The following is a 57,671-nucleotide window of genomic DNA, read 5'->3' on the forward strand; positions in this document are numbered from 1 at the left end:
TCGCCGCGCTGCGAGAGGGCCATCCGCTGGCGCCGGTGCTGCCCGTGCTGCGGCAGATGCTGGTGAGCATCGCCGACGACGCCGAGCACGTGATGATCGTGACCGACGCGGACGGCCTGATCCTGTGGCGCGAGGGCGCGACGGGCCAGCTGCTGCGCGGCGACCAGGTGGGTCTGGTCGAGGGCACCCGCTGGAGCGAGGCGGCGATCGGCACCAACGCCATGGGCACGGCGCTGGCGACCGGCGAGCCGGTGCAGATCTACTCGGCCGAGCACCTGGTCCGCCGCTACCACACGTGGACCTGCGCGGCGGCGCCCGTGCGTGACCCCGAGACGGGTGTGCTGCTCGGCTCGATCGACGTCAGCGGGCCGCTGCGCACGGTCCACCCGGCCATGATTTCCCTGGTCACGGCCACCGCCCAGCTGGCGGAGGGGCAGCTGCGCGCGCAGCTGGCGGTCCGCGACGAACAGCTCCGGCGGGTCAACATGCCGCATCTGGAAGCCCTGCGCGGCCGCCCCGGCGCGCTGCTCTCGGCGGGCGGCCGGGTGCTGGCGGCCCAGGCGTGCCTGCTTCCGTCCACAGTGGACGTCCGCCGCGGTGGCGGCACGGTCGCCCTGCCCGACGGCCGCCTCGCCACGGTGGAGCCGCTCGAGGAGGGCTATCTCCTCCGTCTTTCGTCGTCGGGAGCCGCCGGCCGGCGCTCCCGCCTCCGCCTCGAGTACCTGTCCGACGGCGCCCACTCGACCACTGTGGACGGTCGCGAGGTGCCGTTGACGTTGCGGCACGCGGAGATCCTGACCCTGCTGGCGCTGCACCCGAACGGCCTCTCCGCGGAACGGCTGGCGCTGCAGCTCTACGGCGAGACGGGCAACCCGGTGACGGTCCGCGCGGAGATCCACCGGCTGCGCTCCCAGCTGGGCGCGTCGGTGGTGCAGACGCGCCCGTACCGCCTGGCCGCGGACGTCGACGCGGACTTCACCCGGGCTCGGACGTCACTGCGGTCGGGCTCCGCGGCCGACGTCGTGCGCGTCTTCCGCGGGCCGCTGCTGCCGGAGTCGGAGGCCCCGGCGGTCCGCGAGGAGCGGGAGACGCTCACCGCGCAGGTCCGCCAGGTGGCCCTGAACAGCGACGACCCGGCCGTGCTGTGGTCGTTCTGGGAGACCGCCTGCGGCGTCGACGACTTCGCGGTGCTGGACGCGCTGCTGCGCACGCTCCCGGCGACCGACCCGCGGCGGGCCGCGGTGTCGGCCCACCGCGCCCGGCTCGCCTGAGCCCCGTCACGGCTCGAGGTCGGCCACGCCCTTGCCGGTGGCCATGTCGAACGGCACCGACGCCTGGTCGTGGACGATCACCCAGCCGTCGTCCCGCCGCCGCAGGGCGAAGGTGGCGCGGACCCACATGCCGTTCGTCGCGGTCCCGTCGCGGAGGGTGCCGCTGATCCGGCCGAACCCGTGTCCGACGGCCAAGTCGCCGCTCGTGGTGACGGTCAGGTCGCGCAGCTCGTAGTCGACGGTCTCGAAGAAGGTGAAGACCTTGGCCCAGTTCTTCAGCTTCGCGTCGACGCCGACGTGCTGCAGCGGCGGCTCGACGTCGAAGGAGACGACGTCCGCGGCGTAGACCCGCCGGAGGGCGTCGAGGTCCTTGGCGCGGAGGGCGTCGATGATCCGGTGGAGGTGCTGCTCGACTTCGTTCGCTTCAAGTGTCATGCCAGTACGACGAAACAGCGGACCCGATTGTGAGGTCCGTTTGCGGGTGCACTGGCCGCGCGGACCGTCACGTGCTCGGCTCCGTCTCCCAGATCGACACGTGCTTGGTGCTTTCAGCGGTGAACTCCGAGCGGTCCCAGTCCGCCCAGCGGTGTTTCAGGCTCATCCCGGCGATGCGCGCCATGAGGTCCAGCTCGGCCGGCCAGGCGTACCGGAAGGGAATTCGGCGGAACCGCCCGGTCCCGTCCGGTGACACGGTGACGTGGTTCGACGTGAACTGTTGCGTGACGACGTCGTACTGGTCGAACCCGACATAGCCGCCTCCGGCGGCGCCGGGCGCCACCGTGAACGGGACGGTGTCCTGCCCGGGTGGCAGGCGGCGCAGATCCGGCAGGCCCACCTCGACGACGAACAACCCGCCCGGCCGCAGGTGCGCGGCCGCATTGCGGAAGACGTCGACCTGCCCGTCCTGCGTGGTCACGTTGCCGATCGTGTTGAACACCAGGTAGACCAGGGAGAACCGACTGGCCAGCCGAGTCGTCGTCATGTCGCCGAGCACGACTTCGACCGCCTCGCCGCCCGGCTTGCCGGCGATCCGCGCCGCCATCGCCCGGCTCAGCTCGATGCCGCTCACCGGCACCCCGCGAGCGGCCAGCGGCGCGGCGATCCGCCCGGTCCCGACGGCGAACTCGAGCACGGGGCCGTCGGCCAGGTCTTCGAGGACGTCCACCGCGGGCGTCACGATCTCGGGCACGTTCGCACCACCCGGGGCGTCGTAGCCCGCGGCAACGCTCTCGGGGAACCAGCCGTCCGCCGGGTCGTCTCCCGCGTTCGCCGAACCGATCATGATCGCCGACACTACGCCCGCGACCATGCGCTCCTCCTCCCCTTTTTCGCCACCGACGCGGCACTTACAGACCCTTGTGAGCACCCCGATGTAGACACCGTCTACAAGAGTTTGATAGACAGTGTCCACAAGGTGAACCACGGGTTACGGAGAGCGGAATGAACCACCACCGTTTCGTCGTCCTCGGCGACAGCTGCGCCGAAGGGCTCGACGATCCGTACCCCGACCAGCGGCACTACCGCGGCTGGGCCGACTTCGTCGCCGCCCGGCTCGCCGAGGGCGACCCCGGGTTCCGGTACGCGAACCTCGCCGTCCGCGGGCGGCGGCTCGACCAGATCGTGCCCGAGCAGGTGCCGGCCGCCACCCGGCTGGCCCCCGACCTCGTCGCGCTCTTCGGCGGCGGCAACGACGTCATGAGCCGGGGCTGGGACGCGCGGACCGTCGCCCGGCGCGTCGACAAAGCGATCCGGGCCTGCACGGAGATCGCCCCGACCGTCGTCACCTTCACCCTCAGCGACATCTCGCACCGGATGCCGATGGGCCAGCGGATGCGACCGCGGATCGTCGCGCTCAACGACGCCATCCGCGAAGCGGCCGTCAGCTACGGCGCGCTGCTCATCGACCTGTGGCCCGACCAGGCCGTCACCGACTCGCGGTACTTCGGCGCCGACCGCCTCCACCTGTCCGCGCACGGCCACCGGCGGCTCGCCGCGTACGTCCTGCACGCGCTCGGCCACGAACCCGACCCCACCTGGCTGGCGCCGCTGCCCGGCGCCGCGGCCGACGGCGGCTGGCGCGCCGACCTGCACTGGCTGCTGCGCGAGGTCCTGCCGGTCGCCGTCACGCGCACGCGCAACCGGCTGATCGGCCGCCAGCCCGGCGACGGCTTCTTCCCGAAGCGCCCGGACCTGCTCCCCATCACCCGGGACGAGGCATGGGCACCCGGCAACGCCTGATCACGACGGCCGCGGAGCTGCTCGCCGAAGAGGGCGTCGGCGCGGTCACGCTGCGCGGGATCGCCAAGGCCGCCGGCGTCTCGCACGGCGCGCCGCTGCGGCACTTCTCCGGCCGCGCCGAGCTGCTGTCCGCCGTCGCGACGCGCGGGTACGCCGACCTGCTGTCCCGCCGGGAGACGCTGCCGGGGAACTCGCCGCGCGAGCGGCTGACCGCCGCCTGCCACAGCTACCTCGACTTCGCGTTGACCAACCCGGCGATGTTCGAGCTGATGTTCCGCCGCGACCTGATCGACCCCGACGACCCGGCGCTCTCGGCGGCGGCGAGCGCGGTGTTCGACACCTTCGCCGTGCTGGTGGCGGCGGTGCCGACCCGGGTCGCGCGCTCGGGCGCCGACCTGCGGCTCGTCGCGGCGTCGCTGTGGGCGGCCTTGCACGGACTCGCGCAGCTGTGGCTGTGGGGCGGGCTGGCCGGGGCGAGCTTCGCGCCGTCACCGGAGTCGGCGCTGGCCGTCACGCTAGACGCCTACCTGGCCTAGGGACCCGGCGAAGAGGGTGCACCGAAGCCCTCCCCCTGCGTCGGGTTGGGTCACCGCTCTCCGCCGGGCGAAGGGGAATGGTTCGACCCATTCGGCGTCAGACGCTAGCGACGGCGGCCACGCGGCGAAACCAACCGACGACGGAAGCGGGGTAAACCTTCGCGGTACCCGGCCCGCGGCACCTACCGCGAAAGGCGGGCCCGGTAGCTTCGCGGACGTGCCGGGACTCCTTCGCGCGCGGCCACTGCTCACTGACGTGCTGCTCACCGTCGTCGTCGCGGTCTACCAGCTCGCCGGCGCGACCGACCTCGGCGGGCGCTTCGGCGAGCACGCGCGGCCACTCGGCCTGGTCCTCGCCGTCGTGAGCGCGTTGCCCCTCGTGCCGCGCCGGCGGTTCCCGATCCCCGCGCTGGTCGCCTGCGTGGTCCTGATGGGCTTGTTCTACGGCCTCGGCTTCCGCTCGCAGCTCGGCCAGCTGAGTGTGGTCGTGGCCGCCTACACCGTGTGGGCGCACTGCCGGTTCCGGGACGCCCTGCTCGTTTCGGTGCTCGGTCTGGCCGCCTACGAAGCGTCGATGCTCTTCGGCAGCCCGGTCTCGCCGGTCGGCGACTCGCTCCTGGCGCTGCTGCTCGCCACCGGGATCGCGGCGATCGGCCGCACCGCCTACGTGCGTGGCCACCGCCTGCGCGACGCCCGGCAGACCCTCGCCGAGGAGCGGATCCGGATCGCGCACGAGCTGCACGACGTCGTCTCGCATCACCTTTCGGTGATCTCGGTGCAGGCGAACCTCGCGCGATACGTCTTCGACTCGTCGCCGGACACCGCGCGGACGGCGTTGGACACGATCACCGGCACGACGACCGAAGCCCTCGACGAGCTGCGGCGCCTGCTCAGCGTCCTCCGTCCGGCGAGCCGGCCGCCCGGGGACTACCGGCCGCAGCCGGGACTCGCCGACCTCGACGCGCTCGCCGCCCGGGTCCGCGAGGCCGGCGTCCCGGTCGACGTGCGCGTGCTCGGCGCACCCCGGATGTTGCCGCCCGGCCAGCAGCTGTGCGCGTTCCGCGTGGCGCAGGAGGCGCTGACGAACGTCCTCAAGCACGCGGGTGGCGCGGCTTCGCTCGTCCTCGACTACCGGGCCAGCGAGCTGGTGCTGAGCGTCGTCGACCAGGGCGGCCGGGTGGCGGCGCCGAACCCGGCCGGGCACGGGCTGGTCGGCATGCGCGAACGCGCCCGGATGTACGGTGGCGTGATCGAAATCGGTCCCCGCGAGCCGGCCGGGTTCGCCGTCGTGCTGACCCTGCCCTACCCGGACCGCCCGTCGCCCGAACCGCAGGAGCCCGAGTGACCAGCGTGCTGGTGGTCGACGACCAGGACCTCGTCCGCGCCGGGTTCGCGGCCCTGCTCGGCGCGGTGCCGGAGATCGACGTCGCCGGCGAAGCGCGTGACGGGCTCGAGGCCGTCGCGAAGGCGGCGGCACTGCGCCCCGACGTCATCCTGATGGACATCCGCCTGCCGGAGCTGGACGGCGTGCGCGCGACCGAGCGGATCCTCGCCGCGCCGGGGCCGCGGCCGAGCGTGGTCATGCTGACGGTGTTCGACCTCGACGAGTACGTCTACGCGGCGTTGCGCGCGGGCGCGTCGGGCTTCCTGCTGAAGGACAGCCCCCCGGCGACGCTGATCGCGGGCATCCAGGCGGCGGCCCGCGGCGACATGCTCTTCGCCCCGACGATCACCCGCCGCCTGGTGGAGGCGTTCACGGCGGCGGCACCCTCGGCCGCACCGGAGCTGCCGAGCCTGACCGACCGCGAGCTGGAGGTGCTGCGGTTCGTGGCCACGGGCGCGACGAACGCCGGCATCGCGGCGGAGCTGCGGGTCAGCGAGGCAACGGTGAAGACGCACCTCAACCGGCTGATGGCGAAGCTCGGCATTTCGAGCCGGGCGCAGGCGGTGGTGGTGGCGTACGAGACCGGGCTCGTGTCGCCGGGCGGCTGACGTTTGCCGAGCGGCGATCACGATCGGCGAGCAGCCACGCAGCACGTGCGCCTCCACGCAGCGGCCCGGTCCCGGCACGGCCCAGCGCGCCGGCCGACGGCTCGCCCGCGGACCCGGCGACGATCTGCCGGCATTCGGCGCTCCGCCGCCCGCGCGCCCGCAGCTCGGACAGCACCGCGCGCAGCAGCGCCGTGCCGGTCCAGGCACGACAGGCGGTCGCCGGGCGACACGCCCACCCGGTGCGCGCGTCCGAACACCTGATCGAATACCCTGCCCTCCATGACCGAGTCAGACCCGCAGCTCGAGCGCATCCGCAAGCTGCTGGCCAAGGCCGAAGACCCGGCGGTCACCGAGGCGGAAGCCGAGGCCTACAACAAGAAGGCCGCCGAGCTGGTCGCGCGGTACGGGATCGACCAGGCCATGCTCGCCGCGGCCGGGGCGAGCGCCGACGAGATCGGCACGCTGAAGATCCCGATGAACGACCCGTACAGCCGCGACAAGGCGAGCCTGCTGACCTCGGTCGCCTACCCGCTGCGCTGCCGGACCCTGCTGCACCGGTTCGGCCAGAAGGTCGACAGCGTCACGGTGTTCGGCTACCGGTCCGACCTCGGGCGGGTGGAGCTGCTGTTCACGAGCTTGCTGCTGCAGGCGAGCACCCAGCTGACCCGCGTCCGCCCGGACGGCTTCTTCCCCGGCGAGTCCCTGGCGGCGTACCGGCGCACGTGGCTGCACGGTTTCGCCCGTGCGGTGCACGAGCGCCTGACGCTGGCCGAGCAGGAAGCGGTCCGCACGGCGCCGCCCGGCGAGCGTTCGGCGGAGCTGGTGGTCCGCGACCGGTCCCAGCTGGTCCAGCACGCGTTCGACGCGGAGTACGGCAGCCTGCGCTCGGCGGCGCCGCGCAGGTTGTCGGGCAGCGGCTACCTCGACGGCCACGACGCGGGCACCCGCGCCAACCTCGACCCGGCCGCCCTCACCCGGCGGCGAAAAGCCCTGCGCTGAGTTTCAGGGATCACCCTGATAGCCCCACACCGGACCACCTGCTAACTTTTGTTGGCATGTGGACGACCGGCGACGACCTGCTGCGGCAGCTGGGCGCCCTCGGCAACCCGCACCGGCTGCGGATCGTCGCCGCCCTGCGGGCCGAGCGCACCTACGTCAGCAAGCTCGCGCGCGAACTGCGGATCAGCCGCGCGCTGCTGCAGGTCCACCTGCGCAAGCTCGAAGCCGCCGGCCTGGTGGCGGCCAGCTTCGAAGTCGGCGACGACGGCAAGACCCTGCGGTTCTACGAGCTCATCCCGTTCTCCGTCGTGCTGACGCCGGAGACGATCGCCGCCGCCGTGCCGACGCTGACCACACCGGAATCCGTCCAGCGGGACGAACAGGAGGGACGGGCATGAACTGGCACCAGTGGCAGGAGATCATCGGCGTGACCGGGGTCTTCGTCCTCATCACCGTCGTGCTGTCGATCGCGATCGTGCAGCTGGCCTCGACCTGGCGGGCCAAGGCCACGCTCGCGCGCGAGCACGAGTACCGCAGCCTGGCCGAGAAAGCCGTGCGGACGCAGGAAGACACCGAACAGCGGCTGCGCGACGTCCAGGATCGCCTGCGGTCCATCGAACACGTGCTCAAGGAGGTCGACTGAGTTGAGGCCCTGGACCGCCGAGCGGCAACTCGGCGGCCCAGGAGGAAGAAGCACCCACTCGCCCGAGGGCGAGCTCTCGTCGGATCACTCCTCCACGGAAGGACTTTAGTTCATGCTGCCCGCGAAACCCCCGGTGGTCGAACGCGTCACGAACTGGTCGCTGCGCCACCGCGCCGCCGCGATCTTCGGCTGGCTGGCGCTGGTCGCGTTCGCTTGGGCCGTCGGCACTTTCCTCCCCGGCACCGACGCGCGGTCGAGCCCGGCCGGCGACGCCGGGGCCGGCCAAGCCGCCCTGGACCGCCAGGCCACCCGCGAACCGTTCTGGGAGAACGTCCTCGTCCCCCGCGACGACACCGCCGCCGTGACCGACCTCGTGACGACGTTGACGACGTCCGGCGGGGTCGCGGAAATCCGCCACGACCAGGTGTCCGCCGACGGCGGATCCGAACTGGTCACTTTCCGGATCACCGGCGCCGGAACGGAAATCCGCGCGAACCTCGCGAAGGCCACCGCCGCCGTCGACGCGGTGGCCGCCCGCCATCCGGACGCCCACCTGGCCCAGGCCGGCGACCTCAGCGTGTCCGGCGCGGTCGACCAGAGCATCAAGGAGGACATCAAGCGGTCGGAGACGCGCTCGCTGCCGATCACCCTGCTGATCCTGGCCGTCGTGTTCGGCTCGCTCGTCGCGGCGGCGGTCCCGGTGCTGCTGGCGGGCACGACCGTGTTCGCCACCTTCGGCTTCCTGTCCCTTGTGGACAACTGGATCCCGGTCAACAGCGCCACTTCCGCGATGACCCTGCTCATCGGCATGGCGGTCGGCGTCGACTACTCGCTGTTCTTCCTGCGCCGGGTCCGCGAAGAACGCGCCCACGGAGTCGACGAGTCGATCCGGATCGCCGCGCGGACGTCCGGGCACGTGATCGTCGTGTCCGGGCTGACCGTGGTGCTGTGCGTGACCGGCCTGCTGCTCACCGGGCTCGACAACCTCCGCGGCCTGACCGTGAGCACGATCCTCGTCGTCGGCCTGGCCGTCCTGGCCGCGGTGACCGTCCTGCCCGCGACGCTGTCCGTGCTCGGCCGCCACGTCGACCGCGGCCGGATCCCGTGGCTCGGCGACCGCGGGACGCGCTCGCGGTTCTGGGCGGCGGTGGCCGGGGTCGTCACCCGGCGGCCCGCGCTGTGGAGCGGGCTCGCCGCCGCCGTCCTGGTCCTGCTCACCGTGCCCGCACTCGGGATCCGGCTGCAGGACCCCGCACCGACCGAAAGCCTGCCGCGCAGCATCCCGGTGATCGACGCCGCCGCGCGCGTCCAGGAAGCGTTTCCCGGCGTGACGATGCCCGCGCACGTCGTCCTCTGGGCCGAAGACGGCGGCCCGGTCGACACCCCCGCGCTCCGGCGGGCGATCGGCGAACTCACCGCGCGGACACCGCAACCGGCGGTGGTGGTCCCGGTGGACCGGGCTCTCGTCGTCCGGATCCCGTTGGGCGGCACCGGGAACGACGAAACGGCGAGCCGCACGCTCACGACGTTGCGGGAAACCCTGCTGCCCCGGACGGTCGGCCGGGTCGACGGCGTCCGGTACGCCGTGGCGGGCCGGACCGCCGAAGCGCACGACTTCACCACGCAGGTGCTCGCGCGGGCGCCGTACGTCTTCGGGTTCATCCTCCTGCTCGCGTTCGCGCTGCTGCTCGTGGTGTTCCGGTCGGTCGCGGTGCCGGTGGTGTCGATCGTGCTCAACCTGCTGTCGGTCGGCGCGGCCTACGGCGTGCTCACGTTCGTGTTCCAGGACGGCTTTCTCGCACCACTACTGGGTTTCACGCCCTACGGCGGGGTGCTCGGCTGGCTACCGATGTTCCTCTTCGTGCTGTTGTTCGGGTTGAGCACCGACTACCTCGTCTTCATCCTCAGCCGGATCCGCGAACGCCGGCGGGCGGGCGCCGACGCGCGGACCGCGATCGTCGAAGGCACGGCACGCAGCTCCGGCGTCGTGACGAGCGCGGCGCTGATCATGACCGGGGTGTTCAGCATCTTCCTGAGCCTGGCCGCGATCGAGTACAAGATGCTCGGCCTCGGCATGGCGTTCGCGATCCTGCTCGACGCGACCCTGGTGCGCGGCGTGCTGCTTCCCGCGGCGCTCGCCCTGTTCGGCGACCGGCTCTGGCGTGGTGAAGCTGTAGCAGACCTTAAAGATCGCTCCAGAACTCTTCACTTGTCCTGACAGGTCTCCTTCGGCACCGTGGACCATGTGACTGGTTGGGTGCGCATCGCGGTACTGGCTCTGCTGTGGGGCTCCGGGTTCCTCTGGATCAAGCTCGCCCTGACCGGGCTGAGCCCGGTCCACCTCACGCTCGTGCGGTGCGCGCTCGGCGCGTCGACGCTGCTGGCGCTGGCCTTCGCGGCCCGCCAGCGGCTTCCGCGCGACCGCGGCACCTGGGGCCGGCTGGTCGTCGCCGCGTTCTTCTGCAACGCGCTGCCGTTCGCACTCTTCGGCATCGGGGAGACCACAGTGGACTCCGGGGTCGCGGGCGTCATGAACGCGACGACACCGTTGTGGTCGCTGCTGATCGGGGTCGTGCTCGGCACCGACCGGCGGCTCACTCCGCCGCGGTTGCTCGGTCTCGTGCTCGGGTTCGGCGGCGTGCTGGTGATCTTCGCGCCGTGGCAGCAATCCGGGTTGTTGAGCGCGGGCGCGCTGGCCCTGCTCGCCGCCGGCCTCAGCTACGCGATCGCGTTCGCTTACATGGCCCGGAAACTGCCGCCCGGCGGCGCGCCGCTCGCGCTGTCGGCCGCGCAGCTGACAACGGCCACCGCGCTCACTGCCGTCGCCCTGCCCGTCGCCACGACGGCGCCGCACCTGAACCTGACGGCCGTCGTCGCCGTCGTGATCCTCGGTGTCTTCGGCACCGGCATCACCTTCTACCTCAACTACCGGGTCCTCACCGACGAAGGCCCGACGGCGGCGGCGACCGTCGGCTACCTGCTGCCGGTGGTGTCGATCGCGCTCGGCGCGCTCTTCCTCGGCGAGCCGCTGACCCCCCGGGTCGTCGGCGGCATGGTGATCGTGCTGGTCGCGGTCGGGCTGACCCGGTGGCGGGCTCAGGCGCCGGCGAGCCGCGCCGTGAACTCCTCCGGCGGGCTCGCCACGCCGAAGTAGTCGCCCGTGGCCAGTTCGGCGCCGGCCGCGCGCCACCAGCCCGCCTGCTCCCCGGTGTGGATTCCGTCGACCACGAGCGTGGCGCCGACCTGCCGCACCAGAGGCACCAGCGCGCCCAGGAACGTCGACGCCGACCACGCCTGCCACTCGGCGAGCCGCCGGTCGACGCGCACGATGTCCACCGGCAGGTCCTCGACCGCCCGCAGGTCGTCCGGGCCGAGCCCGAACTCCTCGAGCATGACCCGGACCCCGAGGTCGGCGAGCGCGGTGATGTTCTCCAGCACCCCGGCCACACCCAGCGCGCCGACCGGGACGCCGAGCACCAGCCGGGCCGGCGGCAGGCCGGTGTCCGCGAGCAGCCGGGTGACGCGGGTGCCCAGCGCGTCGTCGGCCACCTGGTGCCCGGTCAGCGCGACGACGACGGGGTGCCGCCACCAGCCGGCCTGCCGGCTCGCCGCACGCAGCAGCCAGTCGCCGAGCGGCAGCACCAGCCCGGTCGCCTCGGCGAGCTCCGCGCAGTTTTCGTGCGCCAGCGCCAGTTCCGCCGGGCGCGCCCAGTGCAGGCGGGCTTCGATGCCGGCGACCCCGCCGTCGCCGAGCCGCGCCACCGGCCGGTAGCGCACGCTGAGCTCGCCGTTCTCCCACGCCCCCGCCATGCCGACGGCGAGGGCCTGCGTCCGCCGGTCTTCGACGTCGGCGGTGGCGTCGAACATCTTCCATTGGCCACGCCGGCGGACCTTCGCCCGGCGCAACGTCTGGTCGGCCGCACGCAGCAGCTCCGCCGGGTCGATGCCCTTGGCCGGGCGGTGCACGACGCCGGCGCTGGCCGACAGCGCGAGGCCGTGCCCCTCCACGAAGAATGGCTCGGCGAGCTCGTCGTTGATCGCGCGCACGGTGCTGTCGATGTCCGGCGTCGTCGCGGTGTTCTCGACGAGGATGCCGAACTCGTCGGCGTGGAACCGCGCGATCATCGCCCGCTCGCGGGCCATGACGGACTTCAGCCGCTGGGCGAAGTGCACCAGCACCTGCTCGCCGACCCGGCGGCCGAGGCTGTTGCACACCATGCCGAACGCGTCGAGGTCGACGTGGAACAGCGTGACACCGTACGCCGGGTCGGCGCGGCGCAGCGCCGCCTCCAGGTGGGTGCCGAAGTACTGGCGGTTCGGCAGCCCGGTCAGGACGTCGTGCAGCGCCTGCCGGCTCAGCTCGCCCTGCAGCAGCATCAGCTCGGTGCCGTCCTCGACCACCACGACGAAGTGGGCGGGCTTGGCTTCGGCGTCCCGCAGCAGGGACGCGGTGAGCGAGATGCGCGCGACGTCGCCGTCCTTGCGCAGCAGCCGCTGGGACTGCCGGATCCGCTCCCGGCCGTCGTCGACGAGCGACTTCATCGCCTCGCGGAACACCTCGACGGTGTCCGGGTGCACGAGGTCGTCGAGCACCGTCCCGGCGAGCTCGCCGGAGGGATGCCCGAGCATTTCGGCCAGTGCGGCGTTGGCCCGCAGGATCCTGCCGTCGAGGGCGACGAGCGCGATGCCACTCGCCGAGGACGTCACGACCTCGTCGAACCGCGCTTCGCTTTCCTTGAGGTGCCATTGGGCGTCTCGCACCGCTTTGAGCAGCGAGAGGTGCATGATCTCCTGCTGGTCCAGCACGCTGCGCTCGTGCGCGAGCAGGAAGCCGCACGAAAGCGCGCCGAGCGTCACGACGATCCGTTCGGTGAGCCGGTCCGCGGGCCGGAGCTCGGCCAGCGCCGGCAGGCCCTTCCCGAGGACGTCGAGCGTGCACCGCAACCCCGGTTCGCCGACGTAGCCGAGCGCCACCAGCCGCGCGCCGATCCGCTCCGCCGGGAGCGTGTCCGCCGATGTACCGCGCAACGACTCGATCAGCGTGTCGAGCATGTCCCGCAGTTCTTCGTCGAGCAGTTCGCGGCTCAGCGAAACGACGGTCACGCCGCTGAGCAGGTACGACCATTTCCGGGCGAGCACCGTCCGCCCGCGTTCCGGGTCGGCGGTCGCCTGCTGCTTTTCGATCATCGGCATCCGCGGCGTCCGCTCAGCTCTTGCGGCCGATTCCGGCGTAGACGAGCATGTTCATCTCGGCCGCCGCGGCGATGTCCGCCGGTCCGCCCGGTCGCCATTCACCGCAGCCCACCAGCCCCGGTTCGACGATTTCGAAACCGGTGAAAAGCGCGGACACCTGGGCGTGCGTGCGCAGCGTCACTTGATCGGGACTGCGGCTTTCCTTGATCACGTCGGTCGCTTCTCCGAGATTTTCGCCTTGGTGGTCGCCGGTGACGTGGGTGATCGCGAGAAAGCTCCCCGGCGCCAACACCGAACTGTAGCGCGCGACGAGACCGAGCGGATCCGATTCGTCGGAGACCCAGTGCAGCATCAGCAACATCAGCAAGCCGACCGGCTTTTCGAAATCCAGTAAACCGCGCACCGAAGGTGCATCGAATATTTTCTCCGGGTCCCGCATATCGGCCTGCACTATCGCTGCACGATCGTTGCCGGTCAGCATGAGCTCGCTGTGCGCGACCGCCACCGGGTCGCGGTCGACGTACACCACGCGGCACTCCGGGTCCTGCCCCTGGGCGACCTCGTGCACGTTGGCCACGGTGGGAATGCCGGAGCCGATGTCCAGGAACTGCCGGATCCCCTGGCCGGTCAGGTACCGCACCGCGCGTCCCAGGAACGCGCGGTTCACCCGCGCCGCGTCACGCAGCCCGGGCATCGCGCGTTCGATCTGCTCGCCCACCGCGCGGTCGACGGCGAAGTTGTGGCCACCGCCGAGCATGAAGTCGTAAGTGCGCGCCATGCTCGGCACGGAGATATCGACACCCGGCGGAACCCATTCCGATGATCGGGTCACGAAGAACACCTTCTCAGTGAAGTCGGATCGAAAGAGCTTAGCGATTCCTCGCAGATCGTCCACTGCGCCATATGCGTGAGCCCGGACCACCCGATCGGGCACTGTCCCGGTGGGCCGGACGCGCCTACCGTAGGCCGTCTCCTTGGGAAATCCACACGATGGCGTAACGAGGAGTCCAGATGACCGTCGCGGCAGCACCGGGCCGGTGGCCCTTTCTCGGACACACTCCGGCACTGCTGCGCCGACGCTCCGCATTCACCGATTCTTTGCACGAACACGGAGAAATCGTCAAACTCCACCTCGGCCCGATGCCCGCGTACTTCGTCACCAGTCCACGGCTGGCGCACGAAGTGCTGGTCAACGCGGGGCCGAAGTTCCGCAAGGGCGTCATGTTCGACAAGTTCAAGCCGTTCGTCGGCAACGGCTTGGTGCTTTCGAACGGCGACTTCCACCGGCGGCAACGGCGGCTGATGCAGCCGGCGTTCCACCGCGACCGCTTGGCCGCGTACGCGGAGACCATGCGGCGCGCGGCCACCGAGCTGAGCGACTCGTGGCGGCCCGGCGAAGTGCGGTTGATCGACGAAGACCTGCAAGGCCTCGCGGTGACGATCGTCGGCGAGGCGTTGTTCTCCACGGAACTGGGAAAAGCGGCGATCGCCGAGGCCCGCCGCTCCATTTACCTCATCATCCAGCAGGGAATGATTCGCGCGTTGTCCCCCAAGTTCGTCGAAAAGCTGCCGATTCCCGGGAACCGGCGGTTCGACGAGGCCATCGGGCGGATGCAGGACATCGTGGTCGCGGTGATCCGCGACTGGCGCACCGAAAGCGTGGATCACGGCGACCTGCTCTCGACGCTCCTGCTGGCCGGCATGACCGACGAGCAGGCCCGCGACGAAGTCCTCACCCTGCTCACCGCCGGCATCGAGACGACCGCGCTCGCGCTGGCCTGGACGTTCCACGAGCTGGGCCGGCACGCGGACGTGGAAACCCGGGTGCACGCCGAAGTCGACGAAGTGCTGGGCGGGCGCCCGGTCACCGTCGACGACATCCCCCGGCTGACCTACGTCCGGCAGGTGGTCGACGAAGTGCTTCGCCGCTACCCGCTCTGGATGCTGATGCGCCGCACGCTCGAGGAGGTCGACCTCGGCGGCGTCCGCGTGCCGGCGGGCGCCGAGGTGATCGTCAGCCCGCACGCGCTGCACCACGACCCCGCGTCGTTCCCCGACCCGCACCGCTTCGACCCCGATCGCTGGGCGCCGTCGAACTCGGCCGAGCTGCCGAAGGGCGCGTTCGTCCCGTTCGGCGCGGGCAACCGGCAGTGCATCGGAAACCGCTTCGCCCAGAACGAAATCGTCATCACGGTGGCCACGGTGGCCGCGCGGTGGCGGCTGGTCCCCGTGCCGGGCCGGCCGGTCCGCGTGAAGTTCACCTCGGCCGCCTACCCGGACTCCCTGCCGATGACGGCAGTCCCGCGTCCCTAGCTGGAGGTTCTTCCCGTGTTCCGCCGATTCTGTGCTGCCCTCCTGTTGCTGGCGGCCACGCTGTTCGTCCCCGCACCGGCCCAGGCGGCCGGGTGCGAGGACCTGTACGTCCCGGTGACGGTCGGGTTGCTGCCGCAGACCGTGCACGGCCGCCTGTGCGCGCCGCCCGGCGCGTCGACGGTGGTGGTCCTGATCCCCGGCGGCACGTACAACGCGTCCTATTGGGACATCGGCTACACGCCGGAGGTGCGTTCGTTCCGGCTGGCGGTCAACCAGGCGGGCATCGCGACATTGGCCTTGGACCGCTTGGGAACGGGCGCCAGCTCGAAGCCGTTGAGCACGCTGCTGAGCGCGTCGGCCCAGGCGGTCGCGGCGCACCAGGTGATCCAGTCGGTGCGGCCGCGGTTCGCGAAGGTGGTCGTCGGCGGCCACTCGATCGGCTCGGCGATGGCGATGATCGAGGCGGGCCGCTACCGCGACGTCGACGGCGTGCTCGTCACCGGGATGACGCACCGGATGAACGTGACGACGGTCATCCCCACGCTGGCGCAGATGATCCCGGCCCCACTGGACCCGGCGGTCCCCGGCCGCGACGCCGGATACCTCACCACCGCCCCGGGCACGCGTTACGCGGCGTTCCACACCCCAGGTCCTTACGACGCCGGCGCGATCGCCTACGACGAGTCCACAAAGGACGTCTTCGCGACGACGGAGGCGGTGGACAGCCTGGCGTTGACGACCGTCGTCATCCCGGCGTCGCGGCAGATCACCGCCCCGGTCCTGCTGGTCGTCGGCGACGACCCGAACTTCTGCGGGCTGCCCCTGGGCAGCGACTGCTCGTCGCCGGAGGCACTGCGGGCGTCCGAAGCCCCGTTCTTCGGCACGAGCCGGCTGCAGACGTTCGTCCTGAACGGCTACGGCCACGCCATCGACTACGCACCGAACGCGCCCACGTACTTCGACGTGGTGAAAAACTGGCTGAAAGCGCTGTCGTAACAACGAACCTGACGGGCGCGACCCTCAATCGCCGACGAGGGGAGCGCTCGACATGCCCGACTACGCCCACCAGCACCACCTCCTGGACGACTGCGTCCGGGGCGCCGGCCGCGAAGAGTCGTTGTCGGCCCTGCGCCGCTACTTCGACCAGCAGCGGACGACGGCCCGCTACACGGGCCGCTGGTTCGAGCGCTTCGCCGGCGGCGGCGACCACCCATCGGTGGCCAACACGGTGACCGAAGCCGACGTCCTGGCGTTGAACTTCCTGAGCATCACGAGCTTGGCGGAGGTGGCGATCGACGCGACGATCACCTACACCCTCCAGATCCGGGAGCTGCTGGAACAGATCCCGGTGAACGTCCCGATGCACTCGGCCCCGTGGTCGGCGTACGAGCCGGGCTCACCGGCCTTCAGGTTGTGGGAGCTGTTCCGCCGCTGCGGCGGCAACCACCGCCCGGTGACGGCGTCGAAGCTGCTGGCCCGCAAGCGCCCCCGCCTGACGCCGGTGTACGACAGCCAGGTGAAGGCGGTGCTGAAGGCACCCCGCAGCGAGTGGCACTGCTTGTGGAGCTGGTTCCACACGGACCCGACCCGGGCCTCGGCGGTGGCGGACCTCCGCGCGGAGGCGGGCGGCATCGAGGACATCACGCTGCTGCGCTGCCTCGACGTCATCCTGTGGATGAAGGCCCGCCCCCTGCGCTTCCCTACCAGGTGACCGGCAGCTCGTGCACCCCGTAGATGTTCATGTCGGTCCGCAGCCGCACCTCCCCGGCCGGCACCGCCATCGCCAGCCCCGGGAACCGCCGCAACAGCCCTTCGAAGCCGGCCCGCATTTCGATCCGCGCCAGCTGCTGCCCGAGGCACTGGTGCACCCCGTGCCCGAACGACAGCAGCCCGCGCGCGTTGCGGTGAATGTCCAACGTGTCCGGCTGCTCGAACCGGCGCGGGTCGCGGTTGGCCGCCAGCAGCGAAACCACGACCGTCGAACCCTTCGTGATCGTCTCGCCACCGAGGGAGAGGTCCTCGGTGGCGTAGCGGAAGAAGATGTCGGCGACGGACAGGTACCGCAGCAGCTCCTCCACCGCGCCCGGCAGCAACGACGGGTCCTCGCGCAGCGAAGCCAGCTCCGCGGGGTGTTCCAGGAGCGCGAACGTCCCCAGCGACAGCATGTTGGCGGTGGTCTCGTGCCCGGCGAGCAGCAGCAGGAACGCGGCGCCGGTCAGCTCCTCGACGGTCAGGTCCTCGTGGCGGGCCAGGTCGGACAGGATGTCCTCGCCCGGTTCGGCGCGCTTGGCCGTGACCAGCTCGGTCAGATAGGTGTTCAGCGCGATGTACGCGCCCATCTTCTCCTGCAGCGTCTGGTCCCGGACCATGAACTGCGCCGAGTTCGCCTGGAACGACTCGCGGTCCGCGTACGGCACGCCGAGCAGCTCGCAGATCACCAGCGACGGCACCGGCAGCGCGAACTCCTTCACCAGGTCGATCGGCGGCGTCAGCTTCGCCATCTCCGAAAGCTGGTTCTCGACGATCTCCGCGATGTGGTCCTCGAGCTGCTTCATCCGCTTGACGGTGAACGCGCCGGTCAGCCGCTTCCGCAGCCGGCCGTGGTCCGGCGGGTCCATCGCGATGAACATGCCCGGCAGCTGCGGTGACGGCTCGGTCGCCGCCGGCATGCCCGGCGTCTCGTACGGCACGTGGACGACGTCGAGGTCCAGCCGCGAGCTGAACCGCGTGTCGGCCATCATCTGGCGGACCTCTTCGTAGCCGGTGACGAGCCAGCCTTCGTGCCCGTCCGGGAAGGCGAGCGGGCTGACCGGGCGGGTGTCGCGCAGCTCGGTGAGCGCGCGCGGCGGGTCGAAGGGGCCCGCGTCCCGCTCCATCGGGAGACCCTGCGGGATGTCGCTCATCGGAGGTTCCTTCCGTGGTGGTTTGGTGACACCACGTTCGCCGAAGGGGCTGACACGGCGCTGACACGGCCCGGACACGACCCCGTGGCAGACTGGGCCGGGTGCAGATCGGGATGCTGGGTCCATTCGAGGTTCGCACGGACGACGGCGTTCTCGCCGACGTGCCGGGTGCGCGGCTGCGCGGGCTGTTGATCGCGCTCGCGCTCGAACCGGGGCACATCGTCCCGAAGACGTCGCTCGTCGACTGGATCTGGGGTGAGCAGCCGCCCGCCGACGCGGCGAACGCGTTGCAGCGCTTGGTTTCCCGGCTGCGGAAGGTGCTGCCGGAGGGGTCGGTCGAGGGCCACCCGAACGGGTACCGGCTGGCGGTGGCCGCCGAAGACGTCGACGCCGTGCGGTTCGAACGGCTCGTCGGCCGGGCGGACGACGATCCCCGGCGGCGGCGCGAGGCCCTGGCGTTGTGGCGCGGCGCGGCGATGCAGGACGTCGGCCTGACCGAGAGCGCCGCCTTCGACGCCGCGGTCACCCGGCTCGAAGGCCTCCGGCTCGCCACCCTCGAGGACCGGTTCGACGCGGAAACCGACTTCGGCCAGGGCGTCGTCACCGAGCTCACCGACCTGGTGGCCGCACACCCGGCCCGCGAACGGCTGGTCGGCGCGCTGATGCGGGGTCTCGTCGCGACCGGCCGGGACACCGAAGCCCTGCGCGTCTACGAACGCACGCGCGAAACCCTGGCCGACGAGCTGGGCGTCGACCCGTCACCGGAGCTGTCCTCCCTGCACGTCGCGCTGCTGCGCGGTGAGCTGGTCCGGCGCGAGGAGCCCCGGAAGACGAACCTGCGCGCCGAGCTGACCAGCTACGTCGGCAAGGACGACGACGTCGCCGCGGTCCGCGGGCTCGTCGGCGACCACCGGCTCACCACGCTGGTCGGGCCGGGCGGCTCGGGCAAGACCCGGCTGGCCACCGAGACCGCGCGCTCGCTGCTCGGCGCGTTCCCGGACGGGGCGTGGCTGGTCGAGCTCGCACCCCTCGGCGCGGACGGCGACGTCGCCCAGGCGACGCTCGCCGCGCTGAAGCTGCGAGACGCGCTGCTCGGCGACACGCCGGAGGCCGAACCGACGGACCGGGTCGTCGCCGCGCTCCGCGAGCGTGACCTGGTGCTGGTCCTGGACAACTGCGAGCACGTGATCGAGTCCGCGGCGGCCTTCGCCCACCGGGTGCTCGGCGAGTGCCGCCGGCTGCGGATCCTCGCGACGAGCCGGGAGCCCCTCGGCATCACCGGTGAGGCGCTGTGGGCGGTCGCGCCGCTGGTGCTCCCGGCGGAAGACGCCGACACGAGCGAGATCGAGGCCGCGCCGGCCATCCGGCTGCTGCGCGACCGGGCCGGCGCGGTGCGCAAGGACCTCGCGGCCGACGCCCCGACGCTGGCCCGCGTCTGCCGCGCGCTCGACGGGATGCCGCTGGCCATCGAGCTCGCCGCGGCCCGGCTGCGCACGATGTCGCTCGAGCAGCTCGCCGACCGGCTCGACGACCGGTTCCGCCTGCTCACCGGCGGCAGCCGCACGGCGCTGCCCCGCCACCGGACGCTGCGCGCGGTGATCGACTGGAGCTGGGAGCTGCTGTCGGAGGCCGAGCGGACCGTCCTGGGCCGGCTCTCGGTGTTCTCCGGGGGCGCGAGCCTGGAAGCCGTCGAGCGGGTCTGCGCGGACGACACCGTCGAAGACCTGCTGACCGCGCTGACCGAGAAGTCCCTGGTGGTCGCCGACAACGACACCGCGCCGCGCTACCGCATGCTCGGCACGATCAAGGAGTACGCCGCCCAGCGGCTCGCCGAAGCGGGCGAAGCGGATTCGACGCGCCGGGCGCACCTCACCTACTTCACCGAGCTCGCCGAGACCGCGGACCCGCACCTGCGTCGCGCCGAGCAGCTGGAGTGGCTTGCCCGGCTCGAAGCCGAGCACGACAACATCGCCGCCGCGATGCGCGGCGCCCTCGCGGCCGGCGAGGCGCCCGAGGCCATGCGGCTCGCGGCCGGCGCGGGCTGGTACTGGTGGCTGGCCGGGCACAAGACCGAAGGCAACGAGCTGATCATGGCCGCCGCCGCCACGCCCGGCGAGGTGTCGGACCACGTCCGGGCCACGGTGTACGGCTACGTCACGGGCTTCCTGACCGCGGGCCGCGAGAGCGACCAGCGCCAGGCCGCGGAGTGGATCCGCGAGGTGTACGAAATCAGCCTCCGGCTGCCGGACTGTCACCCGGTGGTGGCGCCCGTCGCGGCGCTGGAACGCATGCTGCGGGCGCCGGACGCGTTCCTGGCCGCGTGGGAGCCGCTGCTCACCGACCGCGATCCGTGGGTCCGCGCCCTCGCCCGGCTGCAGCTCGGGAAGATGCGGATCCAGTTCGGCCACGAAGGCCACGAGGCGGACGAGTACCTCGAAGCGGCGCTCGCCGAGTACCGCGCCCTCGGCGAACGCTGGGGCATGTCGTTCGCGCTGACCGAGCTGGCGGACCGCGTCGCCATGCGCGGCGACTTCGAAGCCGCTCGCGAGCACTACGAGCACGCCGCCGTGGTCGTCACCGAGGTCGGCGCGGTCGAGGACGTCGTGCGGATGCGGTCGCGCCAAGCTCAGCTGTGCCGGCTGTCGGGCGACGAGGAGGCGAGCGCGGCGGCCATGGACCAGGCGCAGCGCGCGGCGGAGCGGGTCGCCTGGCCGAACGCGCTCACCGAGCTGGCGCTGGCGAAGTCGGAGCTGGCCCGGTGGCGCGGAGACGCCGAGGAGGCCCGTCGTCAGCTCGACGTCGCGACCGCGTTGCTGGGCGCCGCGGCCGAGCGGCCCCAGGTCCGCGCGATGATCCACGATGTCCTCGGCTACCTGGCCGAGGACCTCGGCGAGGTACGCGAACACCGTGCCGCGGCGCTCGAAGCGGCGGCCGAGATGAGCACCGCCCCGCTGGTGGCCCAGGTGCTCGTCGGCGTCGCGGATTTGGCGCTGCGCAAGGAACAGTACGAACAGGCGGCCCGGCTGCTCGCGGCGAGCGCCGGCGTGCGCGGGCTGGCGGACCTGTCCCAGCCGGACGGCGCCCGCATCGAGGCGGACGCGCGGAATCGCCTCGGTGACACGAAGTTCACCGAGGCGACTCTGGAGGGGGCGCGGGCGGACTGGCGCGAACTCGCCGAAGTCACGCTCGCTTCTTGAAGGTGGACCGGGCCCAGAAGTACCCGGCGAGCGCGATGCCGACGCACCACGCGATCGCCGCGATCGCGTAACCGGTCGACGGGGTGCCGTTGAGCAGCCCGCGCACGGTTTCGATGATCGGTGTGAAGGGCTGGTACTCCGCGAACTGGCGCAGGCCGGGTCCCATCTTGTCCGCCGGGGCGATCGCGCTGCTGAAGAACGGCAGCATGACCAGCGGCACGGCCGCCAGCCCCGCGGTTTCCGGCGACTTCGCGAACAGTCCCAACGCGACGGTCAGCCAGCCGGCCGCGAAAGCCAGCAACAGCACCATGCCGAGGACGCCGAGCCAGTCGAGGAAGCTCGCGTTCGGCCGGAAGCCCAGCGCGAACGCCACGCCGACGAGGGCCGCGATGGCGACCAGGTTGGTCAGCACGCTGGCGACGACGTGCCCGGTCAGCACCGCGCCGCGGGAGACGTCCATGACCTTGAACCGGTTGATGATGCCCTTGGTCATGTCGGAGTTCACCGACGTCGCGGTGGCGCCGAGCCCGTAGCAGACGGCCAGCAGCATCAGGCCGGGCGTCGCGTAGTCGACGTAGTTCACGCCGACGTCGAAGGCGTCGCCGAGCATGTAGACGAACATCAGCATGATCACGATCGGCATCAGGACGGCGTTGAAGACGGAGGTCGGGTTCCGGGCGATGTGCTTGAAGTTGCGGCGCAACATGACGGTCGAGTGGTTCATTTCGCGGCTGCTTCCGTGTCGTGGCCCGTGAGGGCGAGGAAAACGTCGTCGAGGTCGGGGGTGTGGACGGAGAACTCTTCGGCGCCGAGCGCGTACTCGTCGAGGCGGTCGAGCAGGCCGCGCAGCGACTTCGTGCCGCCGTCACCGGGAACGCGCAGGGCGAGCGCTTCGGCGTCCTTTGTGGACTCGGGCAGGATCCGCGCGGCGGCGTCGAGGTCGGCGGCGGTCGCGAACCGCAGCCGCACGTGCGTGCCGGGAATCCGGCGCTTGAGCTCGTCGGGCGTGCCCTCGGCGACGATGCGCCCCTGGTCGAGAACGGCGATCCGGTCGGCGAGCTGGTCGGCTTCGTCGAGGTACTGGGTGGTCAGGAAGATGGTGACCCCGTCGGCGACGAGGTCCTTGACGATGGCCCACATGGTGCGGCGGCTGCGCGGGTCCAGCCCCGTCGTCGGCTCGTCCAGGAAGATGATCCGCGGATCCCCGACGAGCGTCATGGCGAGGTCGAGCTTCCGCCGCATGCCCCCGGAGTAGGTGGCGGCGGGCTTCCGCGCGGCTTCGGTCAGCTCGAAGCGCTCGAGCAGCTCCTTGACGACGCGCTTCCCGTCCTTGACCGGGCTGAGATCGACCATGAGCTGCAGGTTCTCTTCCCCGCTGAGCAGCTCGTCGACGGCGGCGAACTGCCCGGTGACCCCGATGGCACTCCGCACGGCCTTGGCCTCGGCATCGATGTCATGCCCGGCGACCCGCACGGTCCCGCCGTCGGCGCGGGTCAGCGTGGTGAGGATGTTGACGGTGGTGGTCTTCCCGGCGCCGTTGGGCCCGAGGAGGGAGAAGACACTGCCGGAGGCGACATCGAGATCGATGCCGTCCAGCACGACTTTGTCCTGGTAGGCCTTCCGGAGGCCGGTCGCGGTGATCGCCGAAGTGGTCATGGGGAGAACCCTGGTCGACGCCACTGACACCGACCTGACCCCGAACTGACACGGGCCCTGACACCGGATCAGCGCACGAAAAAGCCACTGCTCTCGCGAGAAGAAACCTTCACGACGTGAGTCCGGGCGACCTTGATCCAACATAAAGGACCAGGTCAAAGCACCGCAGGAGATCAGACTTCGTAACCGACGAGACCTGCATATTCGACGTTCACGACCACCTCCCTCCGACGGGTGAGCGAGCTGCGTCGATGAGTTCGGGCTACTGAACCCGCAGTCAGCCTGGTCGCGCTGGGTGCGCCGCAGCCGGCCGGCCCGGCAGCGAGCCACCCACACCCGCCCATCCAGGTCCGGTTCGTGCTCGCCGCGCTCGATCTCACGTCCGGGCAGATGCCCGGTTTCTCGACTGCTGCAAGCAGCTGTGCCGCTGCTTGCCCGCCGGGGAGCTCTACCTAATCGGCAACAATTTCGGCCCGCACGGGAAGGTCGAAGCCGGAGTCCGGTGCGCCAAGGGAGGCATCAAGCCAGTCCGCAAACACCCACGGATCGTGACTGTACTGCAGCAAGAGCCAATTCACCGCACTTTGCTGCGTCACCTTACGATCGGGAGCGAAAGCCGCCTTCTCCGACTTCGTCCGTTTGCGCAACCGACACGTCAAGCACTTGCCCGACTCGACACCAGGCTTCCTCACTTATGGGTCACAATTACCAGCTCGTCACGGGCGCGAGTGGCTGCCACGTAACGCAGTGAGCGGCGGCGCAGTTCGGCATCGACTCGCTCTGGAGGAGCCAGCGCCTCCAGCCGCGCCAGTTCCATCGGAGACGGACGGTCGGCCGCGATCACGACCTTGGAGAATTCAGTTCCCTTGGCACGGTGCATCGTCATGACTGCCACACGTCCGTGCGGTGGACGGTCCCGATCGACAGCGCGGGCGTCGACACCACGCTCGGTCAGCGCCGTCACCACTCGGTCTCGATGAAAACGATCCGGTACGAGGACCGCCACGGTGCCGGCATCGGTGCCGGCCTCTACCCAAGCCTGGACACGGTCGCCGATGACCTGCAATTCGGCACTGAGAGTTTCAACGGCATCGAACTCCGGCCCGGGGCCGGTGCGCGCCGACCGGTAGCCGGTGGTTTCCGCCTCGTCTTCCATGTCGGCGTACTGCCCACCTTCGATGATTTTCATCGCGTAGCGCAGGTTCTGCGCGGTGGTCCGATAGTTCAGAGTGAGCCGCTGCGAACGACCGACGATCGGTATGCCGTAACGGCTCAGCACAACGCGCGTTCCATAGATGCGTTGATGTGCGTCCTCGGCGATGAAGAGATCGTTCGGATGCTCGTTGACGAGAGCACGCAGCAACTGCCAATGGCTTGGCGAGAGGTCTTGACCCTCATCGATGAGTACATGGTCGGCAGGCTTGTCGGTCTGGCCGGCCAGATGTGCGGCGGCGACGGCGGCAGCTTCGGCGAAGTCGAGACTTCCATCGATACGACCTTGCGCCCGGTAGGCCGCGATGAGCTCCCACACAGCGGAACGTTTGGCTCGATCGAGTGCGACGCCCCGGCCGGGGCGTCGCACTCGAAGGTAACCCGCCTCGTCGTGGATCTTGTTGGGCAGCACGACGTGCCCGTACTCGCTCGACAGGAACGACTCGTTGGCCAACGCCGGCAAAAGTGACGTTCCAGTCGACTCGACGACCTCCCTCCATCGGGTGCCGGCAGTTCGGGCGAGCGGCGCGGAACGGTCGTCGCCGAGCACCTCACGCACACTGGCGGCCAGGCTGCTGCCGGCAACGCGCAGCACGGCAGAGGCGAGCGCGTCCACACCTGTGACATGCACACCTGTCTGGCCGAGCTTCTTCACAGGCTGAACTCGCGGGTCGAGTTGCGTAACGCTGTCGCTGAGCGCGTCAGCAAGGTTGGTGGTGAACGTTGTCAGCACGATCCGTGCATCGGGGTCACGGCGGGCCAGCGCCCGGGCACGATGCACCAGTACTACCGTCTTGCCGGTACCTGCTCCGCCGGACAGCCTGAACGGGCCGTTATAGCTGCGATCAACGTAACGACGCTGCTCTGGATGCAAGAAGATCCGCCAAGCGCCGAAGTCGCCCCCTTCGATGACGCGACGCAGCTCGTCCTGGTCGCCGATCAAGGCGTACTGGAAGGCCGCTCCTGGTCGTTTGAAGGAGTGCAGAACGTCCGTGTCGGCATCGCCCGAGACCATGGCCCTCTCGAGTGCCATCCGCGACACGACCGAGTCGATCGTGTCGCCGGCGGCGAGATCGACGAGGATCGTGCCGATCCAGCCGTCGTGCTGCTGGGCAAGGTCGAGAACAGCGTCCTCGTCAACGGCGGTGAGAGCCTGATCGGCCACGTACTCAGGCAGTCCGAGAGTCTCGACCAGCACGGTGCGATCATGACCGAGATTCACGAGCAACGACCGACTGGCCGACGACTTGGTATCGACCGGCACTCGTTCGGCCGGTGCTTCGATCTCGGCGATCTGCGGTAGCCCGTTGATCGGATTGACGCTCAGCTGTACTCGGCGCGCCACGGCGATCGCATCGTCGTGGGGCCAGATACCGTGGATGACGTAGTGGCGCTCGCCGTCGCTGTCGAGGCGGAACATGACTGCACGCCAGAAGTTGTCCACCCTGCCGGTACGTACCCGCGGATCTGCGGCGTTCTCGATCGGCTCGATGTGCAGGCCGGAAGTCGTGTCATCGGTTCCGAGTTTCTGCAGGAATGTCATGGCCTTGGCACGGATCGATCCGTCGATCTTGCTGGCCAGCTTGCCCATTATGATGGTCGGCATCGTTCCCCGAATTCCTATTTCCGCTCAAGTGCGGCGATGATCTGTTCCGGTTCGGCTTTCACGACCTGCCATCCTGCTGCGACCAAGTCCTCGCGGTCCTGTTGGGGCATGTGATCGAAGGCAACGGCGACGCGTTGTGTAGGCCAACTGACGTCGAGCATGATTCCGTCGGGGCCCTCGGTACCGATCTCCGGTGGCCCGATCCCAATGTGCGCGGCAAGCGCAGCGATTAGCTTGCGTTCGTTACCCAACGTGGCAGCGTCGTACACGTCCGCCCAGACACCCAGCGGCCGGTCTTCCCCAATTGGTTCTGCCACTGGCGTCGCCTCCGGGCTGACCTGGCTGGTCGTTGCGATCACTGTCGGCCAGTCACGCGCAGCGAGTGCGTTGGCCAGCTGCAGCCAACCTCGCCACGCATCGGCATGCGCGTCGTTCAACACCTTGTCGCGGTCGTCCAGCACGACCGCCACTCGCACGACCATGGTCGGCAGCATCTCTACGACGGCGGCAAGCGCGCCCATCCGGTACAGATGGACCTTGCGGTCGCCACCCGGGAGGTGTTCGTCCAGCAGAGCCGCCCTGGCGACGACCTCGAGGGTGACCCCGTCGGTGACGGTAACCGGTTGAGCATCAGGCGCGAGGAACATAGGCACCGCCCGGCTGACGGCGCGAACCGCGTCCGGCGCCGGCGCAAGCACCCAATCGACCAGCCAGTCCACCGGGCCGCGCCCGAGTGCCCTGTACGCCTCCGGCGGCGCCTGGAACTGCGGCACGTTCAGGAAACTTCCCGCCAGATTCGGGTGATACCAGGGCGGTTGCTCGGCCGCGTCGAGGTCGGCCATGGCGACGGCGACGACGAGCACGCCTGCGTCGCGCAAGTTCGCGCGTTTCGCGGCATCGTCGGCGAGCCGGTTGCAGGTCGATGTGGCGTGGTAGGCCCGACCGTCGGTGAAGATCGCAACGTCCGGCACGTTCATGTCATTGGTGTGCAGCAGGAAGTCCGGCCGTGAGTCGGCCACGTTGGCCTGTGGGGTCAGCGTCCACTGCCGGTGTCCACCGGGCAACGTGAAACGGACGACGTTGCCCGTGGGGCCAGGGGTTTCGGTGACGGTGGCGGCCGCGCGGCGGATCTTGCCGACGAACAGACGATGGAACGCGCGCTCCAGATGAGATTCCGGCTCCTCGTGTGGCGCCACTTCGGTCACCGCCCAGGTCGTTCCTTCTGCAGCAAACGCGTCGGCAGGCAAACCGAGCAGGGTACGTAGGTGCCGTTCCGCCGACGATCTGGACGCTCGGCGGACCATGCCGGGAGCCACGAACGGCAGCAGACAGCGATGACAGGCCAGACGCTGCTCGTGCCTGCATTCACATTCACGAACCCGTTGCCAAGCAAGCAAAAGCAACTCGCGCAGTCGCTCCGGGTCCGCGATTTCGGCGAGATAACCGGTACCGCCGGGCACGACGTCGTGCAGCAGGATCGCGTCGTGGTTGTCGGTGCCGTCCGAGAGCGTGGGGTCCACCACGAATTCGACCTGGATGTGGTCCGGGTGGCCACCTAGATGTTCACGCAATCCGAGCAACAGTGCGGCACCGATGCTGGGAACCGCGAAGTCATCCCCCAGGGTGACCACGCGTGGCAGTCTGATGAGCAGCCCTTGGGTACGCAACGTCCTGGACAAGGCGATCGTGCTGGTCATCTCGTCTGCGGCCGTCCGATAAGGACACCATGGCCGGTGTTCATGCGGTCGGTTACGGCCGGCGTCGGTGTCCTTCTTCCCACATCCGGAGCAGACGCGGAACAGCAGGCCCTGCCGCTCCTCTCCGCTGATCGTGCGGGTAGCGCCCTGGCCGGGTGATCCGAGGTTTATCCAGCGCAGGTCGACGCTGCGCAAGTAGGTGCAACCGAGCCCGGTGTCCTCGACGAACCAGCGACGCACCGCGTTCGCCGGGTCGATGTCGGCGGCCGTGACGATATGGAAGGCGGCTCGCTCACGGTCGTCGCGCCGGTCGGAGATCGCCACTTCGTCACGCCGGACCTCAGCGGAAACTCTGGTCAATTCGACCATGTCGATGCGTTGCCCGGTGTCCGAAATACCCCGGCCGCCGCACCTGGGACACGGCGGGACGGGCAGATCGCGGCCGGTCTCGGCGACGTCAACGGCAAAGCCACAGGACGGGCAGAACGCCCAGGTACGAATGGACGCGCCGTCGAGGCCCAGGTCCACCGCGTCGATGGTGATCTCCCAGCCGCGAGCGTAGAACGTGGCGCCGGGAGCGAAATCACGCAGCGCCAACGCCGAGCCACGATTGAACTGGGCCGAGCCGTACTCATGCGCACCCGTATCCGGATCGGTCCAAGACAACCCGACGTCCAAGGTGACCGAGTCGTCCAGCAGCGTGTAGTTGGGGAAGAGCCCGTACTCCTCCAGCACGCTGATCCAGTACGTGCCGCGCAGGTGCCCGAGCTGCCCGGCGGTGAGCTTCGCGGTGGCCTTCGCCGAACGCAACGCTTGTCTATCGTCGTCGGTGGCGGCTGGGGACGCCATCCTGGCTTCGAGGTCCGGCAGCAGCTCGGTGATCGCTTCCTGCCGTTTCAGCAACGTATCCACCGTTGACTGCCAACGCGCGCTCGCGGCGTGCACGTACGCAGCGAACTCGCTGGTTCCCGGCCCTGAACTTGGCCGAAGCCACTCACGCAGTTCCGTCACCACGTAGTCGGGCAGGTCCGCGAAAGTCGCGGTGAACGCGGCCAGGTGCTCGTCGGCTCCCTGCTCGGCATGCCGAACGAGTGCACCGAGGAAAGTACCCGGTTTGTCCGACCCGATCGCGCCGACGGCGGTACGTGGATGTGGACGCCGGGGATCGCGTGCGAAGCCGTCAGCGAGATAGGCGACGTACTGCCGACGCAGGATCTCCTCCGCCGCAAGGTAGGTGGCCGGTGGACGAACCTCTCCGTCCACGACCGACAGTGGATCGCCGATCTTGGGTAGCTGGTCACCACGTCCGGTGACGAACGCGAGGTTCAGCGCATTGCCGGTGAGTCGTCCGGCGCGGCCGACGCGTTGCAGATACGAGGCCACGGTGCGCGGCAACGAAGCCAGAAACACCGCGGAAAGGTCACCGATGTCGATGCCCATTTCAAGCGTCGGCGTCGCGACCAGCACGTTCGGCGCCTGTGGGCTGCCTGCTGCGTTGCGGAAACCATCTTCGTAGGCCTGTCGGGTCTCGTCGTCCAACAGGCTGGTGTGTTCACGGGCGACCACCCGACGCATGTCCGGGGACGCGTAAAGACGCCGGTAGAAGTTGTCCGGCGACTCCTCCACGCGCAGCCGACCACGGCAACGAACATGCAAGCAGGGCGCAGCGAGGAGCTGGTCGATGGTGGCGGGTGAGCCGGGCGTCACGGCCCGGCAGACGTCGCACACCAGCAGTCGCAGCGCGGTGTCCGGCGGCGCGACCACGACGCCGGATGCCGGGATGGCGTACACGGTGGCGCCGGCGTCGCTGATGGTCGTGTTGAGCACGCCGTCGCGGGCGAGCCGGTCGAACAACAGCTTGCCCAGCCGCCCGCCGTCGGGTGGAGACACATCGAGCACTCGACTGGTCCAGCGGGCATACCAGGACTGGGATGCGGTGACGGCATCTACACCACGCCCAGTGGCGCCGGTCCCGCCGACCTTCGGGTATGCGGGGGCCGGTCGGTTTCTGGGGAACGCGGGCATGCCTTCACTGCGCGGCCGCCCGCCCCAGATCGACCAGTCCCGGCCGTCCTCGGCGCGAAGGCGATCGAACCATGGATGGTCAATGGCACCTTGCGCGCGCATCCGGTCCAACACGCCACGGACCCAGGCGATCATCGTCGCGTCGGAGCGTGGCTCACTGTCGAGTTTCTCCTGCCAGGACGTGCCCGCCAGCGCGGCGCGCGCGATACCGGCGACGCGCTGCGGCGTACCGGCTTCCACCTCGACGGCAACCGTGCCTGTGAGTTCGAGGGTGCGACCAGTCCTCGAGTTGAGCCCAAACTCCAGCGCGGTGGCGAGCGAGAGCCGTTTACGCACCCTGGACCTCACAGGCGCGCGCACCGCGCGCAGCGTCGGAGCTCGCCAGAACGGGGCGAACGACTCCCGGTCGGCGCAGTCCGGTGCGAGGATTCGGTAGCGGGCGAACGGGTCGTCGCCCGCCTGCCGGATCACCTCGTCGACCAGCGCGTCCAGGGTGAGCGGGCCGTCGGCGACGGCGTCGGCGAACACCGAACGCAGGGTGAGGGTGTGCGAGCGGGCCTGCACGAATCCGGCTCGGTGCGCAGCGTCCTGCACCGAGTCGGTGAACACGAGCGCCTTTTTCTCTCGCGTGTCCAGCGTCGGTGTGCCGAACAACGTCGACAGCGACACCGACAGCAGGGTGGCGATCGCACTGCCGAGAAACCGGATGCCGTCTTCCTGGCCGCAAGACGGGCAAGTGTCCTTGTTTGCGTCGGCGTCTGCGTCGAGGCCGGTGGTGGTGAGCACCGGCAGGATCCAGCCATCGCGCAGTTCTGGGTCATCCTCGGCGACGCTGGTGAGCAATTCCCGGTGCCGCACGGAAAACCATGCCAACCCCTCGACGGGCACGTCGCTGTCCAGGTCGGCGGCGGCTTCGACGGGTGCGTACAGCAGTGCCCGGAACCGGCCTTCACGGGCAGCGTGGTTGCGCCGGATGTCGTCGTCTTCGACGGCAAGGCTGTTGCCGACAGGGGCAAGGCCGACACCCCAGCCAGACCGGCCGCAATGCCTGCAGAAGATGGCCGGCAACGACGGCCGGGCTTCGGCGTCGTCTGCGACGGCCGGACCGTCGTCGCCCCAGCGAAACCGGGTGGTCGCCGCGACGGTCCGGTCGATGCGCGTCAACTCGCGCACCCATTGGTGGAGGTCCACCGACAAGGCTGCCCTGCCGGCGACGGCGCGAACGTGCCCGAGCGCACCGAGCACGTAGCCGACGAACTCCGGGTCGGTGCCCAGCACATCGATGGCCAGGTCGTCGAGCGCGATCGCGGATTCAGCGTGACGGGCGAGGTCGTGGATCAGCGGGTGTGCTCGGCAGGCGGCGTTGAGCCGTTCCGGCGTGGCGCCGACAAACGCCGTCGCATCAACGCCGTAGAGCGCACCGAGCACGGTGTGGGCGAGTTGCTCACCGATCGGATCGTGTCCGAGCTCCGCGACCTTGTTCATGATGCCCGGCACGTCGAGGTCGACCAACGAGACCGGGGTAAGCCCCGGGTCCGCCCCCGTAGACCACTCATCGAGGCCTAGCCGGGTTTCGGTGACGACCGCGTCGGCGTCGAATTCTTCGCCGAACACAGTGGCGGCGAAGTCAAGCATGACCGTCGGATCGCCCTTGTCACCCAATGTGGCAGAGGTGGCGACCGGTGCAGCGAGCCCCAGCGGCCGGCGTCGCGCGGCGGCGTCGATGCTTGGGTCATCGTCGTTCCAGTGGCTCTTCAGTGTGAGGCCCAGACGACGCAGGAGCATAGCGACGTCGGTACCCTGCGCGCCGTCGTAGGTGTGGAACTCGTCGAGCACTACGTAACGCAAGCTGGTTGCGGACTGCCGCCAAATCTCCTGGTCCCCGACGCGCAACAGCAGTTGGTCGAGCATCTTGTAGTTGGTCAGCAGAACGTCTGGCGCAGTGTCCTGGATGATGCCGCGGTCGGTGATCAGCCCGTCTTTGGTGACCTTGGTGCGTGTCGGCCCGTCTTGGCCGGTGTAAAGCGCCGCGGTGACGTCGGCGAGCTCGCGGTGCGTGGTGAGTAGCGTGGTCAACCGCGCCGCCTGGTCGTTGGCCAGCGCGTTCATTGGGTACAGGATCAGCGCCTTGGTACCCTTTTCGCCGTTTCGCCGGGCGCGCAAGACGTGGTCGATGATCGGATACAGAAACGCCTCGGTCTTGCCGGAGCCGGTACCGGTAGTCACCAAGGTCGACAGCGGGCGGCGGTCCTGTCCGTCGACCTTCGACGCAAGCCGGCCGAAAGCGGCGGCCTGGTGTCCGTACGGCGGGAAGCCTTCGTACCAGTCGAGTGTGTCGCGCCAGCCGGCGTCGGCGGGCCGGAACGGCAGGCGGAGACGGACGTAAGGTCCCTTGAACATGCCGGTGTCCGGATCGGAGAGAAACCGGTCGAGCGCGTCCCGCGCGTCCCCGTCGGTCAGTCCGAACGTGGTCGTCAGGTAGTCGACGAGCCCGGCCCTGATCCGGTCCGCCTGCAGTGTCGGCAGCAGCTCGCTCACGACCGCTCCTCAAGACGGCGCTGAAAGTCCGCATACGCAGCGCGCATGTCGTGCTCCCTGTCCAACGTGATGAACGGGAATTCGTACGTGTATGTGTTCTCTGCCTGATTGGTAGCCGTCCGCTCCTCAGGCGACATCCGCTCTCCCTTCTTCCGCCACACGGTGAGCACGGAGTTGGGAACCAACCGCCCATTGGCGTCGTAGTGGTAGACGTTTCGGTCGTACCCGTAGAGCACTGCGAACTGCGTGCGGTAGATCGTGCACAGCTCGTCGGCGGTCAGGCCAAGCGTGAGCGCGACTAGCGCATCGATCTCGACGAGAGCCTGGCGGCGTTCGGCGGCGACCCGCACCGGGGTATCGGGGGTCCAGGTAGGCTCAACCGCGCCCAACTCGGGGCGGTGAGAGTGAGAGAGGCCGCCGGTCCAAGAGTCACCGGTAAATGCGGGCGACCAGCATTTTGCCCAGAGGTCGGCGTAGGCGTCGGTGACAGCGTTGAGGCGGAGGGTGCGCAAGATCAGCTCTGCTTGAAGGCGGTCGCTTTGCCATGGCAGTCGATTGACTGTGCCCATGCTGATGGTCGCCTTGGGTACCACGCGGACCGCGAAATCGCTGACAAGTGAGCTGAGATAGCCACTCACAGCAACAAGGTCACGAAGTTCTTCCTCGGGTGCTCCCGCCGAGGAGACGCCATGGATGTGGGCGGGACCCGGAGGAATTAGCGCCGATATGAGGGTCCGCTCATTGGTGTTGACGCCCATGTTCCGCCAGGCGATACGGTAGTAGTCTCGTGCGGGTACGGGCTTTTCCTCGTCACCCCAGTCGGTGTAAGCGCAGTCGTAGCGATAGCGGTCACCATTGGGCTTGTAAGTGGTGATCGGCACGGCATCCGGTGCGAGGCTCTCGAAGTCGGTGGCCGACCAGTCCACGTTGCTCAGCATTGTCTTGTTCGGGGTCTTGTTCAGTGGTGTAGCGACGTACAAGTGCGGACCCTGCAAGATTACATCGTCCCAGGTACTTGGCGCGCCCCAGCGGGCCTCGAAGTAGCCTTTCTTCCGGTCGATACTCTCATCCCATCCGCGGGAGAAGCGAAGCCCAAGTCCGCCGATTCGCGGCAACCCGGACAGCCTGTTCAACACGGAGGCCGCGGACCGATTGACCGCATAAACCATGCGAGTCTGTGGGACCGGCGTCGTCGAAACCTCCAAGACGGCGTGCCAGGTCGCCAGTACGTCGTCGGTAACCTGAGTGATCCGCCCGTGATGTGGGCGCTGGTCCCAGTTCCCCCCGTCGTCCTTGAGGCCGGGCTCCGGCCCCAATCCATCGTGGACGAGCGACCGGCTCACCGTGTCAGGATGGTACAGCGAAACGGCATGACGGAACGAAACCGCAGGGCGGTGCTGAGCGTAGATGTTTACGCTGTAATGCCTCTGGTTCCCGATGTCAAAAAGTTGAAGCTCGTTACTGAACTCCCAGTGCCGGCGCAGTCGGCGGTAGACTTCAGCACGCAGCATCCCTGCCTTGTCGTCGGTGAAATGTGTATCGAGATGAATGAGACCGACCGCGCCACGCTGGGAGCCGAGCCGCCACGTCTGCTCCATGAAGCAGCGGTAGAGATCGGGCTGGAACCCCTGCAGATGCGGGTACTGCGCCAGCGACCCGACAAATTCTGCGGTGCACGCAACGTCGGTGGTGCCATCGAGCACGAGATCGCGAATCTCCAGCAGCGCGAGGGTTTCCTCGCGTTTCGCTTCCCGCTTCGTCTCCGAAGGTTTGGCGGCCAGCTTCCACCAGGGATCGCCTTCGGCCAGTAGCGCGTCGACGTCGGAGCGAGGGCGGACCCACGGCGGGTTTCCTACCTGGAGGTCGAACCCGCCTCGAGCGAAGACCGTGACAAAGTCCAGGTTCCAATGGAAGAAACCCTGCTGCTCGGCGACCTGTTCGCATACCGCCAGCCAGGGGTGGTCGCGGAGGACCGTGGCCACTGGTCGGACACCAGCAAAAGTGAGGTCGAGGTCTTCAGCCTGGTTGAGTTCTTTCCAGTCGGCAGCCTGAGCGAAGGTCGGCCCCGAGTTCTTCTTACGGATCTCCGGGTTGCGTCCGATCAACGCCTGGAGTGCCGCGATCCAGCCGTCCAGGTCCGGGGGCTGAGTGTCCGTGGTGAGCGGCCAAAACCACAACGCGGCCCAGGCGTCCATGACACGACGCAGGCGTTGATAGGCGCCGTTTCGGTCGGCCAGTGCCGCTTCGATCTGCTCACGTTTCACCACGCCCCCGACCGGACGATCGTCGACACCCCAGACCGGGATATCCCGGCGGATCTCCTGCTCGGCGATGTTCAGCCGGCGGTAGGCGATCTGCCAAAGGATCTCGACCCGATGAGCGAGTTCGACGAGCGCGTTCACCTGTTTCTGAGTCGGCTTCTTGCGGACGCGGTTCCGCCAGTCCTTCACCGCCTTTGCTGCGTTCTTCGCGAGCGCCGCTGCTTCCTTCGAGTCGGCTGCAGCGCCCCATCCGTCGGCGGGCAGCAGGAAGTGATGGATGCCGTCGGCTGCAATCTGGTCGTTCGAGATGTCGTCAACGAGCGATGTGAGCGGGATGTCGCGGGGGACTTCGGTGAGCCAGGACTTGGTGCTCACCTGGTTACGGGTGTAAACCGCTCGGCGCGCACCGACCAGGGAGTTACCGCGGCGCAGATGCAGGCCGAACCACGGTGCTGACAAGCCGGAGACCATGGTGTCCAGCCAGAGCGAGATTTCCGCGAGCTCGACGGCGGTCGAGTTGAGGTCGACCCCGTACACGTTGTGCAGCGCGAGGTACGCCTTGACCTCCTGCAGGCGCCGCGGGTACTCGTCCGGGTCGATCCGGATGCTGAGTTCTGTTTGCTTACGTTTGAGGTACTGGTCGGCCAGCTGTCGGACTGCTTCGATTGCGAACGCACCGGAACCGAGGGCAGGCTCGCACACTGTGAGCGTGAGTATGTCCGCCGCGCTCGTCGTCCCGTCCTGGTCGAGGAGTTCTTCCAGCGCCTGGCCGACAGTAAAGCGAGTGAGGACTTCCGGGGTGTAGTACGACGCGGACTGCTGGCGTTCGCGGCCGGCGAGACGAAAGACGAACGAACCCTCCGGGTGCAGCACCGGGCGCCTCTCCCCGGTACGTGGGTCAACGGCCTTGACGAAGTCTTCTGGTGAGATGCCGTCGGCGCGGTCGACCGGCACCACCCAGGAACCCTTCGCCCCATCGCCGCCCTTGGCCACCTCGTAGAGGTCGGTTTCGGCGAAGAACCCGGTGTAGGACATCAGGCCCTCGTACACCGCCCCCAGCTGGTTGATGCCGAGTTCCGCGTAGGAAATGAAGCCGCGGTCCTTGCCTTGAGATTCCTTGCTGAGCAACAGATGCGTGAGCACTTGCTGCAACGCGGCATTGCCGAGCCGCACCTCGTCGATGTGCGCAGTCTTCACCGGCTGAAAGAGATCTGCCCGCAGCGCGTTGAACGCGAGTCCAGCCGCGACCTCCGACTCGTCGTCACTCGTCGACGGGGCGTGGCCGTTCTCGACCAGCCCGAATAGTACCGCCAGGGATTCGTACAGGTGGGTGCCACTACGGGCCTGCGGCGTGGCCAGTTCGACCTGGATCAGCTCACGCAACCGGTCGAGGCTGTACCCCTGGTCGTACTCGGGCGCGCCCACCGGGAGCACTCCGAGCTCCGGCGACGCCTCGGCGTAGAGCAGGAACAGGATCCGATACAGAAACCGCAGCGACTGCTTCGCCAGCTCCTGCGCCTCGCTGGGCGGGAGCGGATCGAGTCCCTGCGCTCGACGGCGGTCAAGTACCTCGTTGGCGATGATCTCGATCGACAGGCGAACGCCGTCGCGGAGGTCCTTCGACACGCCCACCGTGTGCTTGACTGACGCCTCAAGCACGCCGTGCCACCAAATGGCGCCTTCCGCGTCAGGGGCGACCGACTCCGCGGACAGGCAAGTGAGCACCCGGTCGATCTCGCCGGCCTTCTTGGTGTCATTGCGTTCACAGACCAGCTGCACATCGACCGCCAGATAGCGGCCCTCGGCCCAGCGTTCCCGCTCGGCCAGCAGCGCCCACCGCCCGGCCAGCACCAGCACGAACTCCGGGGCCTCCTCGGCCACGAACAACGACGACGTCAGCCGGGCAACGGACTTGATCTCATCGCCGTCCTCGGCGAGTTGCACCGCTTCCGGCAACGTCACCGCGTCACGGGAGAGCAGATCCTCCACCGCCGCAACCGGGCGAGCGGAAAGCACTACCAACGGGGCATTTTTCTCGACCCCTAGGGCAGAGATCCGCAGCAGCGGGCCAGCCCGTTCGACTACCAGAGCGTGACCGGTCAAGCCGAGGATGTCGAGCAGTCGCGCGTTCACGTCCGCAGCGACATCGTCGGCGGTGCGGCCGTCACGAGCGGCTGCCGCCTCCGCGGACGGGTCGAGCAGTTCGGTCACCGCAGCAAGATCGCGTTCCAGCCCCTGGCGGGCCGTGATGAACCTCGAGCGGGCGGTTTCCCGGCTCTCTTTGTCTTCGTCGTCCCAGAACTTCCTGCGCTCCGACACCTTCGCCCGAAAGGACTCTTTGGTGGCATCGGTGCTGAAGTAGTGCTCGGAGAGCCAGCCTTCACCGACGATGATCGCGTCCGAGCCGGCCATCACTTCTCTCCTTCGGGTTCCGGAACGACCACCAGCAGCGGGCGGACCAGTTGCCGGTCCGGAACCATCGCAGCCACCATGGCCCGCTCCTGGTCCACGGTTGCCCGGCGATGCTTGAGCTCACTGCGCTGGATCAGGGCCTCGGCCTCGTCGTCCCAGTTGTCCAGCCGTGTCGACCATTGCTCGACCCGGCTCGCCACGTCCTTCGCCGCCGCGTCGAACAATGTCCGCAGGTGTTGTTCAGCCTGCTGAACGGCCGGCGCAACGAGCCCTTGTAGATCCGTGACGTCAACCGGGCCGGGGTTTGTGTGCACTTGGTGCCAACCAAGTTCCACGAGCGCGTCGCGGGCCGAGCCGTGCGGGGCGATCAACGCGAACGACGGATCTTCAGGAGCAGGGAACTGCGCGGTCAGCCAGGCAACCGCGACGACTTGGCCACGCTTGTTGGTCAACGTGCCGACCAGCAGCACCGTGGGCACGTCAACGGCACCGCGGACGGCGAACACTTCGTTGCGCCCCAAAGCGGCCAGCGCCCGGTCAGCCGCCCAGTCCAGCACCGGATGCAGCGGCGCGAGGTAGTGCGCGTCCGGCCAGCTCAGCTTCGTGGCGTCCCGCAACGCGGCAGCCAGCCGGTCCTTACCGCGCGCCGGGGTAGTGGCCAGAACCAGTTTCTCGGTGACCTTGCGTTCGGCCAGGTATCGCTGCGGCAACACGTCGAAACGCTGAGCCAGATCCGGCGGCGGTACGAGTTCCGCGGTGCCGAAGTCAACATCCCTGCGCCAGCTGACACCGCCCTTGGCCGGTGTCGCGGTCGGGTCGATGAACGCTTGACGCAGCGCGTCCTCCAGGTAGGACACGTCGTCGAAATAGAGCGTGGGACCAGTCTCGATCGGCGCCGGCGGGCTCGGCTCCACCTGCTCGGCGCCGGGGGCGTCGAAGAGCTGGGCGAACAAGGCGGTTAGGTCGTTGCCCGCAGCGACGTCAGTGACCGGGCGGACCACGTCGTCGAGCTCCTTGCTGCCGGCCAGCACGGCGCGAATGTCGTCCTCCTCGCTCTTCACGTCGTAGTGGCCCATCAGCGAGGCGACGTCGCCGAGCGCGGTGTGCGCCTCGTTCTCCTTCTCCAGCAGCCTGGCCAGAATACGCACGTCGCCGGCGAACCTCTCGCCGTCCGGATCTAGCAGCAGCGCGGTGATCAGCGGCGGGTGTTTCTGCCCGTACCGGTCGATCCGACCGTTGCGTTGCTCGATGCGGATCAGGCTCCACGGGATGTCATAGTGGATCAGGTGGTGGCATTGCGCGTGCAGGTTGACGCCCTCGGAAGCGACATCCCCGGTGACCAGTACCCGCACCGACGCCTGTTCCTGTTTGAACGCCTCGACGACCGCCTGCTGCTCCTCGTCGGCGAGCCCACCGTGCATCAACGCCACAGCCTCGGAAGGCATTTTCAGGTCCTGCGGCAGATTGCGGTGGAGCCAGCGCAACGTCTCCAGACGCTCGGCGAACACCACTGCGCGCACCTGCTTGTTCTTGCCGACCCCGATTCGTTTCAGGTGCTCCACCAGTCGCTGGTACTTCGCCGAGATCCGGCACTGGTCGTTGAGCTCGGCAAGTTCGTGCAGGGCCCGGCGTTCCCGCGCGGCCCGGTCGTCGTCGCCAAGCCTGCCCAACCTGCCGTCGATACTTTCCCGCAGGGCTTCCGGTGAAGATAGGAACGCCTTGGCCAAGGTCCAGGGAAACAGCGAAGCGTTCTGTCCCGAATATGGGCTGCCGCCTGTTCCTGGCCACAGCCAAATGTCCGCAAGCTCACGAGCGACCGTGTTCTCCTGGGCTGTCGCTGGGACGAGCACATTCTCCGGTTCTTGCCGCGACGCCCAGTCGGCGCCGACGACCTGCGCGACCTCTGGGCTATGTCGATGCCTGCGCACAACCAGCCGGCGCACCTCATCCTTGTCGAGCTGGTCGTCCGGCGGTACCGCAGACGGATCTAGCAGGCGGAGCAGTTCGGCGAACGAGTCAGCGCGCCCGTTGTGCGGTGTCGCCGACGCGAGGATCAACGCCTCGGCGTTGCGGGCGAGGATCCGGGCCAGCCGGTTGTTCAACGTCGCCGAGTTGGACAGGTTGTGCGACTCGTCGATCACCACCGCGTCCCAGCGCTGCTTGCTCAGGCTCGCCACGTAGCGGTCGGACTTCAGCGTGTCGATCGAGATGATCGCCCTCTTGAAGTACGTGAACGGGTTTCGCGTGGCGGGCAACTTCTGCCGCACGCGCTGAATGCCCGCCGAGTCCAGCCGGACGAACGGCAACGCGAACCGGCACCAGAGCTCGTGCTGCATTTGTTCCAGGACGTGCCTGGGCGTCACCACGAGGATCCGTTCGCCGCGCCCACGCTGCACCAGCTCTGAGAGGATCATGCCGATTTCGAGGGTCTTGCCGAGCCCGACTGCGTCCGCCAAGAGCAGCCGTGGCCGCAGGTTCGCTGGATCGAGCGCCTTACGCACGGCCGATTGCTGATAGCTCAACGCGTCGGCGAGTCCTCGGCTGGCCACCGACAACGCCTGCTCGCCGATGGGGTGCGGGATCTTGCGGATCGTCGACTCCAGCCACAGCCGGGCGGTGCGGTAGCGCGCGCTGGCGTCGGCGACGACTGTCGCGTCTGCCGGCTCCAGCGGAACGATTTCGTCGAGGCTGCTGTAGAACGACGCGCTGGTGTCCCTGACCAGCTCACCAAGCCCTTGCACATGCACGAGCTTCCCGTCAGCGGTGTCTTCAACCGCGCTGACCAGCCATTCCTCTCCCCTGATCAGCACCATCGAACCAGGTGCGAATACGCTGTCGGCTCCGGGCTTCGTTGCCGTCACAGCTACCTCTCGATCGTCATCACTTCACTGACAAGCATGGTCGACGCCACGGCGGATTCGTTACCGCCCGAACAGTTGGGCTCTGGGTTCCGGACAGAACCGTCCCGGCTTGGCCGCCGCCGCAGATCGGTTCGAGGCCGATTGACGGAGGGTCATGAGCCGATCCGCAAGTATCCACCGGGACCGAAGAGTGTGTCCCGATTCAAGAATCGGTTGAAGAACCTGCACGACGGCTCCCCCAGATGCACACAAGCACTGCATGCTCCGCTACCGCGACTGCACCCCGGATCGAGCGGGCATCGATGCTCTGCATCCAAGAACGCCGTCAGCAGATCATCCAAATTGGACTCGAAAACCGCCTGCAGTCCGCCGAGCACAAAGTCGCCACGAGCTGCCGCGTACACGAAGAATCCCAGATGACCTGGCACCAAATACTCGCTCAACGCGTCCCGTTCGATACCGGAAAACGCCGCAGTCTGTCGGATGAACCGGTGCGCATAGGTGTGGATCAACCGCAGCAGGTCCGCACCCGACGAGTCGGTCGACTGGGAGTCCTTCTTGTCCGGCGGTGTGGCGGACTCCAGGATCGCCACCCGGGCTACGACCGGATCGGTGTCACTCGTTGACCACCCTGTCAGCGCGTGGCCGCGTCCGATCAGCCAGTTCGCCACCCGCACCGGGTCCAGACGAACCAGGTACGCCTCGGTCTTGGCCAGATTGCCGTAGAGTCGGTAGCCACCTCCACGTCGACGGAACGGCACCAGTGTGCATCTCGCCGGGTCGTCATCCCCCCTGGTGAATCCGTACATGGCCGTCAGAACCGGAAACTGGTCAACCAGGTCGAGGCCATCGATGCCAGCGCGCGCCAGCACTGTCGGGTAGACCTCGCGATAGCGACGATCGAGTTGGTCGCCAGGCGTTGCGCTGCGCAGCGAGGTGGTCGGCTGCCTATTTTCGGCCAGCGCCATGGCGATATCGACAGCCGCGCGCTCCGCCTCTTCACGACGAACTCCGGACAAGGAATCAACCGGGTGGTCGCCGGGCTTCGTCAGTTGTCCATCCCTCTCGGCGGCGTCCGCCATTGCGTTGGCGTATGCCTCATTGATGCCACCCTTGATCAGTTGGGCGAGCATTTCGTCCTTGGTCGGCTTCGCAGCGACGTCCGCCGGTCGCTGCGCGGTGAGGCCATCCACCACCCACGCCAGAGCCTTTCGGGCACCGCCGGCCAGTTGAAGATTCTCCCGATGTTCAGGGCGGGGCGGATTGATCAATACCATGCCGCGCGGCGTGTAGACGGTGCGCGCCTTATGCACATTCCATTTGAACGTGCCGTTGCCACACGGACATTTTCGGTTGAAACCAAGTCCGTTCATTGTTTTGATATGACATTCCGGACACACGAACGTAATGTCTGTCGCCTTGGCACTTTTCGGAATGACAACCTTGACGTCGTCATGCTTGGGACATCGCCGAATCCACGGAACTTCCATTCGGCCACAGTCATGAAAACCGACGAAGTGCAGCTGCCCCCAACGACGCTGTCCGCATTTGCACTGCCTTTTCAGAGATGTACCGATGCGTTTGCAGGCACGACACAACCACACCTCTGGGTACCGTTCGACCGTGACGCCGCGCCTCTCGTCCAACGCGACGACCTCGATAGATGCCCCGCGATGCAGTTCCGTCCCGACCCCGCTGTCCTTGGCGTTAGCGGTCCACGCCGCGATCTCGTGACGAAGACTTCGCCGTACCCGATCGGTGTCCACCTCGATCGACGTGGGCGCCGACCATTCGGTAACCCGGTAGATGTCACCGCGAAGGTCGACGGTCTGCTCCGGCAGAAACGTCCGCAATATCTGGCTACCGCTCCGACTTCCCAAAATCGTCATGTGATTCCAAGCTCAATCGTGAATAGGTGCGGTCGCTTCGACGTCCCGCAGACTTCTCATTGGCTGACTCGGCCCGATATCGCCAATAAAGTTCGTCTTCAACGTCGGATCTTCGAGGTCGGCAAACCATATTTTTAGCCAGTCGATGATTTGCTGCTGATGCAAGGAGTCTTCGGGTCCGTCGAGGCCGAACACTGCTGCGACCGCGGCCGCCTCTTCATGCGGCGTCAGCCCGAGGGTCCGCAAGTAGTCACGCAGCTTCGCCGGTGTGCTCAACCGCTGCTTGCTCGCCGGTTCGCGGATCATCAACGTGCGGGCGGCGACCGCACCCGCGATCGTGAGATCGAGGACGCGCCGGCTGCGCCTGGTGATCGGGATCGGGTCGACGAACCGGTCACCTTGGCGCACATACGGGCCGAACTGTCGGAACGTTTGCGCATCCCTTTCCCGGCCGATCTTGTGAAGAACGTATACCAGTCCCGGCCGCGCGCGGCCGACCCGTGCAGTCGTCTGAATGAACTCCGCAGTGGTCAACGGCAGCCCGAGCATCACCATCGTGTTGAGCCGCTCGACGTCTACCCCGTGCGAAAGCATCGAACTGGCGGCAACCACGTGCAATCGCTCGGCGAATTCGTCCTCCGGCTTCTCAAGACGTTCGAGAATGGCCCTGACCTCGTCGAACTCGGTCTGGCCGGTGAGCTGTTCGACGTTGATTCCTTCGACGGTGTTGTTGCTACCCAGACTGCGCCCGGCGGCTTCTACGTCGTAAAGGGTCGAGCCATACACGACGTTAGTGCCGTACTGGCTGACGAGCATCTCGGCATGCCCGGGATCAACGCCCGCTTCCAGACAGATTCTCGCCGGGTCGTCGATCAACTCCCTGATACTGCTCTGCAATGCGTCCAGGGTGCGGTCGCTGACGTGTTCAAGAGTCACGCCCCGGGGTGCAACCGCCACGAACCGTCGCAACGGTTGAGCGGTCGGCACCGTCCAGAACGACTCGCCTGCGCGCGGACCGGGTTGAGGGAAAACCCTGCCTTCGCGCTGGTACAGCACGTCGACCTGCCGTTCGTAGCCGGTCAGCGTCGCGCTACTGGCCACGATCTTTGCTCGACTCCCGGTCGTTTCGTGCTGCAGATGATCCAGCAGGCTCTCGTAGTGCGCGTCGACGGCGCCAAGGCTGTCCCTCAGTAGGTGCAGCTCATCCTGGAGTCGTAGTGTCGGCGCGAACCGGTTCGCGTCCATCGGCAACTCGCGCGAACTGCCCTGGCAGTTCGGCACCAGGCAACCGTTAGGCGCTTTAGCACGGTCCGCGTAGGTGAACCCATGCCACTTCTCGGAACAGAACCTGCGCGGCGGACCGACCAGCCCACGCATGGCCTGCTGCAGACCGATTGACGCCGCCTTGTCCAAGGTGCCGACCACCACCGTCGGCAGGAATCGGTACACCTCCTGGTCCACCACGTACACCGGAAGCGAACGACTTGCGTAACGACAACTCTCGTTCGTACAACAGTGTTCGAGTGTCCAACGCTGCCTGTTGAAGCGCATACGCAGGTTTTCGTCACGGCAGAACGGGCAGCGCAGCAGCACCTGGTACTTGTCCGGCATGCCCGAACTCTCCGGAGTGACTTCGTCGTCCTTCGACTCTGCCGTCGGCACGATCTTGTTGGGAGTGCCGGCTTGGCCGACGAGGAATCCGAGGCTGAACGGGGCCCCGCCGACCTTGTGGTCCTGACGCACTATCTCAGCGGAGGCCAGCGCGTCGGCGAAGCGCTGGGTCTGCTGCAAACTAAGTAGCCGCAGGGGGAATCTGGACCAAGCAGTCACGCCCATGGTCTTTCCGGTGAGCCGATCGTAGAAGGCTGCGGTCAGCAACAACCCCAAGTACGTTTCGGTCTTGCCACCGCCCGTGGCGAACCAGACTGTGTCGACGTAATTGGCTTCCTCCGCCGGTTCGGCCAAAAATCGAACCGATGAGAGCAAGAAACCGACCTGGAACGGCCTCCAATCGGGATACTTTCCTCTGGTGCTGTCCCCGATCGCCTCGTTCATCAGCTGGAACGCCCGCATCAGTGAGGCTGTGGACTCCAGCAGCGTCAAGCCGGTACGCAACCGGTCAAGTTCGGCAAATACGGCTTGCGCTGCCGCGTCGGCCTCCGCGCGCATGGCGTCCGTCCAGCCCTCGGCATCGTGTCGACCGTCCAGCGCAGCAGGCGACCAGTGCGCGTCGTTGTACTCGGCCAGCGCATCCACCAGCTTCACCAGTTCCGGCAGCGGCTCATTGGCCAGGGTCGAGAATCTCAGGTCGGGCTTCGCATAGCTGTCTTCCCAGTAGGTGGGCCTGTTGGTTTGCACACTTACGGTGTCCGTACTGCGGAAGACCCCTGGTGCCACCTCGTCGACTCCGACGTTGACTCCGTACGCCGGCACGTTCCGGTCGTAGCGGAAGCTGTCAGGAAGGGACTCCAGCTGGAACGGCACCGTAGTCAGACCCGAGATTTCGATCTCTGTCTCGTACAGGTGAGAATCGGCGAGCCCCTGCTCCGGACTGGTGTTGACCAGTTGAACCATCAGTTCGTTCTGCTGGTGTTCGACACGTAGCTCGGCGGTCAGACCCGGTGCGCCGACAGCCGCGAATGCTGTCGCCAGTTGAGAAGAGCCGAACGATCCCCCTTGGACGCCGATCGACACGGGCACTTTCTCTTCGACGAGGCCGGTGCGCCACCAGCGTTTTTCCGGATCAGGTCCGTCTTTGGTGTCTTTCACCCATCCCCTGGCGCGTACCGTCACGGCCATCGACCACGGCGGAGCGCTCGCAGGACGGAGGCGAATGCCTATGGCGCAGGGGTCCAGCCGCTCGGATCGTTCGTCGCCGGCAGCCTTCTGTACCTCATCCTCACAGGCGAGGCGACCCAGCCAGAAGGTTCCCGATGGGGCGACCTCCAGGCGATCCAGACCATCGCCTCGCCCTGCTGCGACGACTCGGCGGTCGAGCCAGCCGACGAACACCTGACATGCTTGCTCCGGCGACTGGGTGTTGCTGCCGTTCACTTGCTTCGATCCCTCCAGGCGAAGGCGGCTCAGCCGAACTTCGAGTCATCCATGATGTATGACCGCAGCGAGGTTGTACATTTACCCTCGCGCAGCCTGGTCAACGAGCGCTTTTCAAGCTGCCGGACGCGCTCGCGTGTCACACCCAGCGACGCACCGATAGCCTCAAGCGTCTCCTCGTCGCCCGTGCCGATGCCGTATCTGCGTTGCAGGACCTGGACCTCCCGCTCCGACAGGCGAGAGCGGAGGCAACGAGTCAGGTGCTCCCTCATCTGTGCATGGACGACGATCTGCGCCGGATCGGTACGCCCATCGCGGTCTTCTTCCGCGGCCAGTACGTCGGACAAACGGAGATCACCATCGTCCCCTAACAAGCCATCGAGGCTGACCACCGGCTTGTCCAGGTCCAGCAATGCCTGAACTTCGCCCGCCTCCATGTTGGCTTCACCAGCTATCTCGGCCAACGTCGGCTCCCGGCCGAACCGTCCGGTCAGGTTACGGGACACCCTGTGCACTTTTTGGACTTTTTCGTGCATATGAACGGGGATGCGGATCAGCCTGCCGCGGTCGCCGATGCCACGCTCGATGGCCTGCCTGATCCACCACGTCGCGTATGTTGAAAACTTGAACCCCTTCGACCCGTCGAACTTCTCCGCCGCACGAATCAGCCCACAGTTGCCGTCCTGGATACGGTCCAAGAACTCCACCCCAGACGACTCATAACGCCGAAGCTTGGCAATGTTCACGACGAGCCGTAGATTCGCACACACCAATTCGGCGCGAGCGCATCGTCCGCGTTCGATCTGAACCTGCAGAGTCCGGCGCAGGGCCACGCCCAACATGTCACCCGTGGACTGGTCAAGCTCGTCTTGAGCTTTGTAACCTTGCGAAATCAACGACCACAACTCGACTTCTCGCGGACCACCGATAAGTGGGTAAAGAGGCAGAGCCTTCAAGTACTGGCCGACAGCATCCTGATGGTATCCCAGACTCATCGCACTCCGCCGGCGAATTCGAGCAGATTCGTGCGGCTCGACTCCGGCATCTGCCAGCCGTTCGGCCAGCTCGTGATGCTGTCGAGTACTGAGCCCCCGCTTGCCGGCGAGCAGTGCGATCTCTACCGACGCAAGTTGCTGGCCATTCCGCAACCAGTCTCCGAGTAGGTCGTCGAACGCTTGCCCCACGATGTCATCGGCGCCGCGCAAGACGACCGGCTCTAGCTCGTCCCCGAACATCCAGTCGAGGTCACCGCTCGGCAGCTCGCCGACATGTTCGGCTGCCTTGCTGCTCCGGTCGTCAACCGATGTGAGGGCAACACCCTCACCGGCCGAGGTCACCTCATCATGTTTCCAAGCCATCGGCGACCGATCGACTTCGGACTGGCCCAGCCGATGACGGCAGGCGAGATCGGACCTCGCCTGCCGCCCCGGAAGCCCGCCACTACTCTCCAAGTGAGAACGAAGTTCGCCGGCAAAATCGTCAGTACCCGGCGTGGGGCGTGCAGGGGCCACCATGACCAAACTCCCTCCTCAAGCTCAGAGATATGTCGGAGAGAAACAGTCTAACGTTATGCACTCAGGCGATGTCGTTACCAATCGTTACCAAGATCGATGCTCCGCGCAAGTCTCGCCAGCACGATCTCCGCCGCGCGTGCGCGAGGCAAATGGCTCCGCTCCTGACGACCACCGGATTCACCCACACCATGATCAAGTTTCTCGACGCCTTCCGCAGCTGTAGATCGACCACAGTCTCGCGCGGCCGCTCGACCTCTGATGATCTCTGCCGTCCATCGCTCTGGCGTGAACGGCTCCTCGTACGGCTTACTCGGGTCTGGCGTCCACCTCTCAGCCGGAACCGACATCGACCCAGCCGCCGGGCGCCAGTTCTGCACTGACATGACGTCCACCCGGCCGCTTCGGCAGGGCTTCGGGGCTTCAGTACCTTCCTCGCCGGCCTCCAGAGCTCGGTCGTTCCATGGCTACTCAATCCTGTTACTACCTGACACGTAGTAGACGTGAGCGCCCATAGCCGGACGGTCCCCCTTCGCCCGCGATCGAGAGCCATCGCCCGTGCGCCGAAGGATCCCGGGCCCGATGAATACCCACCAGTCCACAACCGGACAAGATCAACTTATAGCGGATCGACCAGTCCAAGCATCGTGGGCCCCGGGGAAGGCCGACCGGAGAACTTCGATCCGACTGCCACCGTCGAACCATCGCAGTGCACCTGTCAGGACTGCGACGATCGACTTCCAAGCGTGGTCGCGGTGAAAGTCAACCTGCTGTCACACTTCAGCGATGGGACCGGGCGACCCCGAAAATAAAGGCCCGTACTCTCAAGGGTACGGGCCTTCGAAGCGTGGACCTCGGGGTAAGCCACTACAACACGAACGTGCAAGTCAGGACGCTTGAAGCTCTTATCCTGCGTCTTCCGACCACTTCCACACCGACCAGATCTACGCCCAAACGGAGTAAGCAGCGACGGGCCAAGCGACTGAGCGATCAGCAGGTCGGCGAGCTCACCGCGGCCTACCAGGCCGGCGACACTGTGTACGACCTCGCCGAGCGATTCAAGATCAATCGGAAGACCGTGAGCGGCATCTTGCACCGCGCCGGTGTCCAGATCCGAGGACGGCTGACGCCGGACCAAATCGACGAAGCGGCGCGACTCTATGCAGCTGGCTGGTCACTCGCTCGGGTCGGAGCCATGCTTGGCACAACCGCCAACACAGTCCGAGCCCGGCTGGTCGAACGAGGAGCGCGCACCCGCGATACGCAAGGACGAGAACGCTAGCCTCTGGAAGGGCAGGACCCGCACCGCCCGATCTCGTCGAAGCAGCGAGTCGCACCACCTAGCCAACTTATCGGCCTTGCTCCTGCCGCTCGACCCACGCAGCAACCGAGCGAACACACGCACGCACAAGTCGCCGAACCTGACGCATCGCTCGACGCATCCACCCAATGAACCGGCCGGCTAGCCTTATGATCTGGAAAATCAGGATCAGAGCCCCAAGGATCGCGAGAACGCGGACCCAGAGTTGATCGCTAACGAGGATCACCCAGTGCTCCACGCCGAGCCACGTAGTAACGTCCATCGTGCCGCTTCCTCCTCTACGGAGCCGGTCCCACGAGCACCAGCTCGCCGCCGCGCCACTCAACGGCGCTAAGGAAGATCCGAGCACGTTCAGGGCACGCACACGGTGACATCACACTTGTCATGCACCCTGACATGACATCCTACAAGCCTGTGACATGTCACAGAGGCTGTCATGGGCCCGATGGACGTAGTGTCACAAACCTTGTTATAGTAATAACGTGACGACAGGTCCAATTCAGATATACCGCTACGGGGAACACAAAGACCTCGGCCATTTTCTCATCTGCGCCGGATATCTCGTCGAAAACGACCTCGTCCTCCTCGTGCACCATAATGGTTTCGACAAGTGGGTCCCCCCCGGAGGACACATTGAAGCCGGCGAGACATTTGCCGAGACTGCCGTCCGCGAATTCGGCGAAGAAACCGGCCTACAGGTAGAAGCTTTGTCCGCCGGCCCCGAAATCCACCCAGCCGACAACAATGCAACTCCAGAGCCGATTCCATTTTACGTCGACCTTGAGCGCGAGGGGTTCAAGCAGCCTGCGCTCGTTCAGTTCTTCTTCATGCGTCGAACTGACAGAAGTTCTGTCGTAACACCCCAGCTATCCGAAGTGTATGACGCTAGATGGTTTGCATTAGACGAAATTAACAATATTAAAACATTCGATCAAGTTCGTTCGCTGGCCAAGTATGCTATTCGCAACCATCCCGACTCGACAAAGAACGTGAACTAATCCAAGATCTGGTACCCCCGTCCTTCCGGCGACTCCTTCGACCTGATTAGCTGGACAACCCTACCGTCGGACGCATCAGTGATCCTATCGTTTAGACGTTGAACATACTTCGGCACTGAATTAACAGAAATAGCCATCTCTCGCGCCAGCTGTTGGCGCGAGTGCGGCTTCCGCGGATCGGAAAGCAATAATTGAATCAACTTCAGAAGCTTTCCAGTCGCCACGCATTCATACCTGTCTCCGGTAACAGTCTCGACGACAATCTTCTCGTTGCCCTCGGCGCGGACAGATGTAACCTTCACCCCGTCGTCTACATTGTTCGACCTTGCTGATCTCGCAACACCGGATTGCTCCTCCATGCTAATGTCACTCAGTCTTACCCGTGCCTGCTCATAGGCACAAACCGTATAGTAGGAAGCTCTAATCGTCGGGTTTCTCCCCGAGACTCCCCGCTCCGCCCATATCTTCGATTCAGCATCCCAAAGCGATCCCATATAACTCCAAGCCGACTTCAGCCTTGAATCGTATGGGTTGGCACCACCCTCCAGCGCAGCATGCACACAAAGCGCGTAGGCCATATGGTTCCAAGACGTCCCCTGAACATCCTTGTCATCCTCAATCAAGGTTTCCCAACGGACATGATTACGCAATAACCATTGCGTCGCTCCTGCAATCACTTCTCGCAACTGCAACGATTCAACACCGGAAGTCACTCCACCGACTTCAAAGTGCGAATCACCATTAATAGACGAGTGCTGATCACTGTTTCCATCTATAGCCGCCGAAGTAGCGAGCAAGCACAGAGAAGTCTTACTAGGACTGGATGCAGTATCAACGTAGGTACGCCATCCCCAAGAGCCGTCCCTACGTCTATGATAAAGGTAGCCTCGCACTCCATGCGCTATAAGCTCGCGCACACGCTCTAAGACACTTCCGACAGTCGTCGAGCCGTGGACCTCATATTCACTACCGAAATCGAGAAGCGAATCTCGCAGTCGCGAAAGCGCCAAAACAGCCAGAGTCGTTTGATGAATCGAAGCATCATTAATTCCCGCGACCTCCGGCCATCCTCCTTCAATCTTGTGACGCTCCAACCACGCCAAACACCAAAGAACACTTTCCAGCAGGTCGTCTTCACGAAAAACAATCTGCGGAAACTCGAGCAAACCACGCAACCCAAAGCATACGAATCTTGTATTCTCCCCTCGGCCTCCCTCGTGACGCGGACGGGCATGTTGCGGAATCGACCTTGCTAAGAACTTTGCCGCATCGAAGATTGGCTGCCCTTTTACTCCGGCCGCTTGAAGGATCCTTAGAACCTCGGAGGTATTAACTATCGAAGACACCGACGTCGGAGTGAGGCCCCAGCCGTTATCATGCCCCTGGATTGAGAGCAATGCATCCGCAGCAGACCGTAGTCGCAGTCCATACTCGCTTAACCCTATCGAGGTCAAGGCGGTTCTCCCTCCATGAGCCGGCCTGGCATAAGACTCGCACGACTGCCGCGTCAAGAGCCGCTGAGGATCGTGCCTGATCCGCGGGCTGCAGATCTAAGATCACGGTTCAACTAGAGCACTATACACCTCTGCAGGGCCTAACTACGAAACTCGGATTTCTTCTTCAGGTCGCCGACTCGATGTTCGCTCTACTGGGTACCGGTTTCCCACGCCTCGTCGGCCAGTGGCGCCTCATTCAGCCGGTCCCTTCGCGCACGCCAATCTGGCATTGCCTTATCCATCAGCCTCGTGAAGCGCTGGCCATGGCTGCGTTCGATCAGATGGTTCATCTCGTGTACCACAATGTACTCGAGACACTCTGGATGCTTCTTTGCAAGTTCAAGGTTGAACCAGAGGTGGCCAGTCTCGCGATTGCAAGAGCCCCACTTGGTTTTCATGCGCCTGATGCTCCACCGAGGGACAGAAACATCGAGCACCGGTTCCCACTTGGCCACAAGATTCGGAATCACACGCCTTGCCTGCTCGCGGTACCAGTCGTCAAGGAGGAGACGACGGTGGTCAGGAGGAGTACCTGCCGGGACGTAGAGCAGCAAGCGGCCAGCTCCGACTTCAAAGTGTGCCCGCCCCGGCCGTTCGATAACCCGCAGACGGTACCGGACACCCCACGCGTAATGCGACTCACCACTGATCATTTCGCGCTCGGACTGACGCCGCGCGTTTTCGAACTGCTCACGTTGGCGTTTGATCCACGGTAGCCGCTGTATGACCGCGAGACGTACTTGATCGTCATCAAAACGCTCCGGTGCAGCAACCCGGACACGCCCCATCGGTGGATAAACGCCGATATGCAGATTTTTGATGTCCTTGTAGACGACGTCGACGTCAATCCCACGAATAGTGAGGTACGCACTAGTGGTACTCATGGCGCGCTTTCACCAGCTCGAATAGTTCCTCAAGCCGATCAAAGTCGTCGGGAAGGACGCGTTTGAGCGCGTTGCGGACCCTACGCTCCTTAAGTGGGTTGCCCACCCACGAGTCGGGCCTCGTGTTCCTCACGATAGCGTCGATAGCGATCGGCAGCTCCGCGTCGGAGGCAAAGAAGTCTACCAGGGCGCGCTTCGCGCCGTCGTTGGCCCAGTCGGGATACTTAGTATCCGACTCCTTCGCACCGAGCTTTTTCGCGGCTTCGAGAAGTCTCGCGAGGTACGCCTCGTACTCAAGGGCCCCCGCGCGCCGCTCTTCGATTATTGCGTCCAGCAACTCTGACATCTTGTCGTAGTACTTCGGGTTCATCGCGCGCTCGTCGACGATGACCTTACGTATGTTGTTAGTGATCGTTTCCGCGACCGCTTCGGGATCCCGCTTGATTCCATCGGGAAGTTTGTCAATCGCGCCGGCACCCATCTGTACGATGAGTTCAATGAGCCCGGTGTCCTCAAAGTTCGATACGACCTCGGAGGCTCCGGCCTGGATATAAGTGTCAAGCAAGAAGCGCATGCCGGCCTCGTACTGCTTGAAGTCGATGTTTTCCTTCGCGCCGATCTTAACTTCGTCTCGCACGGCGACGTAGTGCGAGATTTCAGCCTTGATCGCCAGCGCCTCCTCAGAGGTGTAACCCGCGACGGTCATCTCGTTAGCCAGGTTGCCATAGGCGCGAGCTACGGCCGACACAGCCTTGTACAACTGTACTCGCTTGAGCTCATTGACCTTGATCTGCTCCGCGTTACCCGGTTCGGCAGCAACGAAGTACAATTGATACTGTCGCGTTCCCTTCGGTGGAGCGACTGGCTCACAGATTGCGCGGATACGTTCTAGCGCGTCGTCAAGGTCTTCCTTCGCCTTCTCGAAACGGTCAGCTAAGAGACCCTCGACATCTTTCTTATCGAAACCCTCGAGAGGACCAGAAGTGTAGTTCTTGATCGCTGATTCCAGGGAATTGAAGAGGTCCTGGTAATCGACGATATAGCCGTAGTCCTTATCCTCACCATCGAGTCGATTGACACGGCAGATGGCCTGAAACAAGCCGTGATCCTGCATCTTCTTGTCGATGTAGAGGTAAGTCGCACTCGGCGCGTCGAAGCCAGTCAGCAGTTTGTCGACCACAATGAGCAGTCGCATCTGACCAGGTTCATTGATAAACTTCTCCTTGACCTCCTTCTCGAACTGGTCAACCTTCTTCATGGCGTCGCCTTCAGATTCACCAAAGTGATCAGCAAGCATTTTACGGTAGATGTGATACTGGCGAATCTTCTCCGTGTTACCTTCGCCAGAGTCCTCTTTGGAGATGTCTCCGGGGCTGGGCTCGTAGCTGGTGATAATCGCGCATTTTCCCTGAAAGCCAGCATTGCAGAACAGCTCATAGAACTTGCAAGCCTGGTAAATACTACCGCCCACTAGAAGCGCATTGCCTCGCCCATCCATCAGGCGAGGCCTGGTCTCCATATCCAGCAAAATGTCCTGGACGATTTGCTTGGCGCGAGGCTCAGAGGAAACGACCTTTCGCATCGTGCCCCAACGCTTCTTTAGCTCGGCCTTGGACAAGTCCGTCATAGCTCTCGTCTTGGCCTCGAACCACTTGTCTACCTGCTGAGGAGACGTCAGATTCTGGTCTATGTTGCGAGCCTCGTAGCGCAAGTCGACCACGACGCCGTCTCGGACCGCCTCATCGAACTTATAGGTGTGAATGAACGTACCGAACTGGCCGATCGTGGCAGATTTGTCGTCCTTGAGCAACGGTGTGCCGGTGAAGCCGATGAACATCGCGTTGGGCAGCAGTTCCTTCATAGCCTTGTGCATCAGGCCAGACTGCGTGCGATGTGCCTCATCAACGAAGACGAACAGATTTCCCTTGGCCTTGAAGTCCTTGGGAATTTTGGCGTTGAGCTCCTTGATGAAGTCTGCTCCGGCCTCATCACGTGCCGAGTCCTCAGTAGAACCACGGAACTTATGCACCAAGGAGCAGATGAGCCACTCGGCAGACTTGTTCAGTGTTGCGACCAGGTCGATGCCGTTACTGCTGCGATAGATCTGCTCGCCGACGCCCTTAAAGACTTTTTCGATCTGTTCGTCCAGGTCGATTCGGTCGGTGATCAGCAAGACCCTCGGATCGGAGCCAACCTGAGACTCCCGTATCCACTTAGCCAGCCAGACCATCGTGAGAGACTTGCCGGCGCCCTGGGTGTGCCAGAGAAGACCGCCCTCACGCCGGGCAATCCGCACTTGCGCAGCCTTGACACCGAAGTACTGGTTTGGCCGGCAGGTCTTCTTGACACCCGCGTCGAAGACGATGAAGTCATGGATAATCTCGAGCAACCGGTGCTTCGCGCACACCTGCGCGAGTCCTAGGTCAAGAGGCTCCTCGACGCCGGCGGAGTCACGCTCAATTTCCGCACGCGTGACCGGGTCGATGTCGGAGGTCAGACGCCAGTTCAACCAATATTTTTCCGGCGCGTCGATCACGCCGTAGTGCAGGCCTTCGACGTCATTTCCTGCCATGACTAGCTGGACGGTAGAGAAGAATGACCGGACGAACTCAGGCCTCTGGTTCCCAATTGTCTGGCGGATACCCTCGCTCGCTGCTACCCGCGACCGCTTAAGTTCCAGCGTGACGAGCGCAAGACCGTTGACGTAGAGGGCGATGTCGGGTCGCTTCGCGTGTGCACCGAGCACTGTCACTTCTTCTACCACTGCGAAGTGGTTCGCGTCCGGATTGCCCCAGTCGATGAGCCAGACCGTCTGGTGGTGCTCGCTTGCACCGGGCTTCACCTTCACGCCGTAGCGCAACAGGTCGTAAACCTCGCGGTTGGCCTCATAGAGACCTCGGCCGCCGCCGACCGCAGCCGCCTTCTTTAACCGGTCGAGAGCCTTGTTGATTAGGTTATCGTCGTAGCCTCGGGCCTTGAGGTTCTGCGTCAGAAGATTGACTTCGATATTCGAATTGTTCTTGCGATACTCCCAGTTACCCAAGTAATCATAGCGGAGCCGCTCTTGAAAGAGCTTGATCACACGCTCCTGCGTTTTACGTTCGGCCTGCCCGACGTCACTCACGCGACTTCCTCCTCGACAGGCAGGCGGGTACTCCCCGTCAGCAGTTCCTGCAGCATTCCCTGTTTGACTGCCTGATTTTTGGCGAGCCGGCGCTCAAGATCAGAGATCAAATCATTATTATCCTTAAGTACGCCGGTAATAGCATCCTGCTCGCGCACTGAAGGAACCGGAATCGGAACCCTCATTAGATTCTCTTTGGTCAAATGAGCAAGACTGGACTTGCCAACCATTGCAGTTAAAGCGCCGGTCTTTGCCCGGTACTCTAAAAACGCAACAAGCAGCTGAGGACGATAACTACCTTTAGCGCGAAGCCTATGAAGAGTGTTCTGATAGTAACATTCAGGCAGTTCGTCGTTCCATACGCTCGCGCGGCCGATTTCGCCACCTTCACACACCAAGACATCGCCTGCCACAAGTCTGAGATCTGCGGTGTCCTGCTTTGTCAATGGTGCTTGCACAGTCTCAGCGGGCTCGATTCGCCCCCAACGCACCCCGCGGTTTGTCATACAAGGTTTAAGTTCGCCCCGGTTTACGGCCGCATCGAACCTCTTCCCAAGTTGAACATGGAACTGATTGGCAATGGTGGATTCGGGCCAACTGGACCGACTTGCGAGAAGTTGTTGAACCAAGCCCTGCTTGATTGCCCGCTGCTTGGCGATCGCTCGCTTTAGCGTGGCTATGAGGTCGTCGACATCCGTTAGAGCATCTGCAATCCGCGATTGCTCCGCCAATGGCGGCACCACAGTCGACAGCGCCGCAACGGCGGCAAGATTCATCCCAGCCTTGGCCCCAGTGTCAGTCGATCCGACAAAACTACGCTGCGGCTCCCAGCTGGCCAGGTAATACGCCACGAATCGACTATCCACCAAATTAGGGTCCAAGCGTACCCGCGCGACATGTTGGTTGATGTACGCAGGCTTAGGGACATACTCGTCGACATATCCAATGATCCCAATGTCGGCCGTGATCGACACAAGCAGGTCGCCGGATGCAAGTTGCGTCCGGCGCGCCTCAGCGTCGTTCGGATCGACTTGAACGTAGCGCGAATTGCTCAGATCGAGGCGAATATTGCTTCGATCAAGATTTGTGATACGAACAAAAAGGCTACCATGATCCGCATAGAACGCAGCCCAACCTCGCGATCCGCTAGTAACCTGACCGCCAAGCTCAGCCAAGGTCTTGACTTGCCAACCCGGCGGAATCGTACTACGTCGGGAATTCATTGATGAACCCCAATCGAGGCAAGGTGCCCCTCGACCTTTGCTTCAATCTCCGCAAGAGACGCATTCAGCTGCCGAACCGTCTCCGCGTACCGTTCGCCGAGCTGTTGCATTCGGCCGACCAATGCGAGCGTCAGCGAATTGACTACACCAGCGACATGATTTACGACCGTCGCATGCCACTTGTCATCGAGAACTAGTCTCTTGATCTCTGGCACCGTAAGGTCGCCATACTTTCGAAGGGTCAATAGGTTGAGCTCAACTTGGGCTTCCTTAGCAGCTCTCTTGGCATTGGCTTCGTCGTTGTACAACTTGATCAGCTGTCGAAGCGCCTCGATCTCCTCTGGGGCGGCCCCATCGTGTCGAGCTTCCTTGAGCCGAGCGGCTGCAAGTATCTTGGTGATCTTACCGTCGTCCATCACCTCGCTCAGCAAGCCATCTTCGACCGCGTGCTCTTCGAGATACTCCTCCAACGCGCCGCTGGCCTTCTCAGCTGCAGCGGTGAGCTCGTCGAGCTTGGCCTGCTCCTCAGAGAAGTAGCGAGCGACAATGAGCGCGGGCGGGATGAGGTCCATCTTGTACTTCGTGGAGCTACGCCCCGAGCCGACTACCAAATCCGGCGTCTCACTAAGGTTGCGGTCCTTGTCGTTGATAGTCTTGCGGGGCTTGGAGGCGTCGCCCCAATCCTCGTTCATGATCAGGAATACGTCGTCGTGCATGACGCCGTGCCAGTAGGTCATGAGGTGCTCGTAGACGTCGTACTCGTCGATCAACGGCACGGGCTTAAATCGGGCCAGGAGGTCGTCACTAATGGTGGCGATTAGATCGCTCGGCTGCGTATTGGCATCAACGCTCGCTAGTGCGGCGCGGTGGGTGTTGAACCATTCGGCGGTCAGGTCGCGAGCCTCAACAGCGAACTTCTGGAACTCGGGTGAGTCGAGGATAGCCTGCTGAACTTCGTTCACGTCGACGGTCAGGTCACTGTAGCCGGGGCGGCTCGGTTTGAAGAGCTGGCTCCTCAGCTGCGGAAACGCTTCCCAGTATCTGCCGAGAGCATCGAGGTCGCGGTCCGGAATGCCGCCATACAGGTGGGCGGCCAAGTCTTGGATATCCTCCGGCTCTGACGAGTCAATATAGCGCGGAATGTTCAGGTTGTAGTCATTCTTCGGGTCAGCGATCTCGCTCAGCGGCACCATTCGTGAATACCGTTTGATCTCCGCTTGCCGCGTGAAGACATCGACGATCTTGTGGATGTCCTGGCTGCGCAAGCGGTTCTTGGGTCCTTCCTTCACGAAGCCCTTGGATGCGTCGATCATGAATACCCCGGTACGGCCGACTGCGTTTTCCTTATCGAGCACGATGATGCAGGCTGGGATGCCGGTGCCGTAGAAGAGATTCGCTGGCAGGCCGATGATGCCCTTGATGAAGCCCTGCCTGAGCAAACGCTGGCGGATCGTGGCTTCGGCGTTGCCGCGAAACAGCACACCGTGAGGCAGAATCACCGCAGCCTTGCCATTGCTCTTGAGTGACTTCAGGATGTGCAGCAGGAAGGCGTAGTCGCCGTTCTTGATCGGCGGTCGCCCATACTCGAAGCGGCCGTACTCGTTTTCGAGTCCATTGCTCCATGATTTGACCGAGAACGGTGGATTAGCAACGGCGTAGTCGAAGTTTTGAAGTTGAGAACCAATGGTGAAGTACGGGCTTGTGATCGTGTCACCCTTGGCGATCTCGTGATCCTCATAGCCATGGAGGATCATGTTCATCTTCGCCAATGCCCAGGTCGCATTGTCCTTTTCCTGGCCGTAGATGGACAGCCCGTACTTGCTCTCGTCCGCCACCTTGATCAACAGCGAACCGGAACCACAGGTCGGGTCATATACCGTCCGCGCGTGCGGAGTATTGCGTGGGATCTGCAAGATCTTCGCCACCACCCGCGAAACCTCGGCCGGCGTGTAAAACTGCCCCTTGCTCTTACCTGAGTCGGTGGCGAAGTGCCGCATCAGGTACTCGTAGGCGTCGCCGAGCAGGTCATCGCCCTCGGCGCGGGAGCCGCGGAAGTCCAGATCGTTGAAGATCGCGACCAGCTTCGAGAGCCGGTCCTGCATCTCCTTGCCTTTGCCGAGCTTCTCCTCGTCGTCGAAGTCGGCTAGGTCGATCACATTGCGCAAGCCATTGGCATCGGCAAGCGCACCGATGATCGTGTTGAAGCGTTCGCCGATCTCCTTATCTCCCTTCGCAGCCAGCATGGCATCGAACGATCCGTCCTTCGGGACGTCGATCAGGCTGTCAGGGTCGGCCTTGGCCTTGTCGGAGACGTACTTCACGAACAGCAGCGTCAGGATGTAGTCCTTGTACTGGCTGGCATCCATCCCGCCGCGCAACTCGTCGCAGCTGCGCCACAGGGAGCTGTAGAGGTCAGACTTCTTGAGCGCCACAGCTACGCCACCGCCTTCGATCCGGCCGACGCCAACCGACTCGGTTCTACGGTCTGCCTGAGGTCAAGTGGCCTAGCCATCTTCGCCGTCCGTCCTTCGCTCACCGAGTAGCAACAGCGCGTCACTCAGCGTGACTCGCTGCAGGTATCAGTTCACGATAGTCGGCTCTACCGACGTTTTGATTCG

34 protein-coding genes (1 of these 34 cut by a window edge) are annotated in these 57,671 nt (G+C 65.8%); 15 read left to right on the forward strand and 19 right to left on the reverse strand.

What is annotated here, in order from left to right; all coding sequences use genetic code 11:
• On the forward strand, positions 1 to 1,271 hold the 3' portion of the coding sequence (locus M8542_RS31260; RefSeq protein WP_372508653.1) for a helix-turn-helix domain-containing protein. It extends 205 nt beyond the left edge of the window; the window shows 1,271 of its 1,476 coding nt (coding positions 206-1,476); its start codon lies off the left edge, out of view; its stop codon occupies positions 1,269 to 1,271.
• A gap of 6 nt (positions 1,272 to 1,277) precedes the next feature.
• Here the strand turns inward: M8542_RS31260 and M8542_RS31265 are convergent, their stop codons facing one another.
• A complete protein-coding gene (locus tag M8542_RS31265; RefSeq protein WP_257923867.1) occupies positions 1,278 to 1,706 on the reverse strand; it encodes a YybH family protein in 429 nt (142 codons plus the stop codon).
• A gap of 67 nt (positions 1,707 to 1,773) precedes the next feature.
• Entirely contained in the window at positions 1,774 to 2,553 is a 780-nt protein-coding gene (locus tag M8542_RS31270; protein WP_372508655.1) for a methyltransferase domain-containing protein, read from the reverse strand.
• A gap of 158 nt (positions 2,554 to 2,711) precedes the next feature.
• Here M8542_RS31270 and M8542_RS31275 point away from each other — a divergent pair, with 158 nt between their 5' ends.
• The 9 genes from M8542_RS31275 to M8542_RS31315 all read left to right on the forward strand — a co-directional run bounded on the left by M8542_RS31275 (position 2,712) and on the right by M8542_RS31315 (position 10,833).
• Positions 2,712 to 3,509 (forward strand): SGNH/GDSL hydrolase family protein, encoded by a 798-nt coding sequence (locus M8542_RS31275; protein WP_257923869.1) that lies wholly within the window; start codon positions 2,712 to 2,714, stop codon positions 3,507 to 3,509.
• Positions 3,488 to 4,045 carry a TetR/AcrR family transcriptional regulator gene (locus M8542_RS31280; protein WP_257923870.1) on the forward strand — a complete coding sequence of 186 codons (558 nt, stop codon included), beginning with the start codon at positions 3,488 to 3,490 and terminating at the stop codon, positions 4,043 to 4,045. Before M8542_RS31275 ends, M8542_RS31280 begins: the two co-directional genes overlap by 22 nt.
• A gap of 217 nt (positions 4,046 to 4,262) precedes the next feature.
• On the forward strand, positions 4,263 to 5,390 hold the full coding sequence (locus M8542_RS31285; protein WP_257923871.1) for a sensor histidine kinase: 1,128 nt from the start codon (positions 4,263 to 4,265) through the stop codon (positions 5,388 to 5,390).
• Positions 5,387 to 6,037 carry a response regulator gene (locus M8542_RS31290; protein WP_257923872.1) on the forward strand — a complete coding sequence of 217 codons (651 nt, stop codon included), beginning with the start codon at positions 5,387 to 5,389 and terminating at the stop codon, positions 6,035 to 6,037. Before M8542_RS31285 ends, M8542_RS31290 begins: the two co-directional genes overlap by 4 nt.
• 279 nt (positions 6,038 to 6,316) lie before the next feature.
• Positions 6,317 to 7,036: a DUF2786 domain-containing protein gene (locus M8542_RS31295; protein ID WP_257923873.1), complete on the forward strand. Its 720-nt coding sequence runs from the start codon at positions 6,317 to 6,319 to the stop codon at positions 7,034 to 7,036.
• A 56-nt stretch (positions 7,037 to 7,092) separates the two neighbouring features.
• The gene (locus M8542_RS31300) at positions 7,093 to 7,434 is read left to right on the forward strand and encodes an ArsR/SmtB family transcription factor (RefSeq protein WP_257923874.1); all 342 of its coding nucleotides are present in this window, start codon (positions 7,093 to 7,095) and stop codon (positions 7,432 to 7,434) included.
• Positions 7,431 to 7,679 (forward strand): hypothetical protein, encoded by a 249-nt coding sequence (locus M8542_RS31305; protein ID WP_257923875.1) that lies wholly within the window; start codon positions 7,431 to 7,433, stop codon positions 7,677 to 7,679. The genes M8542_RS31300 and M8542_RS31305 overlap by 4 nt, the downstream gene beginning before the upstream one ends.
• 112 nt (positions 7,680 to 7,791) lie before the next feature.
• Complete coding sequence (locus M8542_RS31310) at positions 7,792 to 9,897, forward strand: MMPL family transporter (protein WP_257923876.1); 2,106 nt, start codon at positions 7,792 to 7,794, stop codon at positions 9,895 to 9,897.
• 27 nt (positions 9,898 to 9,924) lie between these two features.
• On the forward strand, positions 9,925 to 10,833 hold the full coding sequence (locus tag M8542_RS31315; RefSeq protein ID WP_257923877.1) for a DMT family transporter: 909 nt from the start codon (positions 9,925 to 9,927) through the stop codon (positions 10,831 to 10,833).
• On the opposite strand, the gene M8542_RS31320 is transcribed toward M8542_RS31315, so the two are convergent.
• The gene (locus M8542_RS31320; protein ID WP_257923878.1) at positions 10,776 to 12,872 is read right to left on the reverse strand and encodes a putative bifunctional diguanylate cyclase/phosphodiesterase; all 2,097 of its coding nucleotides are present in this window, start codon (positions 12,870 to 12,872) and stop codon (positions 10,776 to 10,778) included. The genes M8542_RS31315 and M8542_RS31320 overlap by 58 nt on opposite strands.
• 13 nt (positions 12,873 to 12,885) lie before the next feature.
• The gene (locus tag M8542_RS31325; RefSeq protein WP_372508656.1) at positions 12,886 to 13,704 is read right to left on the reverse strand and encodes an SAM-dependent methyltransferase; all 819 of its coding nucleotides are present in this window, start codon (positions 13,702 to 13,704) and stop codon (positions 12,886 to 12,888) included.
• Between the two features lie 179 nt (positions 13,705 to 13,883).
• Here M8542_RS31325 and M8542_RS31330 point away from each other — a divergent pair, with 179 nt between their 5' ends.
• Genes M8542_RS31330 through M8542_RS31340 form a run of 3 tightly spaced genes read left to right on the forward strand, consistent with a single transcriptional unit; the run spans position 13,884 to position 16,896 of the window.
• Positions 13,884 to 15,185 (forward strand): cytochrome P450, encoded by a 1,302-nt coding sequence (locus tag M8542_RS31330; protein WP_257923879.1) that lies wholly within the window; start codon positions 13,884 to 13,886, stop codon positions 15,183 to 15,185.
• 15 nt (positions 15,186 to 15,200) lie between these two features.
• Positions 15,201 to 16,181, forward strand: a complete 981-nt coding sequence (locus M8542_RS31335; protein WP_257923880.1) for an alpha/beta fold hydrolase — start codon at positions 15,201 to 15,203, stop codon at positions 16,179 to 16,181.
• A 52-nt stretch (positions 16,182 to 16,233) separates the two neighbouring features.
• A complete protein-coding gene (locus tag M8542_RS31340) occupies positions 16,234 to 16,896 on the forward strand; it encodes a DUF6308 family protein (RefSeq protein ID WP_257923881.1) in 663 nt (220 codons plus the stop codon).
• On the opposite strand, the gene M8542_RS31345 is transcribed toward M8542_RS31340, so the two are convergent.
• A complete protein-coding gene (locus M8542_RS31345; RefSeq protein ID WP_257923882.1) occupies positions 16,886 to 18,088 on the reverse strand; it encodes a cytochrome P450 in 1,203 nt (400 codons plus the stop codon). The genes M8542_RS31340 and M8542_RS31345 overlap by 11 nt on opposite strands.
• Before the next feature lie 101 nt (positions 18,089 to 18,189).
• On the opposite strand from M8542_RS31345, the gene M8542_RS31350 reads away from it, so the two are divergent.
• Positions 18,190 to 21,285: an AfsR/SARP family transcriptional regulator gene (locus M8542_RS31350; RefSeq protein WP_257923883.1), complete on the forward strand. Its 3,096-nt coding sequence runs from the start codon at positions 18,190 to 18,192 to the stop codon at positions 21,283 to 21,285.
• Here M8542_RS31350 and M8542_RS31355 read toward each other — a convergent pair.
• From M8542_RS31355 to M8542_RS31395, 9 genes are all read right to left on the reverse strand, one after another.
• The gene (locus tag M8542_RS31355) at positions 21,269 to 22,009 is read right to left on the reverse strand and encodes an ABC transporter permease (RefSeq protein WP_257923884.1); all 741 of its coding nucleotides are present in this window, start codon (positions 22,007 to 22,009) and stop codon (positions 21,269 to 21,271) included. The two genes, M8542_RS31350 and M8542_RS31355, sit on opposite strands and share 17 nt — an antisense overlap.
• Positions 22,006 to 22,941 (reverse strand): ATP-binding cassette domain-containing protein, encoded by a 936-nt coding sequence (locus M8542_RS31360; protein WP_257923885.1) that lies wholly within the window; start codon positions 22,939 to 22,941, stop codon positions 22,006 to 22,008. The genes M8542_RS31355 and M8542_RS31360 overlap by 4 nt, the downstream gene beginning before the upstream one ends.
• A gap of 688 nt (positions 22,942 to 23,629) precedes the next feature.
• Entirely contained in the window at positions 23,630 to 25,759 is a 2,130-nt protein-coding gene (locus M8542_RS31365; RefSeq protein WP_257923886.1) for a UvrD-helicase domain-containing protein, read from the reverse strand.
• Positions 25,760 to 25,773: 14 nt separating this feature from the next.
• Positions 25,774 to 32,019 (reverse strand): DEAD/DEAH box helicase family protein, encoded by a 6,246-nt coding sequence (locus M8542_RS31370; RefSeq protein WP_257923887.1) that lies wholly within the window; start codon positions 32,017 to 32,019, stop codon positions 25,774 to 25,776.
• Positions 32,016 to 36,692: a class I SAM-dependent DNA methyltransferase gene (locus M8542_RS31375; protein WP_257923888.1), complete on the reverse strand. Its 4,677-nt coding sequence runs from the start codon at positions 36,690 to 36,692 to the stop codon at positions 32,016 to 32,018. The genes M8542_RS31370 and M8542_RS31375 overlap by 4 nt, the downstream gene beginning before the upstream one ends.
• Positions 36,692 to 39,505: a helicase-related protein gene (locus M8542_RS31380; RefSeq protein ID WP_257923889.1), complete on the reverse strand. Its 2,814-nt coding sequence runs from the start codon at positions 39,503 to 39,505 to the stop codon at positions 36,692 to 36,694. The genes M8542_RS31375 and M8542_RS31380 overlap by 1 nt, the downstream gene beginning before the upstream one ends.
• A gap of 200 nt (positions 39,506 to 39,705) precedes the next feature.
• On the reverse strand, positions 39,706 to 41,442 hold the full coding sequence (locus tag M8542_RS31385; RefSeq protein ID WP_257923890.1) for a DUF8724 domain-containing protein: 1,737 nt from the start codon (positions 41,440 to 41,442) through the stop codon (positions 39,706 to 39,708).
• 12 nt (positions 41,443 to 41,454) lie between these two features.
• Entirely contained in the window at positions 41,455 to 44,496 is a 3,042-nt protein-coding gene (locus M8542_RS31390) for a helicase-related protein (RefSeq protein ID WP_257923891.1), read from the reverse strand.
• A 29-nt stretch (positions 44,497 to 44,525) separates the two neighbouring features.
• A complete protein-coding gene (locus M8542_RS31395; RefSeq protein WP_257923892.1) occupies positions 44,526 to 46,010 on the reverse strand; it encodes a sigma-70 family RNA polymerase sigma factor in 1,485 nt (494 codons plus the stop codon).
• 1,800 nt (positions 46,011 to 47,810) lie between these two features.
• Here M8542_RS31395 and M8542_RS31405 point away from each other — a divergent pair.
• Positions 47,811 to 48,326 carry an NUDIX domain-containing protein gene (locus M8542_RS31405; RefSeq protein WP_257923894.1) on the forward strand — a complete coding sequence of 172 codons (516 nt, stop codon included), beginning with the start codon at positions 47,811 to 47,813 and terminating at the stop codon, positions 48,324 to 48,326.
• On the opposite strand, the gene M8542_RS31410 is transcribed toward M8542_RS31405, so the two are convergent.
• The 5 genes from M8542_RS31410 to M8542_RS31430 all read right to left on the reverse strand — a co-directional run bounded on the left by M8542_RS31410 (position 48,323) and on the right by M8542_RS31430 (position 57,485).
• Positions 48,323 to 49,492, reverse strand: a complete 1,170-nt coding sequence (locus tag M8542_RS31410; RefSeq protein WP_257923895.1) for a hypothetical protein — start codon at positions 49,490 to 49,492, stop codon at positions 48,323 to 48,325. The genes M8542_RS31405 and M8542_RS31410 overlap by 4 nt on opposite strands.
• Positions 49,493 to 49,971: 479 nt before the next feature.
• Positions 49,972 to 50,706: a M48 family metallopeptidase gene (locus tag M8542_RS31415; protein WP_257923896.1), complete on the reverse strand. Its 735-nt coding sequence runs from the start codon at positions 50,704 to 50,706 to the stop codon at positions 49,972 to 49,974.
• On the reverse strand, positions 50,693 to 53,830 hold the full coding sequence (locus M8542_RS31420; RefSeq protein WP_257923897.1) for a type I restriction endonuclease subunit R: 3,138 nt from the start codon (positions 53,828 to 53,830) through the stop codon (positions 50,693 to 50,695). Before M8542_RS31420 ends, M8542_RS31415 begins: the two co-directional genes overlap by 14 nt.
• The gene (locus M8542_RS31425) at positions 53,827 to 55,005 is read right to left on the reverse strand and encodes a restriction endonuclease subunit S (RefSeq protein WP_257923898.1); all 1,179 of its coding nucleotides are present in this window, start codon (positions 55,003 to 55,005) and stop codon (positions 53,827 to 53,829) included. The genes M8542_RS31420 and M8542_RS31425 overlap by 4 nt, the downstream gene beginning before the upstream one ends.
• 44 nt (positions 55,006 to 55,049) lie before the next feature.
• Entirely contained in the window at positions 55,050 to 57,485 is a 2,436-nt protein-coding gene (locus tag M8542_RS31430) for a type I restriction-modification system subunit M (RefSeq protein WP_257923899.1), read from the reverse strand.
• Between the last annotated feature and the right edge of the window lie 186 nt (positions 57,486 to 57,671).

Origin of the sequence: Amycolatopsis iheyensis (genome assembly GCF_024703995.1) — a bacterium.
GTDB lineage: Bacteria > Actinomycetota > Actinomycetes > Mycobacteriales > Pseudonocardiaceae > Amycolatopsis > Amycolatopsis iheyensis.

What these genes read in the sequence shown, in the direction of transcription:
- M8542_RS31265 (WP_257923867.1), bottom strand. Translation starts at nt 1,706, where the DNA reads ATGACACTTGAAGCGAACGAAGTCGAGCAGCACCTCCACCGGATCATC.
- M8542_RS31270 (WP_372508655.1), bottom strand. Translation starts at nt 2,553, where the DNA reads ATGATCGGTTCGGCGAACGCGGGAGACGACCCGGCGGACGGCTGGTTC.
- M8542_RS31275 (WP_257923869.1), top strand. Translation starts at nt 2,712, where the DNA reads ATGAACCACCACCGTTTCGTCGTCCTCGGCGACAGCTGCGCCGAAGGG.
- M8542_RS31280 (WP_257923870.1), top strand. Translation starts at nt 3,488, where the DNA reads ATGGGCACCCGGCAACGCCTGATCACGACGGCCGCGGAGCTGCTCGCC.
- M8542_RS31295 (WP_257923873.1), top strand. Translation starts at nt 6,317, where the DNA reads ATGACCGAGTCAGACCCGCAGCTCGAGCGCATCCGCAAGCTGCTGGCC.
- M8542_RS31300 (WP_257923874.1), top strand. Translation starts at nt 7,093, where the DNA reads ATGTGGACGACCGGCGACGACCTGCTGCGGCAGCTGGGCGCCCTCGGC.
- M8542_RS31305 (WP_257923875.1), top strand. Translation starts at nt 7,431, where the DNA reads ATGAACTGGCACCAGTGGCAGGAGATCATCGGCGTGACCGGGGTCTTC.
- M8542_RS31310 (WP_257923876.1), top strand. Translation starts at nt 7,792, where the DNA reads ATGCTGCCCGCGAAACCCCCGGTGGTCGAACGCGTCACGAACTGGTCG.
- M8542_RS31320 (WP_257923878.1), bottom strand. Translation starts at nt 12,872, where the DNA reads ATGCCGATGATCGAAAAGCAGCAGGCGACCGCCGACCCGGAACGCGGG.
- M8542_RS31330 (WP_257923879.1), top strand. Translation starts at nt 13,884, where the DNA reads ATGACCGTCGCGGCAGCACCGGGCCGGTGGCCCTTTCTCGGACACACT.
- M8542_RS31340 (WP_257923881.1), top strand. Translation starts at nt 16,234, where the DNA reads ATGCCCGACTACGCCCACCAGCACCACCTCCTGGACGACTGCGTCCGG.
- M8542_RS31345 (WP_257923882.1), bottom strand. Translation starts at nt 18,088, where the DNA reads ATGAGCGACATCCCGCAGGGTCTCCCGATGGAGCGGGACGCGGGCCCC.
- M8542_RS31355 (WP_257923884.1), bottom strand. Translation starts at nt 22,009, where the DNA reads ATGAACCACTCGACCGTCATGTTGCGCCGCAACTTCAAGCACATCGCC.
- M8542_RS31360 (WP_257923885.1), bottom strand. Translation starts at nt 22,941, where the DNA reads ATGACCACTTCGGCGATCACCGCGACCGGCCTCCGGAAGGCCTACCAG.
- M8542_RS31365 (WP_257923886.1), bottom strand. Translation starts at nt 25,759, where the DNA reads ATGCCGACCATCATAATGGGCAAGCTGGCCAGCAAGATCGACGGATCG.
- M8542_RS31375 (WP_257923888.1), bottom strand. Translation starts at nt 36,692, where the DNA reads ATGGCCGGCTCGGACGCGATCATCGTCGGTGAAGGCTGGCTCTCCGAG.
- M8542_RS31380 (WP_257923889.1), bottom strand. Translation starts at nt 39,505, where the DNA reads ATGGTGCTGATCAGGGGAGAGGAATGGCTGGTCAGCGCGGTTGAAGAC.
- M8542_RS31385 (WP_257923890.1), bottom strand. Translation starts at nt 41,442, where the DNA reads ATGACGATTTTGGGAAGTCGGAGCGGTAGCCAGATATTGCGGACGTTT.
- M8542_RS31395 (WP_257923892.1), bottom strand. Translation starts at nt 46,010, where the DNA reads ATGGTGGCCCCTGCACGCCCCACGCCGGGTACTGACGATTTTGCCGGC.
- M8542_RS31415 (WP_257923896.1), bottom strand. Translation starts at nt 50,706, where the DNA reads ATGAGTACCACTAGTGCGTACCTCACTATTCGTGGGATTGACGTCGAC.